We start from the raw sequence: 57,671 nt of genomic DNA, 5'->3' as shown, positions 1-57,671 counted from the left end.
TTTTAAAAATAATAGATTTCACTTCTTCACTTGCTACTTTTAAGCTCAACAATAAATCATCATTTTCTACATCTCGTATCACACGCTGAATAGAACGGTTATCGAGCGTTACGATATCCTCAAATACAAACATTCGCTGTTTGATTTCTTCTGCTAATGCCGGATCTTGAATTTCAAGCGTATCAATAATAATTTTTTCAGTTGCTCGGTCTACTCCATTTAATACTTCAACTACTGCTTCTAAACCACCTGTTTGGGTATAGTCTTGGGTAACAGTAGCAGAAAGCTTTCTCTCTAAAATTTGCTCTACTTCATTAATGACTTCCGGAGACGTACTTCCCATCGTTGCAATCCGTCTTGCAATATCCGCTTGCCTTTCCTGAGGCAGTGATGATAAGATTTGTCCTGCCTGCGGCGGCTCTAAGTAAGATAAAATAAGTGCAATCGTCTGAGGATGCTCATGCTGAATAAAATTTAACAGCTGCATAGGATCAGCTTTTCTGGCAAAGTCAAACGGACGAACCTGCAAAGAAGAAGTTAATCGATTGATAATCATCATAGCCTGCTCTGGTCCAAGTGCTTTTTCTAACACCTGTTTCGCATAGCTTACTCCTCCTTTTTCAAGGTAGTTTTGAGCAAGCGTTATTTGTTCAAACTCATGAAGCACAGCTTCTTTTAGAGACGGCTCTATTTTTCTCACTGAAGAAATTTCAAGCGTTAGTTGCTCAATTTCATCTTCACTGAGATGTTTATAGATAGAAGCTGATACATCCGGACCAAGAGAAATCAACAAAATCGCTGCTTTTTGCTTTCCAGTTAACTCATTTTTTTGCATAGCCTTTACCATTAGCTTTCCTCCTAATCCTCACTAATCCATGTTCGCAGCAGCTTTGCAAACTCTTCCGGGTCTTGCTTCGCTAACGTTTCAAGATTGCTTCTTGTTTGCTGTTCAGCACTTAAAACAGGGGCTTTTTGTGCCGCTTCATATGCTTCAAAAGTTTCATCATACTCTTCATCATATTCCTCTTCATCTAAGTCTTGACGTCTTTTCCTAACCAACAGCACAATAAGAACAACAATAATAAGCAGCAGTGCACCTCCGATTATATACATCCACAATGGAATTGAACTTGCTGTGTTGTCAGCTGTTTCTTGTCCATTAAACGGCTGAACGGAAACGGTAATCTTATCGCTGACCGCGTTATCCGAGAGAGCTTTTGTATTTGCATCTTTTGAAATAGAAGTACGGACAATTGTACCTAACATTTTTTGAACGTCTGACTCCAGCGTATCGGAAACTTGTGATTTCCCTTTTGCATTGGACGGATCTATCATTACTTGAATGCCAAGGTCTTGAATTTTGTATGGACTTTCGACGATTTCTTTATGAATTCGGTTCACTTCATAATTAATTCGTTCTTCGTTTTTTTCGTAGTCTCCGTCTCCACTTGTTGTACTGGATGAGTAATTTGTTGTATCTTCTTCTCCTGTTCCAGCAACGCCTCCATCTTGAGCGTTTTTTCCAGAAAATGTTTCATTAATTTTTTCAGCGCTAACGGCAATTCCTTGCATATTATCTTTATCAACAGGCTCTACTAGCTTTTCTTCGCGATTTTCCTGTGTAAAATCAAGATCTGCTGTAACAGAGACCATTACTTTGTCTTGACCGACCAGTCTTCCTAGCATTTGCTGTACTTGACGCTGAATATCTCGCTCAACTTCTTTTTTCGCTTCGTTCTGCGAAGCAAATGAGCTAGAAGCTGAATTCGTTTCGTTACCTTTTAAATCAAAGTACTCAAAATATTGGTTCATGATGACGATATTATCTGTAGGAAGGTTTGGCACACTTTTGGATACTAAATGATAAAGAGATTTAATTTGCTGATCATCAAATTTATAACCAGCCTTTGTATTAAGCACAATCGATGCTGATGCTTCTTCCTGCTTTTCATTCGCCCATACGCTTTCATTGGGAAGGGTAATCATCACTTTTGCATCGTTGACTCCTTGAATGTTTTTCATTAAGTTAGCCAATTCAGTTTGCATCGCATCGAGTTTTAACACATCAAATTCATTATCTGTCATACCAAAGCTCGCATTTTTCCCAAAAAACGAATAGTCGATACTTCCGCTATCAGGAATTCCTTGTGCAGCTAAATCAACTTTTAGCGAGTCAACGCTTTGTTCAGGCACCGAAATGGTTGTTCCGTTATCAGAGATTTCTGAAGGAACGCTTCTAGCATCAAGCTCTGCTTTGATTTGTCCTGTTTCTTGAGCCGATAGATTGCTATAAAGAGGGACAAATTTATCCTTGTTTAAAAAAACAGATGCTAAACTAATGACTAGAATAGCCGCAAGAGGAGTAGCGATAAGGGCTATTTTCTGCCCTTTTTTGCGGTTATTCCAAAAGACTTTCATCTTATCTCGATAAAGAGCTATTCTTTCATTCATGGTATTCCTCCGGTTATTACTATTTTCATTTTCTTTAATAACCGCTCAATTACATTTGCATTCTCATCATTTCCTGATAGGCTTCAACAGCTTTATTGCGTATTTCAAGAGCCGTTTGCATCGTAATACTTGCTTTTTGAGCAGTAATCATTACATCTTGGAGTTCGACGTTTTCTCCTTTAGCAAGCTTTTCAGTCGCTATATCCGAAGCGCGTTGAGTATTGTTTAACTCATTGATTGAGTCTTTTAAAAACGTTGAAAACTGTTGAGTTGTTTGTCCAGTGCTAGTAGAAGCTGCTGTTTTTGCTATGGCTATTTGATTGCTGATACCATTAATCATTTTATCGCTCCTTTATTTCCCAATTTCTAAAGCCTTTGTTAATATACTTTTGTTTGTATTAAAGACCGTCACATTTGCTTCATAGGATCGAGTAGCACTAATTAAATCCGTCATTTCCTTTAAAGGATCTACGTTCGGCATCTGCACGTACCCTTGGTCATTCGCATCTGGATGCGTCGGATTATATACTAAATTAAAAGGAGTATTATCTTCTGCGATATCTGTGACTTTTACACCATTGTTTTGACTTTCATTTATTTCGGAGTGTAAGAGGGACGAAAAAGAAGGCGAACGATCAGACTGCATGACAACCATTTTTCTTCTGTAAGGCTGCCACTCACCATTAACGTACGTCCCTCTTGTCGTTTCAGCATTCGCCATATTAGATGAAACAACGTCCATCCTTAAACGATTGGCAGTTAAAGCTGAAGATGTAATATTCATATTTTGAAAAATAGTCAAACTTATTTACCTCCTCTAATGACTGTTTGAAGAGAATTAAATTTTCCATTTAAACGATCTACTAGCGCCTCATAGTAAATTTGATTTTCAGCCATATCCGCCATCTCTTTATCCATATCCACATTGTTTCCGTTTGCTTGATAGGAAGTGTTTCCTTGCTGGGTAATCACTCGCTGGGATGAACCGGAAAATGGGATATGTTTTGAATCAGTCTGATATGCTTCTAACTCGTTATGTAATAAATCTCGAAATTCACTCGTACGCGATACTGTTTTCCATTTATAATTTGGAGTATCAACGTTTGCGATATTTTGTGCAATCGTCTGCTGCTTTTGTGACGCGTAGCTAATTCCATTTTCAATTGTTTGAAAAGTAGTTGAAAACAAACTCAATTCTTACACCTGCTTACCTATTCTATTTTTCTCAAAAATGAGACAAATTTCGACTTTAGTACCATAGAACTTATTGTAAGAAAAACTTCATGCAATGTCTATCCTTTTTTAAGAACTTTTGGACTATAAACCAAAATTTCCATTCGATTTCCAAGCATATTTTAACATCAATGCTGTACTTTAGCTCTATTTTTTTAATTTAAAATCAAAATACATACCATAAGTCCTGAACAATATGTAATAAAAGTAACGATTTGTAATCAACTAGTATCTTTTTACTATTTAAAGATTCTATAATATAATTTTTAGATTTTTATATGAAGTTTGTTAAGGATTTATAAAAATATTGAACGAATCGTCTTAATCTTTTTGTACTGAGAGCATACAAAAAAAGCACACGGGCTCTGCCCGTGTGCTTTTTGGTTCATAAACTTAGTTAGATTTTAATTTTTCAAGCTCTACTAAGAATTTGTTGTTAAGAACTTTAATGTAAGTTCCTTTCATTCCTAGAGAACGTGATTCGATAACGCCAGCACTTTCTAATTTACGCAGCGCATTTACGATTACTGAACGTGTAATTCCAACGCGGTCAGCAATTTTACTTGCTACTAATAGTCCTTCATTTCCATTTAACTCTTCAAAGATGTGCTCAATAGCTTCTAACTCACTGTATGATAGTGAGCTAATTGCCATTTGTACAACAGCTTTGCTACGTGCTTCTTCTTCAATCTCTTCTGCTTTTTCACGAAGAATTTCCATACCTACTACCGTTGCACCGTATTCAGCAAGGATTAAATCATCGTCTTCGAACTGACGGTCCAAACGAGATAGTACAAGCGTACCTAGACGCTCTCCGCCTCCGATAATTGGAACGATTGTTGTTAGTCCTGCATCAAATAAGTCTTTATTTTCAACTGGGAAAGCTGTATATTGACTTTCAATGTTTAAGTTAGAAGATGTTTCTTGAATGTTAAATAGGCTTTGAGTATATTCTTCTGGGAACTGGCGTGCTTCTAACATATCTTTCATACGCGCATTCTCAATTTGCTGTTTAACAGCGATTCCTAATAATTTACCGCGACGGCTTACTACGAATACGTTTGATTCGATCACTTCGCAAAGTGTTTCAGCCATTTCTTTAAAGTTTACTGGTTTACCAGCTGCTTTTTGTAGCATTGCATTAATCTTTCTAGTTTTCCCTAATAAATCCATTAGTACTCTTCCTCCTGCGATTTCAGTTCTATAAAATAAATTGACTCAAATCTTTGTTTTTAGCGATTTTTTCTAATTTTTCTTCCACGTACTGCGGAGTAATCACAATTTTCTCTAATGTTACTTCTGGCGCTTCAAACGATAAATCCTCTAGCAAACGTTCTAAAATCGTATGAAGCCTTCTTGCACCAATATTATCTGTATCTTGATTTACCTGATATGCAATTTCTGCAATCTTACGTATAGCATCGTCAGAAAATTCAATTTGTATACCTTCAGTTTCCAATAATGCCGCATATTGCTTTAATAACGCATTATCTGGCTCTACTAAAATGTTTATAAAATCTTCAACGGTTAGCTTCGTTAATTCCACGCGAATCGGGAATCGTCCTTGCAATTCTGGAATCAAATCCGACGGTTTTGATACATGGAAAGCACCGGCTGCTACAAATAAAACATGATCAGTTTTGACTGCGCCATATTTTGTAACAATCGTTGACCCTTCTACAATTGGTAAAATATCTCGCTGCACGCCTTCACGTGAAACGTCAGCGGAAGATGAATTACCACTTTTCTGAGCAATTTTATCAATTTCGTCAATGAAAATAATTCCGTATTGTTCTGCACGATTCACAGCTTCTTGCGTCACTTCATCCATATCAATCAATTTTTGCGCTTCTTCATTTGTTAATACTTTTCGTGCATCTTTAACAGTAAGTTTGCGCTTTTTTTGTTTTTTAGGCATAAAATTACTTAAGGCATCCTGCATGTTCATGCCCATTTGTTCCATACCCGAACCTTGTAACATATCAAACATAGAAGGCTGTTGCTCTTCTACTTCAATTGTGACATAATGATTTTCAAGCTCTCCTAAAGCAAGCTGATGAGCAATCTGCTTGCGCTTCGTTGCAATATTCGTTTCCTCATCTTGATCAGGATCCGCATCGCTTGACTGTGTACCGTTTGAAAAAATCATTTCAAACGGATTTTTAAACGATTGCTGCTTCTTTTTGCTTGGAACAAGAAGCTCTACTATCCGCTTGTTTGCATTTTCTTCTGCGCGATCACGCACGCCGTTCATTTTTTCTTCTTTCACAAGTCGAACTGACGTTTCCACTAAATCACGAACCATTGATTCTACATCGCGTCCTACATATCCAACTTCCGTAAATTTTGTTGCCTCAACCTTAATAAAAGGTGCACCGACAAGCTTAGCTAAGCGGCGTGCAATCTCGGTTTTACCCACACCTGTAGGACCAATCATTAAAATGTTTTTCGGCACAACTTCATCACGTAAAGATTCGTCTAGCAGACCGCGTCGATAGCGATTTCGCAGCGCAACAGCGACCGCTTTCTTTGCCTTCGTTTGACCAATAATATACTGATCGAGCTTTTCTACAATTTGTCGAGGTGTTAAATGAGAATTCATAAAAAAATCCCCTTTCCTACAGTTCTTCTACAATAATATGATCATTTGTATAAACACATATCTCACTTGCTACATCTAAAGCTGCTTTTGCAATTTCTTTAGCTGTTAAATGTTCGCCTGCATGTTGTTTTAATGCACGTCCCGCTGATAAAGCATAATTTCCGCCTGATCCAATTGCTAAAATGCCGTCGTCCGGTTCAATAACTTCACCTGTTCCTGATACTAACAGCAAGTTATCTTTGTTCATAACAATAAGCATTGCTTCTAACTTTCGCAATACTTTGTCACTTCTCCATTGTTTAGCAAGCTCAACGGCTGCACGCTGAAGATTTCCGTTATACTCTTCAAGCTTCGTTTCAAATAATTCAAAAAGAGTGAATGCATCAGCTACTGAACCTGCAAAGCCGGCAAGAACTTGCCCTTGAAATAGACGTCTTACTTTTCGAGCAGTATGTTTCATCACAACAGCATTACCGAACGTTACTTGTCCGTCTCCAGACATGGCACATTGACCGTTATGCTGAACCGCAAAAATCGTAGTAGCATGGAAAGTAGACAAATTAACTCCTCCTTTTATGCGCGAGGATGGTGATTCATATAAACTGCCTTTAAACGATCCTTCGTCACATGTGTGTATATTTGAGTGGTTGATAAATGTTCATGACCTAGCATTTCTTGAACTGTACGTAAATCTGCCCCTTCATTTAACATATGAGTCGCAAAAGTATGCCGCAAAACGTGTGGACTAATATGTATATTCTCAGCGGTCTTCTTTACTAACTGATCAATGACTAAGCGTATGCCTCGGTCTGTCAACGGTGTCCCCTTATAATTTAAAAAGAGCGAATGAGTATCAGAAGGAGCCTTTTTTAAAAGAAGCTTTCTTCCATTATCTATATATACTCTAAGAGCGTCCTTGGCATAACAGCCAAATGGCACGTACCGTTGTTTTTTCCCTTTGCCATATACGAGCAAAGTTTGAAGTGAAAAATCTATATCGCTAAGCTTAATAGATGCACATTCACTCACTCGTATTCCGGTGGCATACAGCAATTCTAATAGAGACTGATTACGCTGCCCTAACGGAGTTGTTAAGTCATTCATTTGAAATAATTTCACAATCTCCTCTTCATACAGGAAGCGAGGATTTCGCTCCTCCTTTTTAGGAAGGGTAACGAGCGCAAATGGATTATCTTCTACTAATTCTTCTCTATTTAAGTAACGATAAAACGTTCTCAAACAAGAAATTTTGCGTGACATCGATCTTTTTGAATACTGCTTTTCATATAGGCGTGTTAAAAACAGCCTTGCATCAGCATATGTAACACTTTGTAGGTTTTGTATTTGCTCTTCCTGCATAAAAGACATAAAGATAACGATGTCTTTTTCATAGCAGTCAACTGTATATTTTGAATAATTTTTCTCAATTTGTAAATATTCTAGAAAGGAATTTAATACATCTTTAACAAATTCCAATGTTATCACCTCACAAGGGCTACTAAATATTATCACAATTAAGTAGCCCTTGCAAACAATTTTGATTATTTTGTTGTAAAATTCTGAATAGTTTCCAATGCTCGTTTAGCAAGCGTTTCATTTCGTTCTTGTTTGTTTTTAATTCGCACTTCCAATTCTTTGAATAAGCCAAAGTTGGCATTCATTGGCTGGAAATTTTTAGCGTTTGTATGTGTGATATAGTGAGCCATACTGCCAATTGCTGTTTCCTGCGGCAATACAACCAATTCTTCACCAAGTACAAGTCGAGCCGCGTTCATTCCTGCCATTAGTCCGCTCGCCGCTGATTCTACATATCCTTCTACTCCCGTCATTTGTCCAGCAAAGAATAAGTCATCACGCTCACGATATTGATACGTAGGCTTTAGCAATTTAGGAGAATTAATAAACGTATTTCTATGCATAACTCCGTAGCGTACTACTTCTGCATTTTCTAAACCTGGGATTAAGCTTAATACTTCTTTTTGTGCTCCCCATTTTAAATGTGTTTGGAAACCTACGATATTATATAGTGTACCTGCTGCATCATCTTGACGAAGCTGAACAACTGCATAAGGTCGCTTTCCTGTTTTCGGATCTTCTAACCCAACTGGTTTCATTGGTCCAAAGAGCATTGTTTTTTCTCCGCGTGAAGCCATTACTTCAATTGGCATACATCCTTCAAAATAAATTTCTTTCTCAAATTCTTTTAAAGGAACCGTCTCTGCATTGATTAATGCTTCATGAAAACGCTGGAATTCTTCTTTTGTCATCGGACAGTTTAAATAGGCAGCTTCCCCTTTGTCATAGCGAGATTTAAGATATACTTTATCCATATCAATGCTGTCTTTTTCAATAATAGGTGCAGCCGCATCGTAAAAATATAAATAATCTTCACTTGTTAACGCGCGCAGCTGTTCCGATAAATCTTTTGACGTTAACGGACCTGTTGCAATAACAGTTGGTCCTTGTGGAATTTCCGTAATCTCTTCGTTAACAACAGTTACGTTCGGATGGTTTTTAACACTTTCCGTCACACGAGCGGCAAATTCGTGACGATCAACAGCCAGTGCTCCACCTGCTGGAACCGCACACTCGTCTGCTGAACGAATAATTACAGAGTCTAATAATCGCATTTCTTCTTTTAACACACCCACTGCATTTGTTAATGTATTCGCACGCAGTGAATTACTACATACTAATTCAGCAAATTTGTCCGTATGATGAGCGGGTGTTTGCTTCACTGGTCTCATCTCATAAAGACGGACTTTCAAACCGCGCTTTGCGATCTGCCAAGCTGCTTCACTTCCAGCAAGACCTGCTCCGATAACATTAATTACTTGTTCATTCATTGTAAATCCTCCAACTTCATTTCTATCTTTTCTATCATTTTCCTTATTCATTCACTTGTCTGTTCCTTTTTTAACGGGACAAAGAAAATGCGACATTACTCAATGTCGCTAATAACGTTTCCATTTTAGCACATGAAGCAATGTCGCCGCATCTTATATAACTGCTATTTTTAAATTTAAAGTGTGGGAATTCATCCCATTCTCTTTTACTGCTGAGCTTCCTCTTTATAATCACAACTTGTACAGACGACTTGAGTTCCTTTTTTCTGTTTCTTCTCCACAAGCAGATTTTCACATTTCGGACATTTTCTTGCAATCGGCTTATCCCAAGATACGAAGTCACAGCCCGGGAATCGATCACAGCCATAAAATGTACGCTTTTTCTTCGATTTTCGCTCAACGATATTTCCTTCTTCACATTTCGGACACTTTACGCCAATCTCTTTTACAATTGGCTTTGTGTTGCGGCAGTCAGGGAAATTAGAGCATGCCATAAATTTTCCGTAGCGTCCCATTTTGTATACCATAGGTGAACCGCATTCTTCGCAATCTTCTCCGGCAGGTTCATCTTTAATCTCCACTTCGCGCATTTCTTTTTCAGCATGTTCTAAGCGTTTTTCAAAATCACTGTAAAATTCGTCAATAACACGCACCCATTGAACATTACCATCTTCCACTTCATCCAAATCGTTTTCCATTTTAGCTGTAAACTCTACATCTAAAATTTCCGGGAAAAACTCCAATACAAGCTCTAGTACAATTTCTCCAAGTTCTGTTGGAACAAAACGCTTGTTATCGAGCGCTACGTACCCGCGCTTTTGAATCGTGTCAAGTGTTGGAGCATATGTAGACGGTCGGCCAATGCCTAGCTCTTCTAATGTCTTGACTAAACGAGCTTCAGTATATCTTGGCGGTGGCTGTGTGAAGTGCTGCTTTTCATCGATGTCTTTAGAATAAGCTACTTCTCCTTCTTCTAAGTCTGGAAGAAGATTTTCTTTTTCCTCCACTTGATCATCATTGCCTTCAACATACACTTTCATAAAGCCTGGAAATTTAACTTTGGAGCCGTTTGCTCTAAATGTTACGTCTCCATTTTTCAAATCTACAGCCATTGTATCCATAATTGCAGGTGCCATTTGACTAGCAACGAAGCGCTCCCATACTAGCTTATACAGTCGATACTGATCACGCGATAAGAACTCTTTTACCTCTCCTGGTTTACGAAGAGCTGAAGTTGGACGAATCGCTTCGTGGGCATCTTGCGCGTTCGAATTTTTCTTTTCTTTACGCTTTTCCGTTGCCACAAACTGATTTCCGTATGCGTTCGTAATGTAATCTCTAGCTTCCGTTTGAGCTGTTTCTGAAATACGAGTAGAATCGGTACGCATATACGTGATAAGACCTACTGTACCTTCTTTTCCTAAATCAATTCCTTCATATAATTGCTGCGCAATCATCATTGTTTTTTTCGCTCGGAAGTTCAGTTTCCGCGCTGCCTCTTGCTGTAATGAAGACGTGGTAAAAGAAGGAGCCGCATTACGCTTTCGCTCACGTTTTGTTACTTTAGAAATTGAAAATTCATTTCCATCTAATTGTTTAACAATGTTGGTTACATCATTTTCATTCGATAGCTCTACTTTTTTCCCTTGATATTCGATCAACTGGCCTTCAAATTGGTCGTTTCCTTTTTGAAAAGTTGCTTTTACCGTCCAGTATTCTTCTGGAATAAACTTTGCAATTTCTTTTTCACGATCAATAATTAACCGCACTGCAATGGATTGAACCCTTCCGGCACTTAATCCTTTTTTCACTTTTTTCCACAGCAATGGACTGATGTTGTAGCCAACCAGCCTGTCAAGAATACGGCGTGCTTGTTGAGCATCTACTAAATCCATATTAATTGCTCGTGGATGTTTAAAAGATTCTTTAATCGCTTCTTTTGTAATCTCATTAAATACTACGCGACAGTCCGATGCAATGTCTACATCCAAACTGTGCGCCAAGTGCCATGCAATCGCTTCTCCTTCACGGTCTGGATCGGCTGCTAGGTAAATCTTTTTTGCTTTTTTAGCCGCTGTTTTTAGTTCTTTTAAAACCGGGCCTTTCCCGCGAATTGTAATATATTTCGGATTGTAATCCTGGTCAATATCAATTCCCATTTGACTTTTAGGTAAATCGCGAACATGTCCCATCGATGCTTTTACTTTATATTTCTTTCCTAAATAACGTTCAATTGTTTTAGCCTTTGCAGGCGATTCTACAATTACTAGGTAGTCAGACATCTATTTGTTCCTCCTCAAGAGGTAGAATAAAATCTTCATTATTATTAAATATTTGGTTCTTGTTTGTCAAATGTCAAAAAGATAAGTCATACGATTTTACTACGTATCTCACTAGTATTTCATACTATGCAAGAATATGACTACTTTGAAACATTCATCTTATATACATCATTTCATCTGTAATATCAGCAGCGCTTTGCACAAGTTTTGCCCCTAATTGGATTAACTTATTCGTTCCACATGATGTTTCTTCAAAAATAGAACCCGGTATGGCAAATACTTCTCTTCCTTGCTGAAGCGCCTGGTCGGCGGTAATAAAAGATCCACTTCTTTCTTTTGCTTGCACCACCAACGTGCCTCCTGTTAATCCGCTAATGATTCTGTTTCTGCGAGGGAAAAACCATTTCGTCGGCTTCATAAACGGGGCATATTCAGAAAGCAGCAAATGATGCTGCGCAATTTCTCTTGCTAAATTTTGGTTTCCTCTTGGGTAAATATTATAAAACCCGCCGCCTAAAACTGCAATCGTTTTAGCTTTTTCAGCGATAGCCAGTTCATGAGCAGCTTGGTCAATCCCTAAGGCTAGTCCACTTACAACGACAAATTCTTCATGCAGCATCGGCTTAACAATATGAGTCAGAGCTGCAGTTCCATATGAAGTGGGATTCCTTGTTCCTACAACGCTTAAGCTTGCCGGAGCGTGTAGAAGAGAAACCTTTCCTCTTGCAAATAATACCCAAGGCGGATCATAAATATGGCGCAAAAGTTCAGGATATTCATCATCTAGGATGGTGACACATTGAATATTCTCAGCGTCATATTTATCTAGAATATCTCGTATTGGAATAGTTTGCAAATCTTTTTTTATTTGATTAGCACGTTCAATCGAGAGAGTCAATAGTTTTTGAAGCTGTGATGGAGAGTACTCGTAGAGATTTTGTAATGAAGAATTCTGTTGAAGTAGCGTAAAAATTTGTTTCCAATTAACAGATGGACAATGTGCTAAATGAATTAATTTTTCCCGTAAATCAGACATTCTACAATCTCCTTTTTAAATGGACAAAATAGCCCCCGGTCAAAGGAGGCTATATGTCTTCTATTAATGAGTCTTACACTGCTCGTAAATGCCTTGTTCTTTTAGCACTTTAATAAGTGTTTCTCCCATAACAGATGGTGTTTCAGCTACTTGGATACCGCACTCATTCATTGTTTTAATTTTTTCAGACGCTGTCCCTTTACCACCTGAAATGATAGCACCAGCATGGCCCATACGTTTTCCTGGAGGTGCTGTTTGACCGCCAATGAAGCCGACCACAGGTTTTGTCATGTTTGCTTTTACCCATTCTGCCGCTTCTTCTTCTGCCGTACCGCCGATTTCACCAATCATAATCACTGCATACGTATCTTCATCTTCATTAAACGCTTTTAATACATCGATAAAGTTCGTGCCGTTCACTGGGTCACCACCGATACCAACAGCTGTTGATTGGCCAATGCCAGCTTCAGAAAGTTGATGAACAGCTTCATATGTTAATGTACCAGAACGTGAAACTACACCTACATGACCTTTTTTGTGAATGTACCCTGGCATAATTCCAATTTTACATTCTTCTGGTGTAATAACACCTGGGCAGTTAGGTCCCACAAGGCGCGTACGTTTTCCTTCCATATAACGCTTTACTTTTACCATATCTAATACTGGAATACCTTCCGTAATACAAATAACTAAATCTAAATCTGCGTCAACTGCTTCAATAATGGAGTCAGCTGCGAATGCTGGCGGAACATATACAACAGAAGCCGTTGCGCCCGTTTTTTCTTTTGCCTCGGCAACCGTATTAAATACCGGAACACCTTCTACTTCTAAGCCGCCTTTACCTGGTGTTACACCACCAACAATTTTTGTTCCATATTCTAACATTTGTTGTGTATGAAAAAGGCCAACTCCGCCTGTAATTCCTTGTACAATTACTTTTGTATCTTGATTAATAAATACGCTCATTCCTATCCCCCAGCCTTTCTATTTCACTAGTGAAACGATTTTTTGTGCGCCGTCTGCCATAGATTCAGCAGCTGTGATATTTAAGCCTGATTTTTGTAAAATTTCTTTTCCAAGTTCAACGTTTGTTCCTTCTAAGCGAACAACTAATGGAAGGCTTAATCCAACTTGTTTCGTTGCTTCAACAACACCTGTTGCAATAACATCACATTTCATAATCCCGCCGAAAATATTAACGAAAATACCTTTTACATTTTGGTCAGATAAAATAATTTTGAATGCTTCTGTTACTTTTTCAGCAGTTGCGCCGCCCCCAACATCCAGGAAGTTAGCAGGGTCGCCTCCGTAATGTTTAATAATATCCATCGTTGCCATTGCTAAACCTGCACCGTTTACCATACAACCGATATTGCCATCTAGTGAAATGTAGCTTAAGTCGTATTTAGATGCTTCAATTTCTTTAGCATCTTCCTCTTCAAGGTCACGATATTCAAGAATATCTTTTTGACGATACAGCGCATTTGAATCAAAGTTTAACTTCGCATCCAATGCCATAACGTCTCCGTCACCTGTTACAACTAGAGGATTAATCTCTGCAATTGAGCAGTCTTTTTCAACAAATACTGTATATAAACCCGTCATGAACTTAACTGCTTTTCCAACTAATTCTTTTGGAATATTAATATTAAATGCAAGTCTGCGAGCTTGGAATGCTTGTAAACCAATCGCAGGATCTACATATTCTTTAAAGATTTTTTCAGGCGTTTTTTCCGCCACTTCTTCAATTTCAGTTCCACCTTCTTCAGAACCCATCAATACAACTTGAGACGTTGCACGATCAAGAACTAAACCGATGTAGTATTCTTTCTTAATATCGCATCCCTCTTCAACTAACAAGCGCTTAACTTCTTTTCCTTCAGGGCCTGTTTGGTGTGTTACGAGGGTCTTTCCTAAAATATCTTGTGCATATGTACGAACTTCATCTAAGTTTTTTGCTACTTTGACACCGCCCGCTTTACCGCGTCCACCAGCATGGATTTGTGCTTTCACCACTGATACTTGTGAACCTAATTCCTTTGCTGCTTCAACTGCTTCTTCAACAGTAAAAGCTACTCGACCGTTTGGTACTGCAACCCCATATTTTCTGAGTAGTTCTTTTCCTTGATACTCATGGATATTCATTTCCCATCCTCCTAACATAATCAACCACAAAACTATACTGCACAAAATAGACTGCGCTTTCATTGTATAAAAATAATTGTCTAATTGTCTACTATTCTAGTGAAAAATATTGAAATAATAAGAAAATTGATATTTTTATGGAGATAGTACTTAACCATACCTTATGAAGTCGATGAGGCTCTGCGGACGTTAAACGTGTGGTTAATCATGTAAATTAACCTTCATAACTAAAGCAGACTGAGAGGAAAATAATTTACGAACTCCACCCGTAGCAATATCTCCACTTAAATAGGCTATATCCTTTTTGAGCCTAAAATCCCGCATGTAAAACATGCGCTAAAAAGCAGAGATATGTTCGGGTATCATGTTCTAGTTTACTTGGTTTTTTATCGGTGCAAAAGATCGGCGGTGTTCTGGCAAAATTCCATATTGTTCGATTGCTTCTAAATGTTGTTTTGTTCCATATCCCATATGTTTTTCGAATCCGTATGCAGGATAGCGTTCACCAAGTTCTTTCATCATTCGATCTCGCGTCACTTTTGCAATAACAGAACTTGCAGCAATGGAAATGCTTGTAGCATCGCCTTTGATGATTGACTGCTGCGAAATAGGCACCGGCAGCTTCATCGCATCAATAAGCAGTTCATCAGGCTGAACAGCTAGAAGTTCAATTGCTTCAGTCATTGCCTTTTTTGTTGCTTCATAAATATTAATAGAATCAATGACCTCTGCGTCTATAATCCCTATACCGATAGCGACAGCGCTTTTACAAATTTCTTCATAAAATTCTTCTCGCTTTGCCTCTGATAACTTCTTTGAATCCGTCAAACCAGGGAGAAAAAAATCCGGAGGCAAAATAACAGCAGCAGCTACTACCGGTCCTGCTAACGGTCCTCTTCCTACTTCATCTACTCCGGCAATATAGGTTGCTCCTTGATTGTATAATTCGTTTTCATATGCCATCATTCCATCAAACTGTTGCTTCAAGCGCTCAGCGGCTTCAAATTGCCTTTGTTTTTGAATAATAACCTGCTGCACACCTTTACGCTCATCTTGCGCATATGCCTTAAATAAAGCATCTTCCGGGCTTCTCACTTGCTTTAGTTCTTCTTTTATTTCCTTAATACTTTTTTTCATTAGCTCCACCTTCTTTATATCAACATTTTCACACGGCACCTTTACATAAAAAACGCCTCATGCTAAAAAGGCAGAGGCGTTTTTTGTTTCAGTTCGCAATGTATTGCTTACAGCTGCTGTTCAGCTTCACTTGGATCATCAAATGTAAAGGTGCCAATTTTATCCGTTCGAATTTCTCGAAGAACAAGTTCAGCCGTTTTATCGTAATCCACCATGCCGCCACCCATTAAACAGCCGCGGCGCGACCCAATTGCATCAAAAAGCTCTACAATGTCTTCAGGGATTTCATTTAAATCATAACGCTGCTTTAATTGTTCTGGGTAATGGCTAGTTAAGAAGCGCAGCGCATAAACAGCGACATCTTGCATATTTAAAATGGTATCTTTGATAGCACCCGTTGTCGCAAGCTTATATCCAACTGTTTCATCTTCAAACTTAGGCCACAAAATACCTGGCGTATCAAGTAGCTCCAGTTCATTTCCTACCTTAATCCACTGCTGTGCTTGCGTCACACCTGGACGGTCTCCGGTCTTGGCGATTTTTTTGCTGGCAAGGCGATTAATCAGCGTTGATTTACCGACGTTAGGAATCCCTACAATCATCGCTCGGATAGCGCGGGGTTTTTTAACTCCTTTTGCGCGCATGCGGTCAAACTTCTCTTGAAGAAGTTCTTTGGAAGACGAAACAATTTGTTTCATTCCTTTACCTGCTTGTGCGTCAATAGCTAAGGCATAAATACCTTGTTCTTTGTAATAATCTAGCCACTGCTGAGTAACGCGCGGATCAGCTTTGTCCACTTTATTCAGCAATACGATTCTCGGCTTGTTCACGATAATCTCATCAATCATTGGATTTCGCGATGATTGCGGAATGCGTGCATCAACCAGTTCGTATACAATATCAATCAATTTTAGCTTTTCAGTTACTTGTCTTCTGGCCTTGGCCATATGGCCAGGAAACCATTGAATTGTCATATTTTACTCACCTTTTATATTTTACTTTGCAAAACGCGCTTCTTTAATCGGCCAGTATACGGCACTCGTTTTACCAAGCACCTTGTCCATGCTCACAAAGCCAATCTGACGGCTGTCTTTACTATAGCGTCGATTGTCTCCCATTACGAACAAATAGCCTTCTGGCACGGTCTTTTTACCCGTTACGTCTTCTAGTTTAAAATCTTCGGTTAAATTACCGTCAATCACTTCTTTTTTATACTGATCTAAATAGGGCTCTTTATAAGCTTTTCCATTTACATATAGCGTATCATTTCGATACTCAATATGATCACCCGGCAGTCCGATAATACGTTTTATGTAATCTTTTTCCGCTGTAGCATGAAAAACAATAATATCAAAGCGATCAGGATCACCAATCTTATAGGAGAACTTATTTACAATCATTCGATTTTGGTCATGCAGCGTAGGCATCATAGAAAGTCCATCTACTACAATCGGTGCAAACAAAAAATAGCGAATTACAACAGCTAACAGTACGGCAATGGCGATTGCTTTTATCCATTCCCACAGTTCATTTTTCTTTCGAGCCATCTTCAGTCCTCCAACTCTTATGTCATACCTTTATTTTAAACGATAATGTTTGAAACGCCTAATAAATAAATAGAATCAAAAAATGATGACTTGTACGTCTATTTTTTACTGTCAGAGAACGAATCGTTCTAAAAAAACATTTGAAAAAAGGAGCTTGTATAAACAAGCTCCCCTTTACTATTATCGAATTTCTTTAATACGCGCAGCTTTACCACGTAATTCACGTAGGTAATAAAGTTTCGCACGGCGTACTTTACCGCGGCGCATTACTTCGATTTTTGCAATTTTTGGCGTATGAAGTGGGAATGTACGCTCTACACCTACACCGTAAGAAATCTTACGTACTGTAAATGTTTCGCTGATACCACCGCCACGACGCTTAATAACAACACCTTCAAATACCTGAACACGTTCACGAGTACCCTCAACGATATTTACGTGTACACGTACAGTATCACCAGGACGGAACGTAGGAAGATCTGTTTTTAATTGTTCTTTTGTAATCTCTTCGATTAATTTTTGCATCGCGTGTTTCAACTCCTTCCAACAGACGCTCATACCAATGCTTTTCAATCATTGCAGCGGAACATCGTTATAGGTGACCAGACATCTGCCCAAGCCACAAAATCTATCTTAGCACACTCTTATACCGTATGCAACAGAGTTTATGCATAAATTTTATGGATTTATGAAAGGCCGTTTTCCTCTTTTAATTGAGCTACTAGTTTCTTTTGCTCTTCCGTTAGCTCCATCTTTTCAAGCATATCCGGTCTTCGAAGCAACGTGCGCTTTAAAGACTCTTTTTGGCGCCACTGTTCAATTTTTTTATGATTTCCTGACATAAGTACTTCAGGAACTGTTAAGCCTCTAAAATCAGCAGGACGCGTATAGTGGGGGTGCTCTAGTAAACCTGTACTGTGTGAGTCTTGTACAGCTGAATGATTATTGCCAAGCACATCGGGAAGCAGGCGAACAACGCTATCAATCACAACCATTGCACCAAGCTCGCCTCCAGTTAATACATAGTCACCAATTGAAATTTCATCAGTTACCAGCTGCTCACGAATTCGTTCATCATATCCTTCGTAATGACCGCAAATAAAAATTAAATGCTCTTCTGCTGCTAGCTCTTCTGCTTTTGCCTGTGTATAGCGTTCGCCCTGCGGACAAAGCAAAACTACCCGGGGCTTCTTAGCTGTTTCAGTCAGCTTTTCTACGGCGTCAAAAATAGGCTGAGGTGTCAATACCATTCCAGCACCTCCGCCGTAAGGATAATCGTCCACATTTTGATGTTTGTTCGTAGAATATTCTCGGAAATTAACTACATTCAGTTCAACCGCATTTTTTTCCTGTGCTTTTTTCAAAATTGATTCACCAAAAACACCGTCAAACATAGAAGGAAATAGCGATAGTACATCAATTTTCATTAGTCCAATAACCCTTCCATTACTGTAATAACAATCTCTTTTTCCTCTATATCAATAGATTGTACAACGTCGTCGATGTAAGGAATAAGAACTTCTTTTCCGCCTTTTTTAACGACCCACACATCATTAGCTCCCGGCGTTAAAATTTCTTTGACCGTTCCTACCTCTACTCCGTCTTCTGTTTTTACTGTACAGCCAATAATTTCGTGGAAATAGAATTCACCGTCTTCTAAATCCGTTAGCTGCTCCTCAGGAATTTTCACTTCGCAGTTTTTGTACTGCTCGACATCATTTACGTTGTGATAGCCTTCGAATGTAAGCAGATCAAAATTTTTATGCCTGCGATGGCTTGCTACCGTTATTTCTACCGGCTCGCTTTGCTTCTCTTTGAAGATATAAAGTTTATTTCCTTTTTCATAGCGCTCATCAGCAAAATCCGTAGTTGATACAATACGAACTTCTCCTTTTACACCATGGGTATTCACAATTTTTCCAACCTTAAACCATTCCATGCTTCTTCACCTCTATCTAATCTCAACAACTTTGCTATCTTTTATAATAATTGTTTTACTTTCTTTTATCTTTTCCCAATCATCGCCGATTTTTACCTCTACTAAGGCATCGAGTTCCGTTTCAACGAGTTCGCTACCTAAAGGAAGCTTTTCTAATTGCGTCAGCTGAAAGTTCAACACTTCAATTTTTTCAAGGCGAGCGGATTTTTCTTTTTCAAATTGACTATGTAATAAAGAAGAACCTTTATTGGCTTTTTCCATGTGCTTTAACTGAAATTTCAGCTGTTCCATTTCTTTTTCAAGCGCCTGCTTGCGGTTTACAAAACGATTTTCAAGATCTTGTTTGCTTGCTTCAGTTAACACTTGTTTCACAACCACTTTTTGAATAATGTTCAAAACGTTCCCTCCGCCCTCAAGATAGTGTCCTTGTGCTTTTGGCATGCATATTGAAATAGCTGCTTCTTGCTCGCAAAAGACTTACTGTGATCAAAACGTTCATCTTATCATAACATAAAAAAAAGGGCGAGGTTATCCCTCTCCCTTTTTGATTACTCTTGAATTTTCACATACACTTTTTTACCTTGCTGTGATGCTGCTGCATTCACAACAGTTCGAATCGCTTTTGCAACGCGGCCTTGTTTGCCGATTACTTTGCCGACATCTTCTTGGTGAACAGTAAGGATGTACGTCACTTGACGTTCATCTTCTTGTTCCTCCACTTTAACATCAGCTGGATAATCAACAAGCGGCTTTACAATTGTTTCGATTAGTGATGTCATCTCGAGTGAAATTATTTTCCTAATTTAGCATTATGGAATTTTTCCATGATGCCTTCGTTAGAGAAAAGGTTACGAACTGTATCAGATGGTTTAGCACCATTTTGTAACCATTTAAGAGCTAGCTCTTCATCGATTTTAACTTCAGCTGGTTGAACTACAGGATTGTAAGTTCCAACTACTTCGATGTAACGTCCATCACGTGGTGAACGAGAGTCTGCTGCTACGATACGATAGAAAGGAGATTTTTTAGCTCCCATACGTTTTAAACGAATTTTTACTGCCATTTTATAAAGCACCTCCGAATATGTTTCAACAAGATAATATAATATCAAATAGGTAAAATGTTTGTAAAGGTTTTTTTCTTAACACTAGAAAAATATTTTATTTTCTTTGGTTTTTCAGTCCAAATTAAGCGTTTTATCATGAAAAGAATGGAAGTTTCATACCCTTTTTCTTGCCTTTTGACATATTTGTCATTTGTTTCATCATTTTTTTCATGTCTTCAAATTGTTTAAGCAAACGGTTGACTTCTTGTACAGAACGTCCACTTCCTTTTGCAATACGTTTTCTTCGACTTGCATTAATGATTTCAGGGTTTGTTTTTTCCGCTTTCGTCATAGAACGAATGATTGCTTCTACATGATTAATTTGCTTTTCATCAACCTGCAGGTTTTTGAGCCCCTTTACTTTATTGGCGCCCGGAAGCATACCAATTAGCTCATCAAGCGGTCCCATTTGACGCACCTGAGCAAGTTGATCTAAAAAGTCATCAAATGTAAATGACTGCGTGCGCAGCTTAGCTTCAAGCTCTTTTGCTTTTTCAGCATCTACATTTGCCTGAGCCTTTTCGATAAGCGTCAGCACATCACCCATACCTAAGATACGGGAAGCCATACGCTCTGGATGGAATGCTTCAATAGCATCCATTTTTTCTCCAAGACCGACAAACTTAATTGGTGTATCGGTTACTGCACGAATAGAAAGCGCTGCACCACCGCGCGTATCGCCGTCTAGTTTCGTTAATACAACTCCAGTTAATCCTAATTGCTTATTAAAGCTATCCGCAACGTTTACTGCATCTTGACCCGTCATCGCATCGACAACAAGGAAAATTTCGTCTGGGTTAGAAAGCTCTTTGATCTGTTCTAACTCCTCCATTAGATTTTCATCAACATGCAAACGTCCCGCTGTATCAATTAATACATAATCGTGATGCTCTTCTTTCGCATGAGCAATAGCTTGTTTCGCAATCTCCACAGGACTTACTTGATCACCTAATGAAAAAACAGACATGCTAAGCTGTTTTCCTAGTGTTTCAAGCTGTTTAATAGCTGCCGGACGATAAATATCTGCTGCTACAAGCAATGGATTACGGTTATATTTTTTACGTAATAAATTGGCAAGTTTACCGGTTGTTGTTGTTTTACCTGCACCTTGAAGTCCAACCATCATAATTACAGTTGGAGCTTTTGGAGCTACTGCAATCTTGCTTTGCTCTCCGCCCATAAGTGTAGTTAATTCTTCTTGTACAACCTTAATAACTTGTTGTCCAGGCGTTAAGCTCTTAAGAACGTCTTGACCTACAGCACGTTCGCTTACGCGCTTAACAAAGTCTTTTACTACTTTAAAGTTTACATCGGCTTCTAAAAGGGCAAGTCTAACTTCACGCATCATTTCTTTAACATCAGCTTCGTTAACTTTTCCTTTTCCTTTTAACTTTTGCAGTGTGCTTTGCAAACGGTCGGCTAATCCTTCAAATGCCATATACGCCGCCCCCTAATCTAATTTCTCGAGCGAATCAAGAAGAGAAGAAAGCTTACTATTCTTGTATAAGTCGGCTGCAAGTTCGTCTTTCAGTTGTTGAACAATTGATTGACGCTCTTGAAACCGTTGAAATAACAATAGCTTTTCCTCATATTGTTCAAGCATTTGCTCTGTACGTTTTATATTATCATAAACTGCTTGACGACTCACATCAAATTCTTCCGCTATTTCACCGAGGGAATAATCATCCAAGTAATAAAGTGACATATAACTTCTTTGTTTGGGCGTCAACAGCGCCTGATAGAAGTCAAATAAGTAATTCATTCTTGTTGTTTTTTCGAGCATATGCACGCTCTTTTCAACCATCTGACCGCCCCCTTGTTAAGTGAAAAGCCTTTACATGTTATTAGTTTAACTAGGCGAGGTTTGAATGTCAAGTTTTTTCCTTAACACCTGACATTTTCCCATTTAAAAGAGATCGAGACATAACTAAATTATTTCAATTTAAAGACGAACAAATGGGATAAAGGAGCTCGTATGAATCACTTGTTACACCGCTGTTGATTTCCGTGCAAGACTTCGCTTTCCGCGGGCGGCCGCTGAGCCTCCTCGTCGTTTCCGCTCCTGCGGGGTCTCACCTGTTCCGCTTTTCCCGCAGGAGTCTTCGTCTTGCCCTCCAATCAACAGCTAGAAGCTTCTGCATACATGAAACCTACATTCACCATCACCATGAAAAAATCCGAACGAGTTTGATTCATCGTTCGGATCTTCCTTCAACTAAACTACTTTTGTGGCAGCCTCTTTTGAGATTATGCCTCTTTTTCTGTTTCTTCTTCTACAGCATTGGCAAATAACCCATAGATATATTGTTCCGTGTCAAACGGCTGAAGGTCGTCTACTTTTTCTCCAAGTCCAACGAATTTAACAGGAAGCTTCAGTTCGTTTCGAATGGCAAGAACAATTCCGCCTTTAGCCGTACCATCTAGTTTTGTTAACACAATTCCCGTCACGTTCGTTGCTTCTGAGAATGTTTTAGCCTGACTTAAAGCATTTTGCCCCGTCGTCGCATCAAGTACAAGAAGTACCTCATGAGGAGCACCAGGAATTTCTCGCTCAATAACACGCTTTACTTTCTCTAATTCTTTCATTAAATTCACTTTGTTTTGAAGGCGCCCTGCTGTATCACATAATAAAACATCTGCTTTTCGAGCCTTAGCTGACTGAACAGCGTCATACATGACAGCTGCAGGGTCAGAGCCTGCAGATTGCTTAATAACATCAACACCAACGCGTTCTCCCCATACTTCTAACTGCTCAATCGCACCGGCACGGAACGTATCTCCTGCTGCCATTACGACTTTTTTGCCTTCTTGTTTGAATTTATGAGCAATTTTCCCAATTGTTGTTGTTTTTCCAACGCCGTTTACCCCTACAAACAAAATCACCGTTAAATCATTTTGCTGCATATTCAGTTCACCAATCTGCTCTTCACCAGATTCATAAATATCAATTAATTTCTCAGAGATGACAGCCTGTACATCTTGAGGGTCCTTAATATTACGGCGTTTCACTTCCGCTTTTAAGTCATCAATTAAATCTAACACGGTAGCCACACCGACATCAGCACTAATTAAAATTTCTTCTAATTCCTCAAAAAACTCTTCGTCTACTTGACGATAGCGAGACACTAGATCATTCACGCGTTCTGAAAAAGAATTGCGCGTTTTTGATAGTCCATCTTTAAATTTTTGTGTAACAGAATCGGTTTGCATTGTAATTTTTTCTTTTAGTTTCTTAAAAAAACTCATTCGTACCACCCTTTCATTCTATGAGTTAAACATATTGCTTTGATTCCTCTAAACGAACAGAGACTAATTTCGATACGCCAGATTCTTGCATTGTCACACCGTACAGTACATCAGCTTCTTCCATTGTACCTTTTCGGTGAGTAATAACAATGAACTGTGTTTGATTACTAAATTTGCGTAAATACGTAGCGAAGCGATGAACGTTTGCTTCATCAAGCGCCGCTTCCACCTCATCTAGCACACAAAACGGTACCGGACGTACTTTCAAAATAGAAAACAGGAGGGCAATGGCTGTTAACGAACGCTCGCCGCCTGACAGCAACCCTAGATTCTGCAGTTTTTTCCCAGGAGGCTGGGCAACAATTTCTACACCTGTATTTAATAAATCTTTCGGATCTGTTAATTTCAAATCCGCTTTTCCTCCTCCGAATAGGGAAGAGAACACTGTACCAAATTCATTGCGGATACGAGTGAACGTATCAGAAAAACGTTTCTTCATTTCCTCGTCCATTTCTTCAATCACTTGATACAGGGTATTTTTCGCTTCGTCAAGGTCCGCTCGCTGCGTATTTAAAAATTCATAGCGCTCTGAAACGCGTTCGTATTGTTCAATAGAACCTAAGTTTACGGTTCCTAATTCATCAATTGCCAGCTTAATGAGCTTGATTTTTTTCCTCGCTTCTTGAATATCTAATGTTAAAGGATATTTTTCTTTTGCTGCTTCAAAGCTAATTTCGTACTCTTCTGTCAGCTGCTGCAGACGGCTGTCTAGCTCTACGTCAATTCGATTGATTTTGACTTCTTCATCTTTTAAAGCATCCGTAATTTGTTTGTACTGACGCTGCAGCTCTTTTACAACTCTCTCTTCGTCTTCAAGTTTATTCTGGGCTTTCAACCGCTCTGATCTGCAGTCATCCATTAATTGTAACGTTTCTGTCTTTTCTTTTATTCGCTCATGCGCCGCTTCTTCGAGCTGAAGTTCACCCGAGTCATTGCTCGTGATTTCACTCGTTAAAAGAGAAAGATCATCTGTAGCTTCAGACAAACGCTGAATGGTTTGATCAAGCTCAAAGCACACTCTTTCATATTTTTCTTGCTGATTTGTGAGGAACTGTTCTTTTTTCGCAAGAAGCACTTTTACTTCTGTAAGCTCATGTTGAACCGTTTCTTTAGACGTTTGCTGTGTATGCTTGCGTGCAGCTAACTCTTCAATGTTTTTCTCTAATACATTTGCCTGCTGCTGATTTCCCTGCAAACTCGTATGCAGCTCATCAATTCGAGCGGACAAGCTTGTTTGATCTTGTCTAAAGCTAGCAATATCATGATCGTACATGGTTAAGCGGTCATTCACTGCTTTTTCTTCGATGTCAATCTGCTTTACTTCTCGGTCAGATTCCTGCTCTTTGTCTTTCAAGCGTTCCACAAATGCCTGCTGTTTATTAATTTCCTGTTGAAGCTCTTCAATCTGTGACTTTTTATCTTTCACATCTTGCTCGAGCACAATCGTCTTTTGTTCCATCTCTTCTATTTTTGCCGTAATGACTTCCACTTCACGCTGACGGCCTAACAAAGAGTTGGACTTTTGCTTCATGGAACCGCCTGTCATCGAACCACCGGGGTTGACGACATCTCCTTTAACGGTCACAAAACGATAGCGATGCTGCACAAGACGGGCAAGTTCATTTGCACCTTTTAAATCATTGACAACAATAACGGTTCCAAGCAAATTTTTAATAACTCGGTCGTAGGTAGCTTCGTATTTAACAAGAGATGAAGCGATCCCTACATACGCTTCATGACTCTCTAGCATAGAAATAGTTTGAGCCGGAACATAACGGTCTTTTACAGCCGTCAGTGGTAAAAATGTAGCTCTCCCGTAACCGTTTTGTTTCAAAAAGCCAATTGCCTGACGTGCACTTTGTTCGTCTTGAACGACAATATGCTGAGCTGCTCCTCCAAGCGCAATTTCAAGCGCTGTTTCATACTCTTTTGGAACATTGATTAGCTCAGCAATGGCGCCTTTGATACCTGCAAGCTTCTCATCACGCGCTTTTAATACTTCTTTTACACCGTGAAAATAACCTTCATAGTCTTCTTGCATCTCTTCAAGCATTTCTTTTCGTGATTTTGTCTGCTGCACGTACTGATAAGCTTGATAAAGCGTAGACTCTTGTTTACGATAGGCTTGCCTTAATGACTCAAGCTTCTCTCCTTGCTGCTTATACACTTGTACAGCCTGCTGAAGCTCTTGACGAAACTGAGCAAGTCTTTTGATCGCCGCTTCTTTTCGCTGCGCTAATTCACGGCGCTGTTCTACGTATTGCTCGTTGGATTTTGTTAAACGCTGCTCTTTTTCAAACGTTTGCATTTTTTGCTGCTCTAAAAATGAAATTTCATTTCGAGCGGATGTTTGAGCGTTCGCTAATTCAAAATACTCGCTTTTCATCTGTTCAAGCTTTTCTTCTAGATTCTCGCTGTACTGCCTGAACAGCTGTTCCTGCTCAGTAAGCTTCAGGCGTATCTCTTGTACTTCTTTTTGAGATTGCTCAAGATCTTTTCCTTCGCTGTCTTTTGCTTTATTTAGCTCTTGATGTTTATGAGTATACTCTTTTACTAAACGTTCCAGCTGCTCTTTATTTTGAAAGGCATTTTTCTTACGCTCTTTTAATACTTCTTTTTTGCCTTCTAGCTTTTCTACTTCTTCACTTACATATAGTAGTTTTTTATGTAAAGAGTCTAGTTGTTCATCTATTTGCTGAATGTGCAAACGAAGGGTCTGGATTTCTCCTTCACGCGTGCGAATATTCGTCGCGAGAGATTCTTCGAGCTGCTCGTGCTGAGCCATTTCAGCTTTTAATTTTTCCCATTTCTGATGAAGATCTTCAACTTCAAATACCGTAACAGCCACATCAATGTGCTCTAATTCTTCTTTTTTCTGCAAATAATCTTTGGCAATGGACGATTGAATCTGTAAAGGCTCTAACTGACCTTCAATTTCATGAAGAATATCTACCACTCGATTTAAATTTTCTTGTGTTTCGAGAAGCCGAAGCTCCGCTTTTCGTTTACGCGTTTTGTATTTTAATACACCTGCTGCTTCTTCAAAAATTTTACGGCGCTCGTCAGATTTACTGCTTAGTACTTCTTCTACTTTTCCTTGACTGATAATCGAAAAAGCTTCTCTTCCAAGTCCTGAATCCATAAATAAATCGACAATATCTTTCAAGCGGCACGACTGGTTGTTAATAAAAAATTCACTGTCTCCTGAGCGGTACACGCGCCTTGTAATACTAACTTCATGATAGTCAAGCGGGAGAAACTGGTCATCATTTTCTAACGTAAGCGTTACGTCAGCAACATTTACCGCACGGCGCGATTCGCTTCCTGCAAAAATAATGTCCTCCATTTTCCCTCCACGAAGCGATTTGGCTGACTGTTCTCCAAGCACCCAGCGTATGGCATCCGTAATGTTGCTTTTTCCGCTTCCATTCGGTCCTACTACCGCCGTTACACCTGGCACAAAATCTATCGATACTTTTTCTGCAAACGATTTGAACCCTGCAATATCTAATCGTTTGAGGAACATAGAAATCCCCCCTCACACATGTAATCTTTTCATAGCAAATCCCCCTTTATAACGAATACGTTAAGAGGGGGATCATTTTATTTCGTTTGACTTGCTCTAATTTTCGTAATAGCTACTTGAGCTGCTTTTTGCTCTGCTTCTTTTTTCGAACGCCCTACACCAACGCCGAGCTCTTCACCATTTAACGATACGCGAGATAAGAATTCGCGATTATGCGCTGGACCTTTTTCTTGCAAAACTTTGTATTCTAATTGTCCAACTCCATCACGTTGAATCACTTCTTGAAGCTGGCTTTTGAAATCCATCACATGAGAAAAAGCACCTTCATTAATTTTTGGAAAGACAACTTTTTTTAGAATCGTTACTACCGTATCAAGCCCTTGGTCTAAATAAAGAGCTCCGATAAATGCTTCAAATACATCGGCCAGTAAAGCCGGTCTAGATCGGCCGCCTGTCATCTCTTCACCTTTTCCAAGTAACACTAGTTTACCAAAATCCATTTCATTTGCAAAAGTAACAAGCGACGGTTCGCACACAACTGCTGCACGAAGCTTCGTTAACTCACCTTCACTCATCGTTGGATATTTTTTAAATAAAAATTGCGATACGGTTAGTTCTAATACGGCATCTCCTAAAAACTCAAGACGCTCGTTGTCTTCATACGGTCTTCTGCGATGCTCATTCACATAGGATGAATGTGTAAATGCTTGAAAAAGAAGCGCTTCATTTGTAAACTGAATACCAATTTCCTTTTGAAACTCTGCAAAATTTTGCTTGAATTTCACGTTTATCTTTCGATCTCGATTTGAATATTGTTTAGGCATAAAATACCTCCGCTTACCTGCTTCAATTGTTTCGTAGTTTTTTCCCTAACATCTCTCATTATAAAACGAGGTATCCTAAAAGATACACTACCTTTTCAAAAAAAAGAGGTCTTTTTTTGAAATTCTTAAAAAGAAGAGAAAGCCCCGCTGTTTAACGGGGCTTTTCATACATATACTACAGATTAAATTTGGCTCTGTATGTAATTAACTGCATCTCCTACAGTTGAAATTTTTTCAGCTTCTTCGTCAGAAATTTCGATATCGAATTCCTCTTCAAGCTCCATTACAAATTCAACTACGTCTAGAGAGTCAGCACCTAAGTCTTCTTTGAAACTAGATTCTAGTTTCACTTCACTTTTGTCTACACCAAGACGATCAACAATGATTGTTGTTACGCGTTCTAGTACCTCTGCCATTGTTCTTCACCTCCCCTCAAGTCATTATAGATGATTTCCATCTAAAATACTATGGTTGAATAATAAAGTTTATCGGTCGCCTAGTAAACGTCCCTTTGTACTTTATCACCAAATTACACTTTTCGTAAAGTGCCTTTTTTACATCACCATTCCGCCGTCAACGTGAATCGTTTGACCCGTAATATAACGGCTTGCATCTGATGCTAAAAACGCAACTGCGTTCGCAACATCCTCAGGCTGGCCGAAGCTTGCAAGAGGAATTTGCTTTAACATTTCCGCCTGCACTTCTTCATTCAATTTATCCGTCATGTCTGTTGCAATGAAACCAGGAGCAACTGCATTCACTGTAATATTGCGGCTTGCTAATTCTTTGGCAGTTGTTTTTGTTAAACCAATCACGCCTGATTTTGCTGCTACATAATTTGCTTGTCCAGCATTACCGCTGACGCCGACAATTGATGAAATATTAATGATGCGTCCTGCGCGCTGCTTCATCATTTGACGAGTAACCGCTTTTGTACACAAAAATACGCCTTTTAAGTTTGTATTAATAACATCATCCCATTCGTCTTCTTTCATACGCATAAGAAGATTATCACGTGTGATGCCCGCGTTGTTTACTAAAATATCTACTGAACCAAATGTAGAAATCGCTTCTTTTATCATTGCTTGTACAGAATCACTTTCTGCCACATTTGCTTGTACAGCAATTGCATCCGTTCCTAATCCTTTAATTTCATCCACAACTTCAAGAGCTTTCGCTTCGCTTCCAGAATAGTTTACAACTACTTTAGCACCAAGCTTTCCCAGCTCAATTGCAACGGCACGACCAATTCCGCGAGAAGCGCCTGTTACAACCGCAACTTTCCCTTGTAACATGTTATTCTCCCCCTTTTAGTGCGTCAATCGTTGATTTTAATGATGTAAGATCATTAACAGCATACACAGTCGCACGGCGATTTACTTTTTTCACAAGACCTGATAATACTTTTCCTGGTCCAATTTCAACAAATGTATCTACACCTTCTGCAAGAAGTGTCTCAACTGTTTCTTCCCATCTCACCGGAGAATACAGTTGTTCCACTAGCTTGTTTTGAATATCTTGACTGTCAGTAACCGGCTTTGCTGTTACGTTTGCTATGACTGGAACTTTCGCATCGCTAAAGCCCACTGTTTCTAGCGTATCACGTAGTTTTTCAGCAGCTGGCTTCATTAAACTAGAGTGGAACGGACCGCTTACCACTAGAGGAATCACGCGTTTTGCACCTTTTTCTTTGGCAAGAGCTCCAGCTTTTTCTACACCATTTACCGTACCTGAAATAACAATTTGACCCGGACAGTTAATATTTGCAAGCTGAACAGCATCGCCTTCGCTTGTAATTTGAGCGGTAACAGCTTCTAGATCTTCCGCTGACATGCCAAGCACTGCTGCCATTGTACCTTGACCTGCTGGTACAGCTTCGTCCATATAGCGGCCTCTTTTGTGAACAGCAACAACGGCATCTTTAAACGATAAAACCTCAGCAGCCACAAGCGCACTGTACTCTCCTAGACTGTGACCCGCAACAAAATCGGGTGTAATTCCGCTCGTTTTAAATGCTTCAAGCAGCATTGTACTCGTTGTTAAAAGAGCAGGTTGAGCGTGATAAGTTAAAGTCAATTCTTCTTGAGGCCCTTCAAAAATAATGTTTGAAAGACTGAACCCTAAAGCTTCGTCAGCTGTATGAATCAGCTTTTTCGCTTCCTCTGTTCCATCATATAAATCTTTTCCCATACCAACAGTTTGTGACCCTTGGCCTGGAAAGATAAAAGCAATTTTCCCCATTTCTTATCTCTCCTTTTCTTCATTAGCAGTTTGTTCGATTGCTTTTTGAATAGTGGAAGACACATTGTTTTCCACCATATTCACAGCTTGCTTAATCGCGCTAAATACTGCATTCGCATCCGACGAACCGTGCGCTTTGATAACAGGCGCATGCAATCCAAACAGCCCTGCGCCTCCATATTCACTGTAATCCATTTTCGCTTTTAACCCCTGCAGCTGAGGCTTCAGCACCGCTGCAGCTAACTTGCTTTTTAACGTGCTCATTAATTCTTGTTTAATCATAGAAAACAAGGAAAGCGCCGTTCCTTCAATGCTCTTAAGAGTCATATTCCCTGTAAAACCATCTGTTACAACCACATCCGCTACGCCGTTTAGCAAATCACGGGATTCCACGTTGCCTACAAAATTAAGATCAGCATTTTTTAGTAGCTGAAAGGCTTGCTTTGTTAGATCATTTCCTTTTTTATCCTCAGTTCCAATGTTCAGCAGTCCCACTCTAGGAGCTTGAATGCCGCGTACTTTTTCGGCATACACAGACCCCATCACAGCGTACTGGAGCAAATGTTCAGGCTTGGCATCAACGTTTGCTCCAACGTCTAGCATTAAAAAGCCTTTTCCATCTAGTGTCGGAAGCGTCGGAGCAAGTGCTGGACGTTCAATGCCTTTGATGCGACCTACAATAAAAAGTCCCGCTGTCATTAACGCACCTGTGTTTCCTGCTGAAATACAAGCATCCGCACGACCTTCGGCTACTTCATTTGCCATTAATACCATAGATGCTTGTTTTTTACGGCGCACAGCTCGCACTGGCTCATCAGTTGCATCAATGGTTTCTTCTGTATGAATAATCGAAATACGGTCTGAATTTATTAAATACTTTTTTATTTCTGATTCGTTTCCAATTAACGTAATATGTAATTCTTTAAATTGAGCAGTAGCTTTTTCTACACCTTTAATAATGGCTTTCGGTGCATGATCTCCGCCCATTGCATCAATAGCTAGTTTCATGTTGCGTCTCATCCTTTTTATTATTTATCCTTTGTAGAACGATACATTTTAAAAGTGCCAGAGAACACTTGCTCTTGCCCTACATAGCTGTTTACCTCAACGGTGGTTCGCACTTCACTAGTTGACAAAACTTTCGCTTTTGCTATCACTCGTTCATGAAGCTTAACAGGGCGGTGATAACGGATCGACGCATCTGCTGTGAGCGCTAGTTCGTTGTTAATAACAGCGACAGCTAACGAATTAGCCTGCGCAAAAAGGTGGTGACCACGAGCAATTTGATTACGCTGAAACACATGCTCTGTTTTCACATCAAAAATAGATATCGCTGATTGATCTAGTTCAATGTCGATAACTTCTCCAATTACTTCTTCAATCGGAAGCGAACGCACTTCCTCGTCTAGTTGTTTTGAAGCTACATGCTTAATACGTTCTCGCAGTTCAGGAATCGACAACTCTAGGCGGTCTAATCGAATTGTTTGAACGCTCACTGAAAAACGGTCTGCTAGTTCTTCATCCGTAATAAATGGGTTTTCTTCAATTGTCGTTTTTAATAGCTGCTGTCTTTCTTTTTTACTGCGCTTCATTGTCCACCATCCGAACTTTTAATACTAGGTACTAATAGCAGTATATAATCATTGCCTTCTAATTGCAACATTTTTCACATGCTGTATTCTTTGCATCGCACTATGGATATCCATAACTATTAACAGTCGCTAAAAACATCTACATACATGAAACCTGCGTTCACCCTACCAATGAAAAAATCCGAACGAGTTGGATTCTCCATCAAGAATCTCGATTCATCGTTCGGATTTCCCTTCAACTAAACTACTTTCAGCTTCTTTTACTAATCAAATTTTTCTCCAGTTAATACGCCCGTTGCTTCTAATTGTATTCTCAGCAGTGCAAACTGATCTTCTGTCCAAAAGCTGTCGGAATTTACAAGCTTAGCAGCATCTTCTCGAGCTACTTCAAGCGCACGGTAATCGTGCACCATATCGGCTACTTTAAACTCAGGCATCCCGCTTTGTTTTCTACCAAAGAAATCACCAGGCCCACGAAGCTCTAAGTCTCTTTCTGATAATACAAATCCATCGTTTGTTTCCGTCATAATGGTCATTCGTTCTTTTCCAACTTCTGATTTCGGATCTGCGAGCAGAATACAATACGACTGTGCATCTCCGCGTCCTACGCGTCCTCTTAGCTGATGAAGCTGAGATAACCCAAAGCGCTCTGCATCATAAATGACCATTATGGTTGCATTCGGAACGTTCACTCCTACTTCTACAACCGTTGTTGATACTAAAATCTGCACGTCATTTACGCTAAACTGTTTCATCACTTCTTCTTTTTCATCAGGTGACAATCTTCCGTGCATGAGACCAACGCTTGCTTTTCCATTAAAATAGTGAGTGAGTGTTGCATGCACATCAATTGCATTTTGAACATCCAGCTTGTCCGATTCTTCAATCAACGGACAAATAACGTACGCTTGTCTGCCGTCATGTATTTCTTTTTCAACGAAATGTAAAATACGTTCAAGCATATCATGTTTTACCCAATATGTTTCAATTGCCTTACGTCCTGCTGGCATTTCATCGATAATGGACACATCCATTTCTCCAAACACCGTAATAGCAAGGGTTCGTGGAATAGGAGTCGCCGTCATAAACAGTACATCCGGACTTTCTCCTTTTTCACGTAAAACCCGGCGCTGTCCAACTCCAAAGCGGTGCTGTTCATCCGTAATGACGAGCCCTAAACTATTATATATAACTTCGTCTTGAATTAAGGCATGTGTACCTACTAATACATGAACATCTCCGTCTTTCACTCGCTGAAGCAGCTCTCTTCTTGCTTTTCCTTTAACAGACCCTGTTAGCAAGCCTACGCTGATTCCTACCTTTTCAAGCATCGCAGTCAATGACTCAGCATGCTGTTCAGCTAAAATTTCAGTCGGTACCATTAAAGCACCTTGATGCCCTGCTAAAACAGTGGCGTATAAAGCAACCGCTGCTACGACTGTTTTACCGGACCCTACATCACCTTGCAGCAAGCGATTCATGCGATAAGGCGATTTCATATCGTGCGTAATTTCGTTTACTACACGTTTTTGAGCGTTTGTTAGCGGAAACGGCAGCAAGTTCGTGAAGTTTACCAGCTCAGTTGAATCAAATGCTTGCTTCATTCCAGGCGTTTCTTCTCTTTCGCGCTTTCTAAGCGCCTGCATTTTTAATTGAAAAAGTAGAAATTCTTCATAAACAAATCGACGTCTTGCTTGTTTTAAATCTTCATGATCACGAGGTAAGTGAATACTTCTAACCGCTTCTTCACGCGTTACTAGTTTGTATCTAGAACGAATAGAGGCCGGGAGCATATCCTGAATGCTGCTGCCATAATTCTTCAACGCAAGAGAGACGAACTTCCGCATTCCTTTGACCGTTAAGCTGCCTTTAACTGAGTAAACAGGCTCAATCGTTTGATTTTTAACAAACGGAGAAAATTGAAGCTCCTGCAAGTTAATCGTTTGCCGATGCTGATCCCATTTCCCCGTAACCGTAACAGTTTGATCGATTTCTAACTTTGATTTATAGTAAGGGCGATTAAAACAAGTAACCGTAATTAAATAGCGGTTTACTAGCAGCCGAAACGTAAGGCGCGAACGTTTTTTTCCGTAATACGTAAGCGAGGGGACGCTGTGAACCTTTCCTTCTACGGTGACCTTTTCGTCGTGCTTTGCTTCAGCCAAATCTTTTAGCTCATAATCTTCATAGCGGTATGGGAAATGTTCTAACAAGTCATGCACACTGTGAATATGCATATCCTCTAATGCTTGTGCTGTTTCATCTCCAATACCTTTAATGGTTTTAATTGAAATAGTTGTTAGTTCATTCACTTTTATTTAATGCAATACCAAAGATCTTCGCTTCAAGCTCGCGACCTGTTGGTGTTGCCGCTAAGCCTCCTTGTGCAGTTTCTCGTAATGCAACCGGCATTGTTTGACCAATTTTATACATAGCATCAATGACTTCATCACATGGAATACGACTTGTAATGCCTGCTAAGGCCATATCTGCTGCAATCATTGCATTCGCCGCTCCCATTGCGTTTCGTTTCACACATGGAACTTCTACTAGCCCCGCTACTGGGTCACATACTAATCCTAGCATATTTTTGAGAGTAATTGCCATTGCTTCAGCTGCCTGACTCGGTGTACCTCCTGCCATTTCAACAATCGCTGCAGCTGCCATACCTGAAGCTGAACCAACTTCTGCTTGACATCCGCCTGCTGCTCCTGAAATAGACGCATTATTGGCTACAACAAATCCAAAAGCACCTGATGTAAATAAAAATTCAATCATTTCTTTACGAGTTGGGTTTAGCTTATGTTGCACTGCAAACAGCGTTCCTGGTACTACCCCCGCAGATCCAGCAGTAGGCGTTGCACAGATTGTCCCCATTGCCGCATTTACTTCGTTTGTCGCTACAGCTTTGCTGACTGCATCTAAAATTAAATTTCCAGATAAAGATTTTCCACTTTGAATATAGTTTTGAAGCAGCACTGCATCTCCGCCTGTTAAACCTGTAACAGACTGTACCCCTTTTAAACCGCGTTCAACCGCTTCTTCCATAACCGTTAAGTTCCGGTCCATTTTTTCCATGATTTCTTCACGAGTAACTCCCGTGATATCTATTTCCTGTTGAATCATAATCTCTGCAATTTTCACATTTTGACTTTCTGCTAATTCTACTAGTTCTGCTACGTTTCGAAACATAGTAACCTCCGCTATTATTCTGTCTTATTTTCACTTTAGAATCATCTATAACCACTCGGCTCGAGTTATTCTCTCAAGCCGTTCCTATTCGCTCTATCCTACTCAACCATTCTTGTTACTTGAATAATGTGAGGCAATGTTTTTAACTCTTCAATTACATCATCTTCAATATTTGTATCCATTTCAATTGCCATGAGCGCTACTTCTCCGCGCTCTTTGCGAGATACTTCCATATGTCCGATATTAATTGAATGTTTCATCAAAATATTTGTAACGGTCGCAATGGCACCAAATCGATCATTATGCACAACGAGAATAGCTGGATTCATGCCTGATAAATTTAATTCAAATCCGTTCAGCTCCGTAATTTGAATTTTTCCTCCGCCAATTGAAATTCCAACAACTTCAATTTCCTTTAATCCGTCGCTCATTTTAATGCGAGCAGTATTAGGATGATCTGTGATTGCCGCTTCCTCAACAAATGTGACGTCAATTCCTTCTTTTTTAGCTAAGTCCAAAGATTGCGGAATACGCTGATCGAATGTATCAAAATCTAGAATACCGCCAATCAACGCTACGTCTGTTCCATGCCCTTTATATGTTTGAGCAAAAGAACCGTACAGTGAAACCACAACTTTTGTGGGCTGCTTGCCAAAAAGCGTCCGTGCAACGCGTCCAATACGCGCTGCACCAGCTGTATGTGAGCTAGATGGTCCAATCATTACCGGACCAATAATATCAAAGACAGATTTATATTTCATAAGGATTTTCCCCCTGCTATTTAGACATTGTTATTACTTATATGTTACTTGAGCTTTTGACTTTTTGGAAGCTTTGTTTCACGCTCTTAAAAAATTTAAAAATTCTCATTTTTATTAGGGACTCACGCACAAAAAAAGCGGTGTATTTATCCATAAAAATAAGATAAGCACACCGCTTTTTTTGCTATATTATGCAGGAAAAGATGAATTACTTAAGCTGCTTCTTGCTCGGAAGCTACATCGTCTACTGTTTTAATTTTAAAGTTTTTAAAAACAACTGAACCTATAAACCCAGCTAATGCTCCCGCTAGTGCGCAAAGCACTGCACAAATTGTGACCTTCATAGGGTCATTAAACCCAAACATCACTGCAAGCCCTGCGATTGGCGTTGCCGTGCCTGCAGCATCATTTACCAATCCGAACAGAGCCACAACCACACCGGCTAGTGCACCTCCAACAAAGTTTGTAATGTAGATAGGAATCGGATTTGCTGAAATAATATTCGCTTGTGTTAAAGGTTCAACTGCAACTGAAATGGTTGTACGACGATCCCCAATTTTTAATCGATCAAACAGCACATAGTTCATGAAAGAAGAACCAAACACAGCAAGAGCTCCAATCGCCATAGGCAATCCCGTTAACCCTAGCATAGCCGTTAAAGCCATTGAGCTAAGCGGAGCCGTTGCTACTACTGTAATAACTCCCCCTAAAATAATTCCCATCAAAATAGGGCTAGCACTTGTTGTATCTTTGATAATTCCTCCAATATTTAAAAGCGTCGCATCTACAATAGGTGAGAATGCATTACCAATTAATCTTGTTAAAGGTGCCGCAATTAAAATATTCCCTAATAAGTCGAGACCAGCAGGTGCCTTTTTCTCAATAAATTTCACTACAAATGCCATGAGGTATCCCGCAAAAAATCCAGGGAGCAAGCCTAGCCCTGAACATACCACCCCCATCATAAGAGCATATACAGGAGATACTCCTAAAGCCAAAGCAACTAGTGCTGCCGCCGCAACTCCTCCCATTCCTCCTGCAGCCTTTCCTACTTCACCTAGGAATGAAATACCTAGTAAATCTCCTCCTACATATGACTGAAAGGCCTCTACGAGAAACGCAGCTACCGCTCCGCTTGCCAGAGCCCCCATTGCTTTCATGCCATAAGGTGCCTTGTTGCTAAACAACCAAAATAAAAATAAAACTAACAATAATAAACCTGTTCCTTTTAAAATATCCACTGTTGTCTCTCCTCTCATGCTGTTTTCTTTCACATTTGACTTAATCAGTTTTCAAAATTACCATACAAACGGGTTCTTTTCAACTAATATACCTAATATAACGAACGATTACAACACGAAAAAATAAAATAGTTCGTATTTAACCCGAAAAAACACAAAAAAGAAGCGCCCCTCGGGAGGGATGCTTCTTTTTTTATTATTCAATTGCAAAAATGTAAGAATATAAAGGTTGATCTCCTTTATGAAGCTCTACCTCAACGTCTTCAAACGTTTCTTCTACAAACGATGTTAGCGCTTCAGCTTCATCGTCTGAGACATCCTCTCCTTGAAGAATCGTAAGGATTTCCGCTTCGTCATCAATCATATAAGTCAAAAGCTTTTTCGCTGCTTCTAATTTCTCTGAATCTTTTACAACGATTTTCTTTTCGGCAATACCCATAAAATCGCCTTTAGCTAATTCAAGACCATCAATATTTGTATCGCGAACTGCATACGTTACTTGTCCTGTTTTCACGTGCTGTAGAGCTTCTGTCATTCCTTCCTCATTTTCTTTTAAGCTTTGCTGAGGATTAAATGATAGCAGCGCTGTCATTCCTTGAGGAACCGTTTTAGACGGGACCACCGAAACGTGACTGCCGGCAACAGCAGCCGCTTGGTTAGCAGCCATCACAATATTTCCGTTATTAGGTAAAATCAGTACCTGTTCAGCATTTGTTTCTTCAATCGCTTTGACAATATCCTCCGTACTTGGATTCATTGTTTGTCCGCCTTCAATGACAACCGTTGCCCCAAGGCTCTTGAACAATTCAGCAATTCCTTTTCCCATTGACACAGTAACAATGCCAAACGGCTGTTTTTCAGCCTTTTTCACTGCGGGCTTTTCTTCATCTGAAACAATGCTGCTATGCTGTTCTCTCATGTTTTCAATCTTCATTTTAATTAAACTTCCATATTGCTGCCCGTAGTTTAACACTTCTCCAGGATGCTCGGCGTGAATATGAACTTTCACGATTTCATCATCAGATACTACAAGCAATGAGTCGCCCCATTTACTTAAGTCTTGACGAAACGTTTCTTCAGAAAATGTTTTAGCTGCAGGCTTATCCTCTTCCAGCCTTACCATAAATTCTGTACAATAGCCAAATTCAATATCTTCTGTATTCATATGGCTTTGCGCATGCTTATGATGCTCAGCATTTACGAGTTCATTCATCGAAGGAGCTGACATGGGTACACCCGGAAGTTTTTCACCTTTTAATTCAGCTAAAAACCCTTCATAAATTAAAACAAGCCCTTGACCTCCGCTATCCACTACGCCTACTTCTTTTAACACGGGTAAAAGATCTGGCGTGCGATTTAACGAAGCATTAGCTTCCTTAAGTACTTCTTCCATGAACAGAATCATATCAGATTGCTTTTTAGCAGCAGCAGCTGCTTTTTTAGCAGTATCCTTAGCTACTGTTAAAATGGTTCCTTCGATTGGTTTCATAACAGCTTTATAAGCAGTTTCTACACCAAGCTCAAGAGCTTCAGCAAACTCAACTGTTGTAATCGCTGACTTTTGCTCAACCGATTTCGCAAAACCGCGGAATAATTGAGATAAAATAACTCCTGAATTACCGCGCGCGCCCATCAATAAGCCCTTAGACAGAGCTTGACTCACTTGGCCGATGTGATCAGATAGTTTATTTTTTACTTCTTTAGCACCAGACGTAATTGATAAGTTCATATTTGTTCCAGTATCACCATCTGGCACAGGAAAAACGTTCAGTGCATCTACATAGTCTGCATTGTTAGATAGATGCTGGGCTCCTTGAAGCACCATTTCTCTAAACCGCTTTCCGTCCAACGTTGTCATTGACACGAATCTTCCTCCTTAATTAAACGTTCGTTACACGAACACCCTGCACATAAATATTTACTGAATCAACCGTTAAACCAACCGTTTGTTCCAGCGTGTATTTTACTTTTGTTTGCACATTATGAGCAATTTCAGAAATTTTTGTTCCATAGCTTACGATAATGTACATGTCGATATGTACGTCATCCTCTTCTTGTCTTACTACAATACCTCGTGTAAAGTTTTCTTTGCGAAGAATTTCTGTAAGACCATCTTTAAGCTGATTTTTTGAAGCCATTCCGACAATCCCGTAACAATCAACAGCTGCTCCTCCAGCAATTGTTGCAATTACATCTGTAGAGATATCAATTTGACCATACTTCGTTTTCATTTCGATGGACATACTCGTTCCCCTTTCTACTTTCATAGGTTATAAATATTCTACTATAATCAATCTCGTTTTAAAAGAGGCGTCCAGCTTGTCCCTTTTAAAGATGACAGTATTAGGTATCAACTTGTCTTAAAATAAGTAATAGCCCAAGTTATACCTATTTCTACTCTCTATATTATTGAACATAGATTCATTTTATATGTCAAGGAAAATTTCTTGAAAGCTTTTCTCCAGAACTATTGCATTCTCTGTAAGGCTGTGATAAATTAATATAGTATTTCTCAAAACAGAATTGAGTAGTTTTTTTGGTGTTAGGAGGGAAAATCATGGCACGCAAATGTGTAGTAACTGGTAGAAAAGCTCGTTCAGGTAACGCACGTTCTCACGCAATGAACGCTACTAAGCGTAAATGGGGTGCTAACGTTCAAAAAGTACGTATCTTAGTGAACGGTAAACCAAAACGTGTGTACGTTTCAGCTAGAGCCCTTAAGTCTGGTAAAGTTCAACGCGTTTAATCTTTATAATGAAAAAGCACCATATTTTATGGTGCTTCTTTTATTATTCCGGCATTGTTAATCTTTTTTGAACGAATTAAGCATGACCTTTACGATCCCACCTAAAAACTTTGGAAGTTTGATTGTATAGAATTTCATACTGTCCCTCCTAACCGTCTCCACACTTTATCTCCTTTTAAAGAAAGCCCTATGTTCTGCTCTCATTTTCCATACTTCATCACAAGCAACGTTTATCATTGCTTCTTACCATCATTAATATGCCTTTTGTAAATGAAAAAGTACCTCTTTGTTGAATAAGTTCATTGCTAATACATAAAGTTGAGCCGAGTTCTACTTCATGCTTATTGAGCGGATATTTGAAACCTTCTAGCGTAAGCTCTTTTACACTGCCTGCAAAAGGAACGAATGAAATATAGTGAAACTCCTTTAAACGATCTACATGATAAGTGCCTGCTTCAAACAATTGAATGATATTTTGATTGTCAATCATTTGTACATTCGCTTTCTTTTTTAACCCTTTGTACAGGAGCTGAATGCTTCCAAACATGTGGTCAAGCCTTCCACCTGTTGCTCCAAAGATAGAAATACTGTCCGGTTTTTGCTCTATTGCCCACTCAAAAGCAAGTTCCAAATCCGTTGCATCTTTTTCCGCAGGATACAGTTCAACATCTTGTAATGCTTCTCTCACTAGCTTAAGCTGCGCATTTGTAATGGAATCAAAATCTCCGAATGCTTTCACGGGCAAAATGTCTTGTTGAAGAAGAAGGAATACGCCCCGGTCTACTCCTACCCACTTTACATCATTGGATTGGTGCAAAGGCGGCATATGTTCATCCGGTCCCCCTGCTAGAATATGAATTTTCATTATGTATATGCTCCTTTTCTATTAAAAAATGAACGAAATAAATATGTTTTCTTTATCCTAAAAGAAAAAGCTGCTGTGTACAAGTTCTACTCGTTGTACACAGCAGCTTTTATTACTTACGCTTGAACAGTTGTGCGAATTTGACTAATTGCGCCAGCTCGATCTTCTTGATTATAAATAGCTGAGCCAGCCACTAAGACATTTGCCCCTGCTTCCACACATTTTCTTGCTGTTTCTTCATTAATTCCTCCATCGACCTCTACTTCAATAGAAAGCTGACGAATTTCAATAAGCTGAGAAATTTGCTCAATTTTCGGCAGTACACTTGGAATGAAGTTCTGTCCTCCAAAGCCTGGGTTCACCGTCATTAATAAAATAAGATCGATATCTTCTAAGATATGCTTAACCACGTCAATTGGCGTTGCAGGATTTAAAGCAACGCCTGCTTTCATACCGTGCTCTTTAATTAATTGAATGGTGCGGTGCAAATGAGTACATGCTTCAGCATGTACCGTTAAAATATCGGCACCTGCCTTTGCAAACATTGGAACATATTGATCTGGATTTTCAATCATCAAATGCACATCTAATGGCAGTGCTGTGACAGGGCGTACAGCCTCAACGATAAGCGGTCCAATTGTAATATTAGGAACAAAATGGCCATCCATAACGTCTATATGGATATAGTCTGCGCCACCTGCTTCAACTTCACGAATTTCTTCAGCAAGCTTTGAAAAATTGGCAGATAAAATGGAAGGTGCGATTTTTGTCATTTTTAATACCTCGGCTTTCTTTGCTTAATTTCTTCAATAAAGTGCAAGTAATGTTCGTAGCGATAACTCGGAATTTCTTTTTGTTCGTATGCTTCTTTCACCGCACATTTTGGTTCTTTCACATGCAAACAACCTCGAAATTTACACTGTTCACTCAAACGCGACATTTCAGGGAAACAATCAGTTAATTCTTCTACTTCTAACGTTAAAAATTCCAGTGAGCTAAAGCCTGGCGTATCGGCTACTAAACCCTCGCCAAAGGAAATAAGTTCAACATGACGTGTTGTATGCTTTCCTCTTCCAAGTGACATTGAGATATCATTTGTTTTTAACTCAAGCTCTGGTTTAAGTGTATTTAACAGTGAAGATTTACCTACACCTGATTGTCCAGCAATAACCGTTACGCGATCTTCAAATAACGGCTGAATTTGTTCCATGCCTTTTTCTGTTACTGTCGACGTTAAAATGACCTCATATCCTATTTTACGATATTCTTCGGCATATTGCTCGATTTCTTGCTTTTGCTGCTGTGATAAAAGATCTACTTTTGAAATACAAATAATAGGTTCAATATGATTAGACTCCACTAACACTAGAAATCGGTCAAGAAGCATTGTACTAAAATCAGGTTCAATCGCTGAAAAAACAAGCAGCGCCTGATCAACATTTGAAATAGGGGGACGAACTAATTCATTTTTACGTTCTTTAATTTCAAGTATATATCCTTCAAGCTTATTTTCCGCCTGAAATACTACATTGTCACCGACTAAAGGCGTTACCTTCTTTTTACGAAACACACCTCGTCCTCGACATTGCGTTACTTGTCCGTCATGAAGAACATAATAAAATCCGCTAAGGGATTTAATAATTCTTCCTTCTGGCATAACCTCACTCCTATCACTCTGGATATTCAACGTCTTTTTCTTCAATAACTTCCCCGTCTCGGACAATTTTATAAGACGCTTTTTCATTTTCATTAACTAAAACATCAAACGATTCTTTTGTCGTTTCGGTAATCGTGAGTTCTTTAGCAGGAACGGACATATCGTTATCTGCATCCTCAATATAGATCTGTACTTTTTGTGGTTTTGGCTTTTCCTCTTCTGCTTCAGTAGTATCGCCTGTTTCCGTTGTGTCGCCTTGTTCCGTGCTTGCTTCGGTGTCAGTCTCTTCCTTATACGGGATAGTCACATCCACTGCTACCGTTTGAGGAGCCTTTGGCTCTTTGCCCATCGAGACTGTAATTGTAAGCTTATCACCTTGCTCGATACTCTGCTCCGCTGCCGGCTTTTGAGACATCACAAGACCTTTTTCAACAGTATCGGAATACGCTGTTTTTACATCCACTTCAATATCTTCATCTGATGCATAATCTTTTACGCTTTTTTCCGTCCACCCGGAGAAATCCTTTAATGTAATCTTCGGCGGACCTTTACTTACCCAAAGCGTAACTGTTGTGTCTTCTGGCACGACTTGTTCTGTTTCTTTAGGCGTCTGATCTGTAATATTGCCTTTTGGTTCAGTGCTTTCGACTTCGATAGATTGGATGTCTTTATAATTCTGCTTTTCTAACAGACTTTTTACTTCTGTAAAGCTTCTTCCAATGTACCTGTTAAATGCTTCTTTTTTCTTTCCTGTACTTCGATAAATAATGACATTAGATCCTTCTTTGATCACGTCTCCTGCTTCTGGCATCGTTTTAACCACGTCGCCTTCTTCCACCTCGTTATCGGATATATCTTTAGGATTCTTCACTTTAAAGCCTAAAGAAACTAAATCGGTTACTGCTGATTCATAATCTTGATTATGTAAATCAGGAACCTTTACGTCTTTTGGCAGTAATAAAGCCGGAATAAATGTAACGGCGGCTACGCTAGCAGCTGCCAGCAGCAAAAAAATTAAAACAAGCGTTACGATAAGCTTGCTTTTTCCTTTTTTCTTTTTCTTCTTTTTTTTCTTCGGCTTTACTTCTTCTTCTTGTTCTTCGCGCTCTAAGTGAGGTGGTTTTCTCACAGGTACGTGCGTTTCTTCGGATTCAACAAAATCCTCCTTAATAACGGGAATGGCTTTTGTCACTTCTTCATCATCAGGCACCGTAAATCTTTGTTCATTATAACGATTTGGATGAACAGCAGACTGTAAATCCGCTTCGAGTTCTTCGACGGAACTGTATCGGTAAAATGGATCTTTAGTTGTTGCTTTTAATACAACATTCTCCACGCTTTGAGGGATAGATGGATTCCACCTTTTTGGAGAAGGTGTTTCTGTCTGTAAATGTTTTAATGCAATTGACACAGCCGATTCCCCAGAAAAAGGGACTCGACCCGTTAGCAATTCGAATAGGACGATGCCAAGCGAATAAATATCAGAACGCTTATTCGCAAGCCCTCCCCTTGCCTGTTCAGGAGATAAATAATGAACAGAGCCCAAAACAGAATTAGTATGCGTAATGGTTGTAGAACTTAGTGCTACGGCAATGCCGAAGTCAGTAACTTTAATGGTATCATCATGATCAATTAAAATATTTTGAGGCTTAATATCCCGGTGAATAATTCCGTACTGATGAGCATGGGCAATAGCTGATGTAATCTGCGTCATAATATGTATGGCTTTATCAAGAGATAGTGGTGATTCTTGCAGAATGTATTGCTTTAATGTCATACCCGGTACATATTCCATGATGATATAGTAAATATCTTCTTCTTCTCCAACATCATAAATGCTGACAATATTAGGATGAGCAATACTCGTAGCAGATTGTGCTTCTCGATGGAAACGCTTTATAAACGCGTCGTCACTTGCAAAGTCTAAACGAAGCACTTTAATTGCCACATCACGATCCAAAATCATGTCGCGACCTAAATAGACGTTTGCCATTCCGCCTCCACCAATTACTTGCAATACCTTATAACGGTCGTTTAGCCGTCTACCTATTAGCAACACTCTCACCCACTTTCAGATGTAAAGTCCACAATTGCAAGTGTAATATTGTCTTCTCCACCAAGCTCATTTGCTAATTGAATCAGGCTCGTACCCTTTTCGTGAAGTGATGAACTTGTTGATAACGTTTCGCTCAGCTTTTGTTCCGTTACCTTATTTGTCAGTCCATCTGAACATAATAATAATCGATCTTCTTTTTCCACTTCAATTGTTTTTACATCTAAACTAACATTTTCTTCGGTACCTAGTGCTCGCAATAAGATATTTTTTCGTGGATGATGCTCGGCATCTTCTTTTGTGATTTGACCATTTTTTACGAGTTCATTTACAAGAGAATGATCTTCTGTTACTTGTTGAAATCCATATTCATTTGAAATATAGCATCTGCTGTCTCCTATATTACCAATCGCACAAAACGTATCAGCGCATAAAGCAAGTACAACTGTTGTACCCATCCCTTTACACTCTTCATGCTCCTGAGCATACTGATAAATATCTTGATTAATTTGCGAAACATGCGTACGAATCCACTGCGTCGCCTCATCAGGAGACGTTACTTTGTCCGCTTCTTCCCACGCTGTTTGCAATTTTTGAACCGCCATCTCACTGGCGACGTCGCCAGCTCGATGACCTCCCATACCATCAGCCACAATTGCAAGCAGCTGATTGTATTGGTTCAAAAATACCCCTCCGTTATCTTCATTGTGTTGTCTAACTCTCCCTCGGTCTGTCATGAAGACAGTTGCCATACAATCACCTCGTCTCTTCTTTACGCTCCTTCGCACGTAATTGGCCACAAGCTGCATCGATGTCATGACCTTGCTCACGTCGGATAGTCACGTTAACGCCACGCTTTTTAAGCGTACGTTCAAATGCAAAAATCTGTTCACGCGGTGTACGAACATAATCACGCTCAGGCACATAGTTTACCGGAATCAAGTTCACGTGACATTTAACGTCTTTAATCAAATCCGCTAATTCCTCAGCATGCTCTACTTGATCGTTTACGCCTCCGAATAGACCATACTCAAAGCTAATACGTCTTCCCGTTTTATCCGTATAATATTTAATGGCTTCCATCAAATCAGGAAGTTTGTACGCACGGTTAATCGGCATTAAGCGTGAGCGGATGTCATTGTTTGGAGCGTGAAGTGAAATCGCAAAATTGATTTGCATTTTTTCATCAGCAAACTTATAGATTTTCGGAATGATCCCACTTGTCGATACTGTGATATGACGTGCACCAATATTTAATCCATCATCACTATTAATTGTTTTTAAGAAGCGCATCATTTCATCATAGTTATCAAATGGCTCCCCAATACCCATAATTACGACAGAGCTCACGCGTTCTCCTTGTTCATCTAGCGCTTTTTGTACTTTTACTACTTGTGCTACAATTTCTCCAGCTTCTAAGTTACGCTTTAAACCTCCAAGAGTAGACGCACAGAATGTACAGCCGATGCGACAGCCAACTTGAGTTGTGACACAGACAGAATTTCCGTATTCATGACGCATAAGCACCGTTTCAATTGTATAACCGTCATGGAGTTCGAATAAAAACTTCATCGTGCCGTCCCCAGACGTTTGCTGAACAACTGTTTTTAATGTCGTTAATGCAAATTTGTCTTTTAACTGTTCACGTAATCCTTTAGATAAGTTTGACATATCGTCAAAGTCCGTTACGCGTTTAACATATAACCAGTCAAAAATTTGTTTAGCACGGAACTTCTTATCCCCGTGTTCCACTAACCAATTTTCTAGGTCGTGCATTTCTAATGAATAAATAGATGGTTTTTGCGCTTTTTCTTCTGCTTTTGCTTTTCTTTTAGCTACTTCTTCCATTTTTACACCTTCTTCTGTAAACATGCAATATAAAATCCATCGCTTTGTGCATCTGGCAGCAATTGAATTTCACCATGTTTTACGTTTTGTTTAAGCTTTTGCGGCATGCGTGCAGCAAGTGTTTCATCTTTTTGAAAATCAGCATGATCTGCTAAAAATGCTGCTACAACACCCCCATTTTCATCCCGGTCAATTGTACATGTACTATATACAAGGGTCCCACCTTTTTTTAATAAAGGCGCAACCGCATTTAAAATATCTTGTTGAATACGCGCCAGCTGCTTTACATCTTGCTCAGTTTTTGTATATTTCAAATCAGGTTTACGTCTCATTACACCAAAACCTGAGCACGGAGCATCTACTAAGATGCGGTCAAACATTTCTTTATCAAACTGTTCGCCTGCTTTGCGGCTGTCTTGAACCGTCGGCTCAATATTGGTAAGATGCAGACGCTCTGCCTGCTGGGCAATCAGCTTTACTTTATGGTCATGAATGTCCAAGGAAATAACTTTACCACTGTTTTTAAGCTGCTCTGCAATATGAGTTGATTTTCCTCCCGGTGCAGCACAGCTATCTAAAATTAGCTCTTCTGCCTCCGCACCGAGCGCATGAGCCACTAACATAGAGCTTTCATCTTGAACGGTAAACATTCCTTCACGAAATGCTTGTGTATGAGCTGCATTTCCTTTTTGAACTTCTAGCGCTTCTTCTACAAAATGGCCTGGTTCTACAACAATACCTTCTTTTTCAAGCGCTTCTTTTACTTCATTTTGCGTAAAGCGTGCACTGTTTACTCGGATTGTTTGTTTAGGGGCCATTAAATTAGCTAAACAGATTCCGCGTGTTTTGTCCAATCCATATTGTTCCACCCAGCGTTTTACAAGCCACAATGGATGACTCGTTTCAATCGCCAACCGCTCCACAGGATTTTGTATTTCTTCTAAAGAAGGCGTGCCACTGCGCTGAATATTTCGTAAAACGCCGTTTACCATTGAGGCAATTCCTTTGTGGCCGCGTTTTTTAGCAATTTCTACTGCTTCATGAAGGATTGCCCGGTCAGGCACTCGGTCTAAATATACCATTTGGTAAAGAGATAAACGAAGCAGCACTCGCACCCAAGGCTGTAGTTTTTTTGGATTTTTCAAGAAAGGCGCTAACCCATAATCTAACGTATCACGTCTTTGAATCGTTCCATACACAATTTCCGTTAATAGCCCTGCATCTTTTCCTTGAATGCCGCGTTTTTGTATACTGTTATTTAACAATAGATTGCTGAATGCCTGATTTTTTTCAATAGCTAGTAAAATATCTAAAGCTATGTCTCGAACGTTGTACTTACTCATTGACATCCCCTAATACTGTTCCGACTTCAACGGATGTACCTCGTAAATACTGCGCTGCATCCATACGTTTTTTTCCAGCCGGCTGAAGTTCCGTCACTTTAATAGCTGTTTCATTTCCAGTTGCTACTATAAATCCATCCTCTTCAAGTGATAAAACGGTACCTGGTTTGCCTGATGCAGATACTTTCTCACCCCACCAAATTTTCATGACCTGACCGTCTGCTGTTGTATAAGCAACCGGCCAAGGGTGAAGTCCGCGGATATGATTATAAATTTCTTCTCCTGTACGAGCCCAATCAATTTTCTCTTGTTCCCGCTTAATGTTTGAAGCAAATGTCGCTTCGTCATCGTTTTGTTGAACCGGCGTAATTTCACCTTTTACAAGAGAAGGAATGGTTTCTGAAAGCAGTTTTGCACCAGCAGCGCTGAGTTTATCATGAAGCGTGCCAACGTGATCACGTTCTTCAATCGGAACTTCTACCTGTGTTAAGATATCACCTGCATCTAATTTTTCTACCATATACATAATTGTAACACCAGTTTTCGGCTTACCTTGTAGAATTGAATAATGAATCGGCGCGCCTCCGCGCAGTTCAGGTAACAGAGAAGCATGCACGTTAATACAGCCGTATTTAGGCGCTTCTAAAATAGGGGTTGGTAAAATTTGACCAAAAGCCGCTGTTACAATTAGGTCAGGCTCATACGCTAATACTTTCTGATATTCTTCTTCTAAACGAATCTTTTCTGGCTGCAGTACAGGTATTTCATGCTTTAACGCCTCAACTTTTACTGGAGGAGGTGTTAATACGCGCTTGCGTCCTTTTGGTCGGTCCGGCTGTGTAACCACTGCGACCACTTCATATCCATCTTTAAGTAATGTTTGTAAAACCGGCACTGAAAAATCCGGTGTTCCCATAAATACGACTTTCATCGTGTAAAACCTACCCTTCTAGTTCATCCTCTTCGTAATACTTTGTTACTTTTTCCGTGAACAATACACCGTGTAAATGATCAATTTCATGTTGAATTGCTCGTGCTAAAAAACCTTTTGCTTCTATAAAATAAGGTTTTCCTTTACGATTTTGCGCACGTACTTTCACATAATCAGCTCGAGCCACGTCACCAAAAAGGCCCGGAAAACTTAGGCAGCCTTCTGGACCGATTTGTTCGCCTCGTTGCTCAATAATTACCGGATTAATTAACTCAATTTTACCGTGTCGGTCATCCACGTCTACCACTGCCACTTGCTGCAGAACTCCTACTTGAGGAGCAGCTAGACCCACACCGTCTGCTTCAAGCATTAAATCATACATGCCGTTTAGTAATTTCGCTAATTTATTATCAAAGTTTTTAACGACTTCACACTCTTGTTCAAGTACTTTATTAGGATGGTAAACAAGCTTAAGCTTAGCCAAATAGGCACCTCCTTTATTCTTTCTATTTATATCCAAAAACCTTCTTCTTTAACGCAATCAAGACGACTAGTTACATCATCGAGTATGGATTCAAATCAATAGTGATCGTTAAATTCTCCTTCTGCATTTCCGCTTGATAACGTTCTAATATATATTTCAACAGCGGAATCAGGCTTGGTTCCAGCTTGTATTTTAACATGCATTGATAGCGATATCTATCTTTTATCTTAGCAATCGGAGATGCGACTGGCCCTAAGATCGTTGTTTGCGGCGAAAGTTTCTGACGCAGATACTGCGAAATTTTGTCTGTAACAGACACCACTTTTGCAATATTTTCATGAGATACGGTGACAAGCGCCAAGTAAAAGAACGGCGGATATTTATGCATTTTACGAATTTCCATCTCCTGCTTATAAAACGCATCATAATCATGCTGGCTCGCAAGTTGAATGCTGTAGTGTTCAGGCGTGTACGTTTGAATCACTACTTCCCCTGGAAGTTTGTGGCGTCCTGCTCTTCCGCTTACTTGTGTTAAAAGCTGAAACGTTTTTTCAGATGCACGAAAGTCAGGTAAATTCAGCATTGTATCTGCTGTTAGAACGCCTACAAGCGTGACGTTTGGAAAGTCCAGTCCCTTCGCAATCATCTGGGTCCCTAGTAAAATTTGCGCTTCTTCACTTGCAAACTTGTTCAGGAGCTTTTCATGCGCGCCTTTTCTGCTTGTCGTATCAACATCCATTCGAACGACTCTAGCCTCAGGCAGCACTTTTGTTAATTCTTCTTCCACTTTTTGTGTACCAGATCCAAAAAAGCGGATATGTTCGCTGTGGCATTCTGGGCACTCAGTATGCACTTGTTCTTCATGTCCGCAATAATGGCATTTTAATTTATTTTGATAGCGGTGATACGTTAGTGAAATTTCACAGTGCTCACATGTCGGAACGTAACCGCAGTCTCTGCACATAACAAAAGAAGAATGACCTCTTTTATTTAAAAATAAAACGATTTGCTCCCCTTTTTCCAAACGGTCTTTCATCTTTTCAAACAGCAGAGTTGAAAACATAGAGCGATTGCCGCTGCGAAGCTCTTCTCTCATATCAACGATATCCACCGACGGCATTGATGACTTATTCATTCTTTGCTTTAACGTCAGCAGCTTATACACACCTTTTTGCGCTCTTGCAAAGGACTCAAGCGTTGGTGTTGCACTTCCTAAAATGACTGGACACTGATGATGCTGCCCTCGGTAAATAGCTACATCTCTGGCATGATAACGGGGGTTTTCTTCTTGTTTATAACTCGTCTCATGTTCTTCATCGATAATAAGAAGACCCAAATTTTCAAATGGAGCAAATACAGCAGAGCGGGCCCCTACTACAACGGATACTTCTTTTCGCTGAATTTTTCGCCATTCATCGTATTTCTCTCCAGTAGACAAGCCGCTATGAAGCACAGCAACTTTTGAGCCGAACCGCTCTTTAAACCGCTTGACCATCTGAGGGGTAAGTGAAATCTCCGGAACAAGCATAATCGCTTCTTTTCTTTTTTTCAGCACTTGATCAATTGATTGAAGATACACTTCTGTTTTTCCGCTTCCGGTTACTCCGTACATTAAAAACACATCGTGAAGATTTTCTTCGATGTCCCGCAGAATCGGTGTAATTGCCTCAGCTTGTTCATCGGTCAATTGAAATGGCTTTGATGGTGTAAAGTATCGATCTTGATAAGGATCACGGTATATTTCAATTTCTGTTTCCGCTAAGAGTCCTTTATTAATCAGCGTTTTTATAGGAGCGGAGGTAATCTGCAAATCTTCGGCTATTTCTTTTATGGCTACTTCTTCACTTCGCTCGAGCATAAAAGACAGCACTTGTTTTTGCTTTTCTGCCTGCTTATTTAACTCGCTCATAAACTGCTGAATTTCTTCAAGGCTTTGATTCAGTTTTACGCCTTTTGCCGTTTTTTTGTTTCCTTTGTTTTTCACGACGTAGACGACTTCAATTAAACCTTTTTGAATATCCCGGTAAAAAACAGAAGCAGCGGCTGTTTTTTCTACTTCACTCCACTTCAGCGAGGATCTTGACTGAAAAAACGGCTTTACTTGCTCATGAAGCTGTTCGTATGCCTCTTTTGAAAGGAGTGACAGTTCTTTATCATATTTTGCTTTCATCGCCGCAGGCAGCATGACTTGAAAAGCCGATATCATAAAACAAAGCGTTTTTTCGGTTAGCCAGTGCCCAATCTCTAACAGTTCGGGAGTCAGAACCGGCGTTAAATCAAGCAGGTCAGCGATTGGTTTAACACGCTTAACTTCGGCCTCTTCTTTAAGAGCCACCACAAACCCTTGAACTTTTCTAGGACCAAACGGAACGACAACCCGCATACCCGGAACAATAATTCCTTTCCATTTGTCAGGAACAGCGTAGTCAAAAGCTCGATCTGTTTGCTTAGCAGCCACGTCCACAATTACACTAGCTACACTCATTTTTTCAGCCCTTCTAACATTTCCTTCACTTCTTTTAACACCTCGGTAGCTACATCGTGTTTTGAAAGAATGGGAAGTTTCCTAGACTCTCCGCTTCGCTTATAGAGCGTTACAATATTTGTGTCCGTCCCAAAACCTGCTCCCTCTGTCGTTACGTTATTGGCTACAATCATATCCAAGTTTTTAGATGAAAGTTTCTTTTGTGCATATTCATCCACTTGTTCTGTTTCTGCTGCAAAGCCGACTAAAAGCTGGTGTTCTTTTTGCTCTCCAAGCGTGCGTAAAATATCTGTTGTTCTCTCTAGCTCTAATACTGCTGCACCAGGCTGCTTTTTCATCTTTTGATCAAACACATGCTTTGGCCGGTAATCTGCCACTGCGGCTGATTTGATAACAACATCTGCTTCATGATAGCGCTGCATAACAGCTTCAAGCATCTGCTGCGCACTTTCAATTTGAACAACCTGCACTCCTTTTGGATACTCTAAATTCGTCGGTCCCGTTACAAGTGTTACCGATGCGCCTAACTTAGCAGCTTGTTCTGCAAGGGCATAGCCCATTTTCCCGGTAGAACGATTGGTGAAAAATCGGACGGGATCAATGCGTTCTACCGTAGGTCCTGCTGTAACCAATACATTCACACCTTCAAGGATCTTTTGTGTATCTGATGCTTGTGAGAAATAAGATCCGATTAGTGAAACAATTGTTTCTGGCTCTTCAAGACGGCCTTTTCCTACATAACCGCATGCCAAATACCCTTCTCCAGGTTCTACAAAAGAGTAACCAAATGATGAAAGAGTGCTCATATTTTTTTTAACAGCTGGATGATCGTACATATGAACATTCATTGCAGGTGCAATCCACACAGGTGCAGTAGCAGCCAGCAGCGTTGTGGAAATCATATCATCTGCAAGACCATTTGCTATTTTCCCTATCATATTTGCCGTAGCAGGAGCTACTAAAATTAAATCAGGCCAATCTGCTAAATCAATATGTGCAATCACAGATGGATCTTTTTCATCAAACGTATCTGTATAAACTGGGTTTCGAGACAGAGCTTGAAACGTAAGCGGCGTTACGAACTCGCATGCCGAAGCAGTCATCATTACTTTAACTTCCGCTCCCGCTTGTACTAATTTACTTGTTAAAGCTGCGGCTTTATATACGGCGATCCCGCCGCTAACACATAATAAAATTCGTTTTCCCTTCATCATTATGCCCCCATCTATTTATCCCGCTCAACCAGCATCCGCTTGTTTACTCGGGTAACTATCTAAAGCTTTTCAATTTAATTATTATACCATTTTTGTAATGAGACATTCACTATCCTGCTTGAATACAAACAAAAGCATCAAAAAAATAACAACCTATAAAGTAGGTTGTTATTTTTTCACTTACTGATGTTTAGAATCTTCTTCTGCTACACCTTGCTTATAGCTTAATTGTTCAGCATTAATTTCTTCTAAAGCACAGCCTACAAATTTATAAGAAACCGGCTTTTCAATCGGTGTATCATTGTGAAGCTGTAATTGACGTGCACGTTTTGCAGCTACTGTCACAAGCGTGTACTTAGAATCTAATTTTTCCATTAGGGAATCAATTGATGGATAAAGCATGTTTATTCTACCTCCAGCATTCTTTTATAGCGCGCAGAAATACGATCACGACGGCAGTGTTCAGCCGTTACGATAGCACGGATGCGAGCACAAGCATTTTCTACTTTGTCATTTTCTACAACATAATCGTAGGCGTCCATAAGTTCAATTTCTTCTTTTGCCACGCGCATACGGTTATTGATTAAATCTTCTGTTTCAGTACCGCGGTTTACGATACGACTTTTAAGCTCTGACAAACTCGGCGGTGCCAAGAAGATGAACAAACCTTCTGGAAACGCTTCTTTCACTTGAAGAGCACCTTGCACTTCAATTTCTAGAAATACGTCTTTGCCTTCAGATAACGTTTGTTCTACATAATCAACCGGGGTACCGTAGTAGTTGCCTACGTATTCAGCCCACTCTAATAATTTCTTGTTTTCAATCATGCGCTCAAACTCTTCGCGTGGTTTGAAGAAATAGTCAACACCGTCTACTTCACCTTCGCGGGGCTTTCTTGTTGTTGCAGAGATAGAATACTGCAATTTAATGTCTTCTTGCTCAAACAATGCTTTTCGTACCGTTCCTTTTCCAACACCTGATGGTCCGGAAAGAACAATTAATAAACCTCTTTCAATCATCGGTTCAAGTGACCTACCCTTCTAATAATTCTTCTTTGTTTATAAGTCGCTGTGACACAGTTTCTGGCTGTACAGGAGCTAAAATAACATGATCGCTATCCATAACAATAACAGATCGTGTTTTACGTCCTTGCGTTGCATCTATTAAAGAGCCTCGATCTTTTGCATCTTGAATAATGCGTTTGATTGGAGCTGATTCAGGATGAACGACAGAGATTATACGATTAGAAGAAATAAAATTTCCAAATCCAACGTTCACTAATTTACCGCTCATAAGAAGCCTCCTGCTATAACAATATAATCTTTATCTTACACGAAGGCTATTCAATATTTTGAACCTGCTCTTTTATGCGTTCTAATTGTGCTTTCATACTAATAACATACTGAGCAATAGTACCATTATTTGCCTTCGCACCGATTGTATTCATTTCACGATTCAGCTCTTGAACAAGAAAATCCAGCTTGCGTCCTACTGAATCAGGTGTATTTAATGCTTGAATAAATTGTGAAACATGACTTTGAATTCGCGTAAGTTCTTCGCTAATATCTGCTTTTTCAGCAAAAATAGCTACTTCAGTCAGCACTCGCTGCTCATCGAAAGTACCTTCTAAATAATCGCTCAGCTTTCTTTTAATACGCTCGCGATATTGTTCAGCAACTTCAGGAGCAAGCTGTGTAATTTTTTCGCGAATGTCTTGAATATCCTGTAAGTACCCCATCAAATCGTGATACAGCTCTGATCCCTCTCGTTTCCGCATATCCACTAACTGATGCACAGCAGCGTCAACGGCTTCAAAGATTGCACCATGAATACTCGTCTGATCAGCTTCTTCTTCATAAGTTGTCATCACTTCAGGCATGTGTAAAATGTCTTGAATTTGAACAGATTGTGACAGCCCATGCTTTTCTTGTACTTGCTGCAACGCATTCATGTATTCCTCAAGCAGCTGCCAATCCGTCTGCAGTTTCTTTTTTGCCATTTCTTCACCTGAAATAGTAACAAATACTTCTACTCTACCACGTTTTATGTATGTTTGAACGATTTTTTTTATTTTATCTTCAATTTCAATTAATTGTCTTGGCATACGAATAACAATTTCACAAAAACGATGATTAACAGACTTCATTTCCACTGTTACTGATCGATTTTCCACTTCCGCTTTTCCGCGGCCAAAACCCGTCATACTTTTTATCATTATCATCACATCCACTATGTACATCTTACATAAAAAGTATCATAAAAGAAAGTGTTAGCAAAAAAAAGAAATCTCTCTTCTTTATTCAACCTGTAAAGGCTGCCTTCATGAGTTTTCTCATTTAGGACAGCCTGTATTAAAGTATAGCACAATTTATGAAGGTTTTCTTGTTAAAAGTGAACCGGCAAGTAAAAAAGTTGGAAGGCTTGCAAGTCCTAGAATAACGAGCCATTCCCGCGGTGCAATGGCCATTGTATGGAAAATAGGCTGCAGGGGCGGATAGTAGATGGCCACCAGCATAAGGATAATAGATGAAATAACGGCTCCTACAAGATATAAGTTCTGAAATGGATTGCGATCAAAGATTGATTTTTCACTCCGGCAGTCAAATACGTGAATAAGCTGTGCCATGACAAGTGTGGCAAATGCAATCGTCTGTGCATACTGCAGCCGATCTGGGTCATTGTCGTAAACAATCATGAATGCAGCAAGTGTAGCAGCTCCAATTAAAAATCCGCGGCTGACTACTTTCCACCCTAATCCTCTTGCAAAGATACCTTCACGCGGATGCCTTGGATGGCGCTTCATCACGTTGTCCTCTGGCTGGTCTAAGCCAAGAGCCATCGCAGGCAAACCGTCTGTTACTAAGTTTACCCATAGTATTTGAATGGGTACTAGCGGTAGCGGAAGTGCTAAAATCATCGCAAAGAGCATAACTAAGATTTCTCCTACATTTGATGCAAGCAAGTAACGGATAAACTTTCGAATATTTTCATAGATGTTTCGTCCTTCTTTGATCGCTGATTTAATAGTAGCAAAATTATCATCAAGCAAAACGAGTGAAGACGCTTCTTTTGCTACGTCTGTCCCCGTGATGCCCATCGCGATGCCTATGTCTGCTGCTTTAATAGCCGGTGCATCATTTACGCCGTCGCCCGTCATGGCTACAATGTGATCTTTTGCTTGAAGAGCCTTAACAATTTTAAGCTTATGCTCAGGTGATACCCTGGCATATACGTAAACATCATCCACTACTTCTTCTAGCTCTTCCTGCGTCATTTTGGATAAATCCGTTCCTTCCAAGACTTGACCGTTTTTCGGTAGAATGCCTAGCTGTTTTGCAATCGCCTGTGCTGTAATGACGTGATCACCTGTAATCATAACGGTTTTAATTCCTGCGTCTCGGCATTCTTTGACCGCTTGATTGACTTCTGGTCTTGGCGGATCAATCATTCCTTGAAGCCCGAGGAAAGTCAGGTCTTTTTCCGCTTCGTTCTCTGTATGAACGCTCTCATGGTCTCCTAACGGCCGATAAGCAATAGCAATTGTTCGAAGCGCTTGGCTAGCTAACTGATCAATCGCTCCTTTTACTTCATTATGAACTGTTACCGACAGCGTTTGTTGTCTGCTTTCCCACAAAATATTTTTGCTGTTTACAAGCAGCACATCCGGAGCACCTTTTGTTATCACATAGCGTTTATGAGATGCGTCTTCAATGACTACACTCATCATTTTACGCGTTGAATCAAATGGAAACTCTTCAATAATCGTAAACTGCTTTTGAATATTTTCTTTTGTCAGCCCTGCTTTCATCGCGGCAACAAGCAAAGCCGCTTCAGTAGGATCACCGTCGATGACATATTCTTTATCTTTTCTCGAAATGGACGTTTGATTGCAAAGCAGACCAAACACCAAAAGCTGCTGAAGTGGTTTTTCACTCCGTGTATCAACTTCTCTTTCCTCTCGCGAAAATACGCCCGTAGGTTCATACCCTGTCCCTGATACCCTCCACGTCATTCCTCCTGACCAGAGGTGAGTAACCGTCATTTTATTTTGCGTTAATGTGCCCGTTTTGTCCGAGCAAATGACTGACGCGCATCCTAGTGTCTCAACAGCAGGAAGTTTGCGAACAATGGATCTTTGCTTAATCATGCGCTGTACACCCAGAGATAGCGCCACGGTTACGATGGCAGGAAGACCTTCGGGTATGGCAGCAACAGCTAAGGAAACTCCCGCTAAGAACATACTGTATAAATCATGCCCTTGCAGCACACCAATCCCAACAACTAATACAGTAAGTGCAAGAGCTACAACGATTAAAATTTTACCTAATTGCTCTAACTTCCGTTGAAGAGGAGTAATCATGGCTTCAGCATTTTGAAGCAAATCAGCAATTTGTCCCATCGCTGTTTTCATTCCAATCCCTACAACGATACCTGTTCCGCTTCCTCGCGTCACAAGCGTACCCATAAACGCCATATTGTCCTGATCTCCAAGCGGCACTTCATCTCCTGGCAAAGCTTTTATTTGCTTGGCAACAGGCAAAGACTCTCCCGTAAGCGCTGATTCTTCAATTTCTAGACTTTTGGCTTCCATAATTCGAAGGTCAGCCCCGATACGGTCTCCGCTCGAAAACTTTACAACGTCTCCTACTACCAGCTCTTTAGATGGTAACTTAACCCATTTCCCTTCACGCATAGCTGCTACTTGAGGAGCAGAAAGCTCTTTTAATGCATGAAGAGACTTCTCGGCTTTTCTTTCTTGAAAAAAACCTAGAAATCCATTAATTACTACAATGGCAATAATAGCAACCGCATCGATGTATTCGCCTAAAAGCCCTGAAATAAGCGTGGCAGCTAGTAAAACCAGTACCATAAAATCTTTAAACTGCTCTAGAAACACAAGAATGGCCGGTTTTTTCTCACCTTCAGTCAATTCATTAAATCCTTGCTGCTGCTGACGTGCTTTTACTTCTTTGTGTGTAAGGCCATGCTGTCTGTCTGTTTTTGTTACTTCTACTATTGCTTTTTCACCTAATTCATAC

The 57,671-nt window shown here is 39.8% G+C and carries 58 protein-coding genes (2 of these 58 only partly in view); 1 reads left to right on the top strand and 57 read right to left on the bottom strand.

Annotation, left to right across the window (positions count from 1 at the left end; translation table 11 throughout):
- The 40 genes from fliG to MMB69_RS03375 form a co-directional block, all read right to left on the bottom strand.
- A protein-coding gene (fliG, locus tag MMB69_RS03570) for a flagellar motor switch protein FliG (protein ID WP_057273955.1) crosses the window boundary here: on the bottom strand, positions 1-847 show its 5' portion. Its footprint begins 173 nt before the window's first position; the window shows 847 of its 1,020 coding nt (coding positions 1-847); its start codon is at positions 845-847; the stop codon falls past the left edge of the window.
- 11 nt (positions 848-858) lie between these two features.
- Positions 859-2,451: a flagellar basal-body MS-ring/collar protein FliF gene (fliF, locus tag MMB69_RS03565; RefSeq protein ID WP_221784459.1), complete on the bottom strand. Its 1,593-nt coding sequence runs from the start codon at positions 2,449-2,451 to the stop codon at positions 859-861.
- A 49-nt stretch (positions 2,452-2,500) separates the two neighbouring features.
- Positions 2,501-2,791 carry a flagellar hook-basal body complex protein FliE gene (gene fliE, locus MMB69_RS03560; protein WP_014458432.1) on the bottom strand — a complete coding sequence of 97 codons (291 nt, stop codon included), beginning with the start codon at positions 2,789-2,791 and terminating at the stop codon, positions 2,501-2,503.
- Between the two features lie 12 nt (positions 2,792-2,803).
- The gene (gene flgC / locus MMB69_RS03555; RefSeq protein ID WP_277447170.1) at positions 2,804-3,253 is read right to left on the bottom strand and encodes a flagellar basal body rod protein FlgC; all 450 of its coding nucleotides are present in this window, start codon (positions 3,251-3,253) and stop codon (positions 2,804-2,806) included.
- Between the two features lie 2 nt (positions 3,254-3,255).
- Positions 3,256-3,645 (bottom strand): flagellar basal body rod protein FlgB, encoded by a 390-nt coding sequence (gene flgB / locus MMB69_RS03550; RefSeq protein ID WP_277447169.1) that lies wholly within the window; start codon positions 3,643-3,645, stop codon positions 3,256-3,258.
- Between the two features lie 432 nt (positions 3,646-4,077).
- The gene (codY, locus tag MMB69_RS03545; RefSeq protein ID WP_013058882.1) at positions 4,078-4,857 is read right to left on the bottom strand and encodes a GTP-sensing pleiotropic transcriptional regulator CodY; all 780 of its coding nucleotides are present in this window, start codon (positions 4,855-4,857) and stop codon (positions 4,078-4,080) included.
- 28 nt (positions 4,858-4,885) lie between these two features.
- Positions 4,886-6,286, bottom strand: a complete 1,401-nt coding sequence (hslU, locus tag MMB69_RS03540; RefSeq protein ID WP_013084801.1) for an HslU--HslV peptidase ATPase subunit — start codon at positions 6,284-6,286, stop codon at positions 4,886-4,888.
- 16 nt (positions 6,287-6,302) lie between these two features.
- A complete protein-coding gene (gene hslV, locus MMB69_RS03535) occupies positions 6,303-6,845 on the bottom strand; it encodes an ATP-dependent protease subunit HslV (protein ID WP_013058884.1) in 543 nt (180 codons plus the stop codon).
- 14 nt (positions 6,846-6,859) lie between these two features.
- Complete coding sequence (gene xerC, locus MMB69_RS03530) at positions 6,860-7,762, bottom strand: tyrosine recombinase XerC (RefSeq protein ID WP_028410806.1); 903 nt, start codon at positions 7,760-7,762, stop codon at positions 6,860-6,862.
- Positions 7,763-7,827: 65 nt separating this feature from the next.
- A complete protein-coding gene (gene trmFO, locus MMB69_RS03525) occupies positions 7,828-9,132 on the bottom strand; it encodes an FADH(2)-oxidizing methylenetetrahydrofolate--tRNA-(uracil(54)-C(5))-methyltransferase TrmFO (RefSeq protein ID WP_028410805.1) in 1,305 nt (434 codons plus the stop codon).
- Between the two features lie 206 nt (positions 9,133-9,338).
- Entirely contained in the window at positions 9,339-11,414 is a 2,076-nt protein-coding gene (gene topA, locus MMB69_RS03520) for a type I DNA topoisomerase (RefSeq protein WP_221784462.1), read from the bottom strand.
- A gap of 154 nt (positions 11,415-11,568) precedes the next feature.
- On the bottom strand, positions 11,569-12,450 hold the full coding sequence (dprA, locus tag MMB69_RS03515; protein WP_277447168.1) for a DNA-processing protein DprA: 882 nt from the start codon (positions 12,448-12,450) through the stop codon (positions 11,569-11,571).
- Between the two features lie 63 nt (positions 12,451-12,513).
- Complete coding sequence (gene sucD / locus MMB69_RS03510) at positions 12,514-13,416, bottom strand: succinate--CoA ligase subunit alpha (protein WP_013058889.1); 903 nt, start codon at positions 13,414-13,416, stop codon at positions 12,514-12,516.
- 18 nt (positions 13,417-13,434) lie between these two features.
- Entirely contained in the window at positions 13,435-14,595 is a 1,161-nt protein-coding gene (gene sucC / locus MMB69_RS03505; protein ID WP_013058890.1) for an ADP-forming succinate--CoA ligase subunit beta, read from the bottom strand.
- Between the two features lie 369 nt (positions 14,596-14,964).
- Positions 14,965-15,732, bottom strand: coding sequence for a ribonuclease HII (locus MMB69_RS03500; protein ID WP_264408542.1), 768 nt, complete (start codon positions 15,730-15,732; stop codon positions 14,965-14,967).
- A 107-nt stretch (positions 15,733-15,839) separates the two neighbouring features.
- The gene (gene ylqF / locus MMB69_RS03495) at positions 15,840-16,706 is read right to left on the bottom strand and encodes a ribosome biogenesis GTPase YlqF (RefSeq protein WP_025750333.1); all 867 of its coding nucleotides are present in this window, start codon (positions 16,704-16,706) and stop codon (positions 15,840-15,842) included.
- A gap of 21 nt (positions 16,707-16,727) precedes the next feature.
- Positions 16,728-17,279: a signal peptidase I gene (lepB, locus tag MMB69_RS03490; RefSeq protein ID WP_013058893.1), complete on the bottom strand. Its 552-nt coding sequence runs from the start codon at positions 17,277-17,279 to the stop codon at positions 16,728-16,730.
- A 180-nt stretch (positions 17,280-17,459) separates the two neighbouring features.
- Positions 17,460-17,804 (bottom strand): 50S ribosomal protein L19, encoded by a 345-nt coding sequence (gene rplS / locus MMB69_RS03485; RefSeq protein WP_013084808.1) that lies wholly within the window; start codon positions 17,802-17,804, stop codon positions 17,460-17,462.
- Between the two features lie 161 nt (positions 17,805-17,965).
- Positions 17,966-18,706: a tRNA (guanosine(37)-N1)-methyltransferase TrmD gene (gene trmD, locus MMB69_RS03480; RefSeq protein ID WP_221784465.1), complete on the bottom strand. Its 741-nt coding sequence runs from the start codon at positions 18,704-18,706 to the stop codon at positions 17,966-17,968.
- Complete coding sequence (rimM, locus tag MMB69_RS03475) at positions 18,706-19,218, bottom strand: ribosome maturation factor RimM (protein WP_269870358.1); 513 nt, start codon at positions 19,216-19,218, stop codon at positions 18,706-18,708. The genes trmD and rimM overlap by 1 nt, the downstream gene beginning before the upstream one ends.
- 12 nt (positions 19,219-19,230) lie before the next feature.
- Complete coding sequence (locus MMB69_RS03470) at positions 19,231-19,614, bottom strand: YlqD family protein (protein ID WP_014458417.1); 384 nt, start codon at positions 19,612-19,614, stop codon at positions 19,231-19,233.
- 152 nt (positions 19,615-19,766) lie between these two features.
- Positions 19,767-19,997, bottom strand: a complete 231-nt coding sequence (locus MMB69_RS03465; RefSeq protein ID WP_013058898.1) for a KH domain-containing protein — start codon at positions 19,995-19,997, stop codon at positions 19,767-19,769.
- A gap of 11 nt (positions 19,998-20,008) precedes the next feature.
- Positions 20,009-20,281 (bottom strand): 30S ribosomal protein S16, encoded by a 273-nt coding sequence (gene rpsP, locus MMB69_RS03460; RefSeq protein WP_013058899.1) that lies wholly within the window; start codon positions 20,279-20,281, stop codon positions 20,009-20,011.
- Positions 20,282-20,417: 136 nt separating this feature from the next.
- Positions 20,418-21,761, bottom strand: a complete 1,344-nt coding sequence (gene ffh, locus MMB69_RS03455) for a signal recognition particle protein (RefSeq protein ID WP_264408544.1) — start codon at positions 21,759-21,761, stop codon at positions 20,418-20,420.
- 12 nt (positions 21,762-21,773) lie between these two features.
- The gene (locus MMB69_RS03450; RefSeq protein ID WP_221784741.1) at positions 21,774-22,106 is read right to left on the bottom strand and encodes a putative DNA-binding protein; all 333 of its coding nucleotides are present in this window, start codon (positions 22,104-22,106) and stop codon (positions 21,774-21,776) included.
- A 204-nt stretch (positions 22,107-22,310) separates the two neighbouring features.
- A complete protein-coding gene (locus MMB69_RS03445; protein ID WP_260506719.1) occupies positions 22,311-22,445 on the bottom strand; it encodes a hypothetical protein in 135 nt (44 codons plus the stop codon).
- 125 nt (positions 22,446-22,570) lie between these two features.
- A complete protein-coding gene (gene ftsY / locus MMB69_RS03440; protein ID WP_277447167.1) occupies positions 22,571-23,569 on the bottom strand; it encodes a signal recognition particle-docking protein FtsY in 999 nt (332 codons plus the stop codon).
- Between the two features lie 25 nt (positions 23,570-23,594).
- Entirely contained in the window at positions 23,595-27,155 is a 3,561-nt protein-coding gene (smc, locus tag MMB69_RS03435; protein WP_277447166.1) for a chromosome segregation protein SMC, read from the bottom strand.
- 77 nt (positions 27,156-27,232) lie between these two features.
- Positions 27,233-27,979 carry a ribonuclease III gene (gene rnc / locus MMB69_RS03430; protein ID WP_014458413.1) on the bottom strand — a complete coding sequence of 249 codons (747 nt, stop codon included), beginning with the start codon at positions 27,977-27,979 and terminating at the stop codon, positions 27,233-27,235.
- Between the two features lie 182 nt (positions 27,980-28,161).
- Complete coding sequence (gene acpP, locus MMB69_RS03425; protein WP_013058905.1) at positions 28,162-28,395, bottom strand: acyl carrier protein; 234 nt, start codon at positions 28,393-28,395, stop codon at positions 28,162-28,164.
- Positions 28,396-28,533: 138 nt separating this feature from the next.
- The gene (gene fabG / locus MMB69_RS03420) at positions 28,534-29,274 is read right to left on the bottom strand and encodes a 3-oxoacyl-[acyl-carrier-protein] reductase (protein ID WP_013058906.1); all 741 of its coding nucleotides are present in this window, start codon (positions 29,272-29,274) and stop codon (positions 28,534-28,536) included.
- A 1-nt stretch (position 29,275) separates the two neighbouring features.
- The gene (fabD, locus tag MMB69_RS03415; RefSeq protein WP_013058907.1) at positions 29,276-30,220 is read right to left on the bottom strand and encodes an ACP S-malonyltransferase; all 945 of its coding nucleotides are present in this window, start codon (positions 30,218-30,220) and stop codon (positions 29,276-29,278) included.
- A gap of 3 nt (positions 30,221-30,223) precedes the next feature.
- Positions 30,224-31,228, bottom strand: coding sequence for a phosphate acyltransferase PlsX (plsX, locus tag MMB69_RS03410; RefSeq protein WP_277447164.1), 1,005 nt, complete (start codon positions 31,226-31,228; stop codon positions 30,224-30,226).
- 20 nt (positions 31,229-31,248) lie between these two features.
- The gene (fapR, locus tag MMB69_RS03405; RefSeq protein ID WP_013058909.1) at positions 31,249-31,812 is read right to left on the bottom strand and encodes a transcription factor FapR; all 564 of its coding nucleotides are present in this window, start codon (positions 31,810-31,812) and stop codon (positions 31,249-31,251) included.
- Positions 31,813-32,075: 263 nt separating this feature from the next.
- Positions 32,076-34,124 (bottom strand): ATP-dependent DNA helicase RecG, encoded by a 2,049-nt coding sequence (gene recG / locus MMB69_RS03400; RefSeq protein ID WP_277447162.1) that lies wholly within the window; start codon positions 34,122-34,124, stop codon positions 32,076-32,078.
- Positions 34,117-35,004, bottom strand: a complete 888-nt coding sequence (sdaAA, locus tag MMB69_RS03395; protein ID WP_013084817.1) for an L-serine ammonia-lyase, iron-sulfur-dependent, subunit alpha — start codon at positions 35,002-35,004, stop codon at positions 34,117-34,119. The genes recG and sdaAA overlap by 8 nt, the downstream gene beginning before the upstream one ends.
- Before the next feature lie 98 nt (positions 35,005-35,102).
- Positions 35,103-35,765: an L-serine ammonia-lyase, iron-sulfur-dependent subunit beta gene (gene sdaAB / locus MMB69_RS03390; RefSeq protein WP_014458409.1), complete on the bottom strand. Its 663-nt coding sequence runs from the start codon at positions 35,763-35,765 to the stop codon at positions 35,103-35,105.
- 212 nt (positions 35,766-35,977) lie between these two features.
- On the bottom strand, positions 35,978-37,006 hold the full coding sequence (locus MMB69_RS03385; protein ID WP_016765419.1) for a PTS sugar transporter subunit IIC: 1,029 nt from the start codon (positions 37,004-37,006) through the stop codon (positions 35,978-35,980).
- A 196-nt stretch (positions 37,007-37,202) separates the two neighbouring features.
- Complete coding sequence (locus MMB69_RS03380; protein WP_014458407.1) at positions 37,203-38,870, bottom strand: DAK2 domain-containing protein; 1,668 nt, start codon at positions 38,868-38,870, stop codon at positions 37,203-37,205.
- Positions 38,871-38,886: 16 nt separating this feature from the next.
- Positions 38,887-39,249, bottom strand: a complete 363-nt coding sequence (locus MMB69_RS03375) for an Asp23/Gls24 family envelope stress response protein (RefSeq protein WP_013058913.1) — start codon at positions 39,247-39,249, stop codon at positions 38,887-38,889.
- 314 nt (positions 39,250-39,563) lie between these two features.
- Between MMB69_RS03375 and rpmB the strand changes: the two genes are divergently transcribed.
- The gene (gene rpmB, locus MMB69_RS03370; protein ID WP_013058914.1) at positions 39,564-39,752 is read left to right on the top strand and encodes a 50S ribosomal protein L28; all 189 of its coding nucleotides are present in this window, start codon (positions 39,564-39,566) and stop codon (positions 39,750-39,752) included.
- Positions 39,753-39,809: 57 nt separating this feature from the next.
- Here the strand turns inward: rpmB and spoVM are convergent, their stop codons facing one another.
- The 17 genes from spoVM to MMB69_RS03285 all read right to left on the bottom strand — a co-directional run.
- Positions 39,810-39,890, bottom strand: coding sequence for a stage V sporulation protein SpoVM (gene spoVM / locus MMB69_RS03365; protein ID WP_016765421.1), 81 nt, complete (start codon positions 39,888-39,890; stop codon positions 39,810-39,812).
- A gap of 79 nt (positions 39,891-39,969) precedes the next feature.
- Positions 39,970-40,617 carry a thiamine diphosphokinase gene (locus MMB69_RS03360; RefSeq protein WP_277447158.1) on the bottom strand — a complete coding sequence of 216 codons (648 nt, stop codon included), beginning with the start codon at positions 40,615-40,617 and terminating at the stop codon, positions 39,970-39,972.
- 116 nt (positions 40,618-40,733) lie between these two features.
- Positions 40,734-41,390: a ribulose-phosphate 3-epimerase gene (gene rpe / locus MMB69_RS03355; RefSeq protein ID WP_014458404.1), complete on the bottom strand. Its 657-nt coding sequence runs from the start codon at positions 41,388-41,390 to the stop codon at positions 40,734-40,736.
- Between the two features lie 2 nt (positions 41,391-41,392).
- Positions 41,393-42,274 carry a ribosome small subunit-dependent GTPase A gene (gene rsgA, locus MMB69_RS03350; protein ID WP_014458403.1) on the bottom strand — a complete coding sequence of 294 codons (882 nt, stop codon included), beginning with the start codon at positions 42,272-42,274 and terminating at the stop codon, positions 41,393-41,395.
- Between the two features lie 13 nt (positions 42,275-42,287).
- Positions 42,288-44,330 (bottom strand): Stk1 family PASTA domain-containing Ser/Thr kinase, encoded by a 2,043-nt coding sequence (gene pknB, locus MMB69_RS03345; RefSeq protein WP_277447157.1) that lies wholly within the window; start codon positions 44,328-44,330, stop codon positions 42,288-42,290.
- Between the two features lie 5 nt (positions 44,331-44,335).
- Positions 44,336-45,079 (bottom strand): Stp1/IreP family PP2C-type Ser/Thr phosphatase, encoded by a 744-nt coding sequence (locus MMB69_RS03340; RefSeq protein ID WP_277447156.1) that lies wholly within the window; start codon positions 45,077-45,079, stop codon positions 44,336-44,338.
- A 4-nt stretch (positions 45,080-45,083) separates the two neighbouring features.
- Positions 45,084-46,175 (bottom strand): dual-specificity RNA methyltransferase RlmN, encoded by a 1,092-nt coding sequence (gene rlmN / locus MMB69_RS03335; RefSeq protein ID WP_013084826.1) that lies wholly within the window; start codon positions 46,173-46,175, stop codon positions 45,084-45,086.
- 2 nt (positions 46,176-46,177) lie between these two features.
- Positions 46,178-47,518 carry a 16S rRNA (cytosine(967)-C(5))-methyltransferase RsmB gene (gene rsmB, locus MMB69_RS03330; protein ID WP_277447153.1) on the bottom strand — a complete coding sequence of 447 codons (1,341 nt, stop codon included), beginning with the start codon at positions 47,516-47,518 and terminating at the stop codon, positions 46,178-46,180.
- On the bottom strand, positions 47,511-48,449 hold the full coding sequence (fmt, locus tag MMB69_RS03325) for a methionyl-tRNA formyltransferase (protein ID WP_221812620.1): 939 nt from the start codon (positions 48,447-48,449) through the stop codon (positions 47,511-47,513). The genes rsmB and fmt overlap by 8 nt, the downstream gene beginning before the upstream one ends.
- Positions 48,450-48,459: 10 nt before the next feature.
- Positions 48,460-48,933: a peptide deformylase gene (gene def / locus MMB69_RS03320; RefSeq protein ID WP_195781982.1), complete on the bottom strand. Its 474-nt coding sequence runs from the start codon at positions 48,931-48,933 to the stop codon at positions 48,460-48,462.
- Positions 48,934-49,003: 70 nt separating this feature from the next.
- Entirely contained in the window at positions 49,004-51,418 is a 2,415-nt protein-coding gene (gene priA / locus MMB69_RS03315; RefSeq protein ID WP_277447152.1) for a primosomal protein N', read from the bottom strand.
- Positions 51,415-52,632 (bottom strand): bifunctional phosphopantothenoylcysteine decarboxylase/phosphopantothenate--cysteine ligase CoaBC, encoded by a 1,218-nt coding sequence (gene coaBC / locus MMB69_RS03310; protein ID WP_221784474.1) that lies wholly within the window; start codon positions 52,630-52,632, stop codon positions 51,415-51,417. The genes priA and coaBC overlap by 4 nt, the downstream gene beginning before the upstream one ends.
- 180 nt (positions 52,633-52,812) lie before the next feature.
- Entirely contained in the window at positions 52,813-53,034 is a 222-nt protein-coding gene (gene rpoZ, locus MMB69_RS03305) for a DNA-directed RNA polymerase subunit omega (protein ID WP_013058926.1), read from the bottom strand.
- Between the two features lie 2 nt (positions 53,035-53,036).
- A complete protein-coding gene (gene gmk / locus MMB69_RS03300; RefSeq protein ID WP_013058927.1) occupies positions 53,037-53,651 on the bottom strand; it encodes a guanylate kinase in 615 nt (204 codons plus the stop codon).
- Positions 53,652-53,664: 13 nt separating this feature from the next.
- Positions 53,665-53,925, bottom strand: coding sequence for a DUF370 domain-containing protein (locus tag MMB69_RS03295; protein WP_013084831.1), 261 nt, complete (start codon positions 53,923-53,925; stop codon positions 53,665-53,667).
- Between the two features lie 46 nt (positions 53,926-53,971).
- The gene (locus MMB69_RS03290; protein ID WP_029320527.1) at positions 53,972-54,847 is read right to left on the bottom strand and encodes a YicC/YloC family endoribonuclease; all 876 of its coding nucleotides are present in this window, start codon (positions 54,845-54,847) and stop codon (positions 53,972-53,974) included.
- A gap of 153 nt (positions 54,848-55,000) precedes the next feature.
- Positions 55,001-57,671, bottom strand: partial view of a cation-translocating P-type ATPase gene (locus tag MMB69_RS03285; RefSeq protein WP_221784476.1) — the 3' portion only. The gene runs 8 nt beyond the window's last position; only the last 2,671 of its 2,679 coding nucleotides appear in the window; the start codon falls outside the window, past its right edge; the stop codon is at positions 55,001-55,003.

This window comes from Priestia sp. P5, from assembly GCF_029522155.1.
Taxonomy (GTDB): Bacteria; Bacillota; Bacilli; order Bacillales; family Bacillaceae_H; genus Priestia; species Priestia megaterium_E.
The sequence above is the reverse complement of the archived record's forward strand: the minus strand, read 5'-3'. Positions and strand labels throughout refer to the sequence as shown.

Excerpts from the sequence above, each read along its gene's own strand:
- rimM (WP_269870358.1), bottom strand. The coding sequence starts at position 19,218 with ATGGAATGGTTTAAGGTTGGAAAAATTGTGAATACCCATGGTGTAAAA.
- fliE (WP_014458432.1), bottom strand. The coding sequence starts at position 2,791 with ATGATTAATGGTATCAGCAATCAAATAGCCATAGCAAAAACAGCAGCT.
- ylqF (WP_025750333.1), bottom strand. The coding sequence starts at position 16,706 with ATGACAATTCAATGGTTTCCTGGCCATATGGCCAAGGCCAGAAGACAA.
- rnc (WP_014458413.1), bottom strand. The coding sequence starts at position 27,979 with ATGCCTAAACAATATTCAAATCGAGATCGAAAGATAAACGTGAAATTC.
- dprA (WP_277447168.1), bottom strand. The coding sequence starts at position 12,450 with ATGTCTGATTTACGGGAAAAATTAATTCATTTAGCACATTGTCCATCT.
- topA (WP_221784462.1), bottom strand. The coding sequence starts at position 11,414 with ATGTCTGACTACCTAGTAATTGTAGAATCGCCTGCAAAGGCTAAAACA.
- acpP (WP_013058905.1), bottom strand. The coding sequence starts at position 28,395 with ATGGCAGAGGTACTAGAACGCGTAACAACAATCATTGTTGATCGTCTT.
- rplS (WP_013084808.1), bottom strand. The coding sequence starts at position 17,804 with ATGCAAAAATTAATCGAAGAGATTACAAAAGAACAATTAAAAACAGAT.
- rsgA (WP_014458403.1), bottom strand. The coding sequence starts at position 42,274 with ATGCCAGAAGGAAGAATTATTAAATCCCTTAGCGGATTTTATTATGTT.
- MMB69_RS03360 (WP_277447158.1), bottom strand. The coding sequence starts at position 40,617 with ATGAAAATTCATATTCTAGCAGGGGGACCGGATGAACATATGCCGCCT.
- rsmB (WP_277447153.1), bottom strand. The coding sequence starts at position 47,518 with ATGAGTAAGTACAACGTTCGAGACATAGCTTTAGATATTTTACTAGCT.
- fmt (WP_221812620.1), bottom strand. The coding sequence starts at position 48,449 with ATGAAAGTCGTATTTATGGGAACACCGGATTTTTCAGTGCCGGTTTTA.
- gmk (WP_013058927.1), bottom strand. The coding sequence starts at position 53,651 with ATGATTGAAAGAGGTTTATTAATTGTTCTTTCCGGACCATCAGGTGTT.
- MMB69_RS03450 (WP_221784741.1), bottom strand. The coding sequence starts at position 22,106 with ATGCTCGAAAAAACAACAAGAATGAATTACTTATTTGACTTCTATCAG.
- MMB69_RS03500 (WP_264408542.1), bottom strand. The coding sequence starts at position 15,732 with ATGAAAAAAAGTATTAAGGAAATAAAAGAAGAACTAAAGCAAGTGAGA.
- fabD (WP_013058907.1), bottom strand. The coding sequence starts at position 30,220 with ATGGGGAAAATTGCTTTTATCTTTCCAGGCCAAGGGTCACAAACTGTT.
- ftsY (WP_277447167.1), bottom strand. The coding sequence starts at position 23,569 with ATGAGTTTTTTTAAGAAACTAAAAGAAAAAATTACAATGCAAACCGAT.
- priA (WP_277447152.1), bottom strand. The coding sequence starts at position 51,418 with ATGAGTGTAGCTAGTGTAATTGTGGACGTGGCTGCTAAGCAAACAGAT.
- hslU (WP_013084801.1), bottom strand. The coding sequence starts at position 6,286 with ATGAATTCTCATTTAACACCTCGACAAATTGTAGAAAAGCTCGATCAG.
- rpe (WP_014458404.1), bottom strand. The coding sequence starts at position 41,390 with ATGACAAAAATCGCACCTTCCATTTTATCTGCCAATTTTTCAAAGCTT.
- spoVM (WP_016765421.1), bottom strand. The coding sequence starts at position 39,890 with ATGAAATTCTATACAATCAAACTTCCAAAGTTTTTAGGTGGGATCGTA.
- MMB69_RS03295 (WP_013084831.1), bottom strand. The coding sequence starts at position 53,925 with ATGAGCGGTAAATTAGTGAACGTTGGATTTGGAAATTTTATTTCTTCT.
- plsX (WP_277447164.1), bottom strand. The coding sequence starts at position 31,228 with ATGAAACTAGCTATTGATGCAATGGGCGGAGATCATGCACCGAAAGCC.
- lepB (WP_013058893.1), bottom strand. The coding sequence starts at position 17,279 with ATGGCTCGAAAGAAAAATGAACTGTGGGAATGGATAAAAGCAATCGCC.
- MMB69_RS03375 (WP_013058913.1), bottom strand. The coding sequence starts at position 39,249 with ATGTCCATCGAAATGAAAACGAAGTATGGTCAAATTGATATCTCTACA.
- sdaAA (WP_013084817.1), bottom strand. The coding sequence starts at position 35,004 with ATGTTTCGAAACGTAGCAGAACTAGTAGAATTAGCAGAAAGTCAAAAT.
- MMB69_RS03465 (WP_013058898.1), bottom strand. The coding sequence starts at position 19,997 with ATGACATCACTAATCGAAACAATTGTAAAGCCGCTTGTTGATTATCCA.
- MMB69_RS03340 (WP_277447156.1), bottom strand. The coding sequence starts at position 45,079 with ATGGCAACTGTCTTCATGACAGACCGAGGGAGAGTTAGACAACACAAT.
- coaBC (WP_221784474.1), bottom strand. The coding sequence starts at position 52,632 with ATGATGAAGGGAAAACGAATTTTATTATGTGTTAGCGGCGGGATCGCC.
- trmFO (WP_028410805.1), bottom strand. The coding sequence starts at position 9,132 with ATGAATGAACAAGTAATTAATGTTATCGGAGCAGGTCTTGCTGGAAGT.
- rpoZ (WP_013058926.1), bottom strand. The coding sequence starts at position 53,034 with ATGCTTTATCCATCAATTGATTCCCTAATGGAAAAATTAGATTCTAAG.
- fabG (WP_013058906.1), bottom strand. The coding sequence starts at position 29,274 with ATGTTACAAGGGAAAGTTGCGGTTGTAACAGGCGCTTCTCGCGGAATT.
- sucC (WP_013058890.1), bottom strand. The coding sequence starts at position 14,595 with ATGAATATCCATGAGTATCAAGGAAAAGAACTACTCAGAAAATATGGG.
- rpmB (WP_013058914.1), top strand. The coding sequence starts at position 39,564 with ATGGCACGCAAATGTGTAGTAACTGGTAGAAAAGCTCGTTCAGGTAAC.
- rpsP (WP_013058899.1), bottom strand. The coding sequence starts at position 20,281 with ATGGCAGTAAAAATTCGTTTAAAACGTATGGGAGCTAAAAAATCTCCT.
- smc (WP_277447166.1), bottom strand. The coding sequence starts at position 27,155 with ATGTTCCTCAAACGATTAGATATTGCAGGGTTCAAATCGTTTGCAGAA.
- rlmN (WP_013084826.1), bottom strand. The coding sequence starts at position 46,175 with ATGGAAGAAGTAGCTAAAAGAAAAGCAAAAGCAGAAGAAAAAGCGCAA.
- sdaAB (WP_014458409.1), bottom strand. The coding sequence starts at position 35,765 with ATGAAATATAAATCTGTCTTTGATATTATTGGTCCGGTAATGATTGGA.
- codY (WP_013058882.1), bottom strand. The coding sequence starts at position 4,857 with ATGGATTTATTAGGGAAAACTAGAAAGATTAATGCAATGCTACAAAAA.
- ffh (WP_264408544.1), bottom strand. The coding sequence starts at position 21,761 with ATGGCATTTGAAGGATTAGCCGACCGTTTGCAAAGCACACTGCAAAAG.
- fliF (WP_221784459.1), bottom strand. The coding sequence starts at position 2,451 with ATGAATGAAAGAATAGCTCTTTATCGAGATAAGATGAAAGTCTTTTGG.
- fapR (WP_013058909.1), bottom strand. The coding sequence starts at position 31,812 with ATGAAGCGCAGTAAAAAAGAAAGACAGCAGCTATTAAAAACGACAATT.
- trmD (WP_221784465.1), bottom strand. The coding sequence starts at position 18,706 with ATGAAAATTGATGTACTATCGCTATTTCCTTCTATGTTTGACGGTGTT.
- sucD (WP_013058889.1), bottom strand. The coding sequence starts at position 13,416 with ATGAGCGTATTTATTAATCAAGATACAAAAGTAATTGTACAAGGAATT.
- MMB69_RS03290 (WP_029320527.1), bottom strand. The coding sequence starts at position 54,847 with ATGATAAAAAGTATGACGGGTTTTGGCCGCGGAAAAGCGGAAGTGGAA.